49 protein-coding genes, 1 tRNA gene and 1 riboswitch (1 of these 51 only partly in view) are annotated in these 56,264 nt (G+C 71.6%); of the genes, 21 read left to right on the forward strand and 29 right to left on the reverse strand.

The annotated features are described in order from the left end of the window. Positions 1–303 carry the beginning of a response regulator transcription factor gene (locus OHB41_RS19925; protein ID WP_018566970.1) on the reverse strand. 375 nt of this gene lie to the left of the window's left edge, so 303 of the gene's 678 nt are visible here — the first part of the coding sequence; its start codon is at positions 301–303; the stop codon falls past the left edge of the window. 493 nt (positions 304–796) lie between these two features. Here OHB41_RS19925 and OHB41_RS19930 point away from each other — a divergent pair, with 493 nt between their 5' ends. Beyond that, on the forward strand, positions 797–2,293 hold the full coding sequence (locus OHB41_RS19930) for an oligopeptide:H+ symporter (RefSeq protein WP_266699579.1): 1,497 nt from the start codon (positions 797–799) through the stop codon (positions 2,291–2,293). 109 nt (positions 2,294–2,402) lie between these two features. Here OHB41_RS19930 and OHB41_RS19935 read toward each other — a convergent pair whose 3' ends face one another. The 6 genes from OHB41_RS19935 to OHB41_RS19960 all read right to left on the reverse strand — a co-directional run bounded on the left by OHB41_RS19935 (position 2,403) and on the right by OHB41_RS19960 (position 8,183). Beyond that, entirely contained in the window at positions 2,403–3,650 is a 1,248-nt protein-coding gene (locus OHB41_RS19935) for a hypothetical protein (protein WP_266699580.1), read from the reverse strand. A gap of 110 nt (positions 3,651–3,760) precedes the next feature. Continuing rightward, a complete protein-coding gene (locus OHB41_RS19940; RefSeq protein ID WP_266706005.1) occupies positions 3,761–4,861 on the reverse strand; it encodes a hypothetical protein in 1,101 nt (366 codons plus the stop codon). 161 nt (positions 4,862–5,022) lie between these two features. Next, complete coding sequence (locus tag OHB41_RS19945; protein WP_266699581.1) at positions 5,023–6,000, reverse strand: hypothetical protein; 978 nt, start codon at positions 5,998–6,000, stop codon at positions 5,023–5,025. 33 nt (positions 6,001–6,033) lie between these two features. Continuing rightward, positions 6,034–6,795 carry an LPXTG cell wall anchor domain-containing protein gene (locus tag OHB41_RS19950; protein ID WP_526024941.1) on the reverse strand — a complete coding sequence of 254 codons (762 nt, stop codon included), beginning with the start codon at positions 6,793–6,795 and terminating at the stop codon, positions 6,034–6,036. 131 nt (positions 6,796–6,926) lie between these two features. Then, on the reverse strand, positions 6,927–7,508 hold the full coding sequence (locus OHB41_RS19955; protein ID WP_266699583.1) for an ATP-binding protein: 582 nt from the start codon (positions 7,506–7,508) through the stop codon (positions 6,927–6,929). 306 nt (positions 7,509–7,814) lie between these two features. Beyond that, positions 7,815–8,183 (reverse strand): STAS domain-containing protein, encoded by a 369-nt coding sequence (locus OHB41_RS19960; protein ID WP_266699584.1) that lies wholly within the window; start codon positions 8,181–8,183, stop codon positions 7,815–7,817. Between the two features lie 248 nt (positions 8,184–8,431). Between OHB41_RS19960 and OHB41_RS19965 the strand changes: the two genes are divergently transcribed. After that, a complete protein-coding gene (locus tag OHB41_RS19965) occupies positions 8,432–9,340 on the forward strand; it encodes an RNA polymerase sigma factor SigF (protein ID WP_266699585.1) in 909 nt (302 codons plus the stop codon). 305 nt (positions 9,341–9,645) lie between these two features. Then, positions 9,646–11,214 (forward strand): RICIN domain-containing protein, encoded by a 1,569-nt coding sequence (locus tag OHB41_RS19970; RefSeq protein ID WP_266699586.1) that lies wholly within the window; start codon positions 9,646–9,648, stop codon positions 11,212–11,214. 42 nt (positions 11,215–11,256) lie between these two features. Here the strand turns inward: OHB41_RS19970 and hutI are convergent, their stop codons facing one another. The 4 genes from hutI to hutU form a co-directional block, all read right to left on the reverse strand. Next, positions 11,257–12,423: an imidazolonepropionase gene (hutI, locus tag OHB41_RS19975; protein WP_266699587.1), complete on the reverse strand. Its 1,167-nt coding sequence runs from the start codon at positions 12,421–12,423 to the stop codon at positions 11,257–11,259. Between the two features lie 35 nt (positions 12,424–12,458). Beyond that, entirely contained in the window at positions 12,459–13,817 is a 1,359-nt protein-coding gene (locus OHB41_RS19980; protein ID WP_451289658.1) for a formimidoylglutamate deiminase, read from the reverse strand. Next, positions 13,814–15,016 carry an allantoate amidohydrolase gene (locus OHB41_RS19985; protein ID WP_266706009.1) on the reverse strand — a complete coding sequence of 401 codons (1,203 nt, stop codon included), beginning with the start codon at positions 15,014–15,016 and terminating at the stop codon, positions 13,814–13,816. Before OHB41_RS19985 ends, OHB41_RS19980 begins: the two co-directional genes overlap by 4 nt. A 74-nt stretch (positions 15,017–15,090) precedes the next feature. Continuing rightward, complete coding sequence (hutU, locus tag OHB41_RS19990; protein WP_266699588.1) at positions 15,091–16,755, reverse strand: urocanate hydratase; 1,665 nt, start codon at positions 16,753–16,755, stop codon at positions 15,091–15,093. Positions 16,756–16,961: 206 nt separating this feature from the next. Between hutU and OHB41_RS19995 the strand changes: the two genes are divergently transcribed. The 5 genes from OHB41_RS19995 to OHB41_RS20015 all read left to right on the forward strand — a co-directional run bounded on the left by OHB41_RS19995 (position 16,962) and on the right by OHB41_RS20015 (position 20,792). Next, positions 16,962–18,374: a type III PLP-dependent enzyme domain-containing protein gene (locus OHB41_RS19995; protein WP_526025052.1), complete on the forward strand. Its 1,413-nt coding sequence runs from the start codon at positions 16,962–16,964 to the stop codon at positions 18,372–18,374. 242 nt (positions 18,375–18,616) lie between these two features. Next, on the forward strand, positions 18,617–19,015 hold the full coding sequence (locus OHB41_RS20000) for a hypothetical protein (protein ID WP_153290196.1): 399 nt from the start codon (positions 18,617–18,619) through the stop codon (positions 19,013–19,015). Further along, positions 19,012–19,824, forward strand: a complete 813-nt coding sequence (locus OHB41_RS20005; RefSeq protein ID WP_266699590.1) for a transcriptional regulator — start codon at positions 19,012–19,014, stop codon at positions 19,822–19,824. Before OHB41_RS20000 ends, OHB41_RS20005 begins: the two co-directional genes overlap by 4 nt. A 64-nt stretch (positions 19,825–19,888) precedes the next feature. Continuing rightward, positions 19,889–20,401 carry a roadblock/LC7 domain-containing protein gene (locus OHB41_RS20010; protein WP_266699591.1) on the forward strand — a complete coding sequence of 171 codons (513 nt, stop codon included), beginning with the start codon at positions 19,889–19,891 and terminating at the stop codon, positions 20,399–20,401. A 16-nt stretch (positions 20,402–20,417) separates the two neighbouring features. Beyond that, the gene (locus OHB41_RS20015) at positions 20,418–20,792 is read left to right on the forward strand and encodes a roadblock/LC7 domain-containing protein (protein ID WP_168528468.1); all 375 of its coding nucleotides are present in this window, start codon (positions 20,418–20,420) and stop codon (positions 20,790–20,792) included. Positions 20,793–20,811: 19 nt separating this feature from the next. Here the strand turns inward: OHB41_RS20015 and OHB41_RS20020 are convergent, their stop codons facing one another. The 3 genes from OHB41_RS20020 to OHB41_RS20030 all read right to left on the reverse strand — a co-directional run bounded on the left by OHB41_RS20020 (position 20,812) and on the right by OHB41_RS20030 (position 23,869). After that, a complete protein-coding gene (locus OHB41_RS20020; RefSeq protein ID WP_266699592.1) occupies positions 20,812–21,381 on the reverse strand; it encodes a hypothetical protein in 570 nt (189 codons plus the stop codon). A 110-nt stretch (positions 21,382–21,491) separates the two neighbouring features. Further along, a complete protein-coding gene (locus OHB41_RS20025) occupies positions 21,492–22,352 on the reverse strand; it encodes a MurR/RpiR family transcriptional regulator (RefSeq protein WP_266699593.1) in 861 nt (286 codons plus the stop codon). Beyond that, positions 22,349–23,869, reverse strand: a complete 1,521-nt coding sequence (locus OHB41_RS20030; RefSeq protein WP_266699594.1) for an aromatic amino acid ammonia-lyase — start codon at positions 23,867–23,869, stop codon at positions 22,349–22,351. Before OHB41_RS20030 ends, OHB41_RS20025 begins: the two co-directional genes overlap by 4 nt. A 142-nt stretch (positions 23,870–24,011) precedes the next feature. Between OHB41_RS20030 and OHB41_RS20035 the strand changes: the two genes are divergently transcribed. From OHB41_RS20035 to OHB41_RS20050, 4 genes are read left to right on the forward strand one after another with little or no spacing between them, the layout of a single operon-like run. Next, complete coding sequence (locus tag OHB41_RS20035) at positions 24,012–25,052, forward strand: ABC transporter ATP-binding protein (protein WP_266706011.1); 1,041 nt, start codon at positions 24,012–24,014, stop codon at positions 25,050–25,052. Further along, positions 25,049–25,690: an ABC transporter permease gene (locus OHB41_RS20040; RefSeq protein ID WP_266699595.1), complete on the forward strand. Its 642-nt coding sequence runs from the start codon at positions 25,049–25,051 to the stop codon at positions 25,688–25,690. Before OHB41_RS20035 ends, OHB41_RS20040 begins: the two co-directional genes overlap by 4 nt. 1 nt (position 25,691) lies before the next feature. Further along, positions 25,692–26,366 carry an ABC transporter permease gene (locus tag OHB41_RS20045; RefSeq protein WP_266699596.1) on the forward strand — a complete coding sequence of 225 codons (675 nt, stop codon included), beginning with the start codon at positions 25,692–25,694 and terminating at the stop codon, positions 26,364–26,366. A gap of 14 nt (positions 26,367–26,380) precedes the next feature. Then, a complete protein-coding gene (locus OHB41_RS20050; protein ID WP_266699597.1) occupies positions 26,381–27,313 on the forward strand; it encodes an ABC transporter substrate-binding protein in 933 nt (310 codons plus the stop codon). A 285-nt stretch (positions 27,314–27,598) separates the two neighbouring features. Here OHB41_RS20050 and OHB41_RS20055 read toward each other — a convergent pair whose 3' ends face one another. Then, positions 27,599–28,603, reverse strand: coding sequence for a LacI family DNA-binding transcriptional regulator (locus OHB41_RS20055; protein WP_266699598.1), 1,005 nt, complete (start codon positions 28,601–28,603; stop codon positions 27,599–27,601). A gap of 175 nt (positions 28,604–28,778) precedes the next feature. Here OHB41_RS20055 and OHB41_RS20060 point away from each other — a divergent pair, with 175 nt between their 5' ends. The 3 genes from OHB41_RS20060 to OHB41_RS20070 all read left to right on the forward strand — a co-directional run bounded on the left by OHB41_RS20060 (position 28,779) and on the right by OHB41_RS20070 (position 31,179). After that, on the forward strand, positions 28,779–29,672 hold the full coding sequence (locus OHB41_RS20060) for an amidohydrolase family protein (RefSeq protein ID WP_266699599.1): 894 nt from the start codon (positions 28,779–28,781) through the stop codon (positions 29,670–29,672). Further along, positions 29,669–30,169: a cysteine dioxygenase gene (locus OHB41_RS20065; RefSeq protein WP_266699600.1), complete on the forward strand. Its 501-nt coding sequence runs from the start codon at positions 29,669–29,671 to the stop codon at positions 30,167–30,169. Before OHB41_RS20060 ends, OHB41_RS20065 begins: the two co-directional genes overlap by 4 nt. Before the next feature lie 578 nt (positions 30,170–30,747). After that, positions 30,748–31,179, forward strand: a complete 432-nt coding sequence (locus tag OHB41_RS20070; protein ID WP_266699601.1) for a hypothetical protein — start codon at positions 30,748–30,750, stop codon at positions 31,177–31,179. Positions 31,180–31,794: 615 nt separating this feature from the next. Here the strand turns inward: OHB41_RS20070 and OHB41_RS20075 are convergent. Then, complete coding sequence (locus OHB41_RS20075; RefSeq protein WP_266699602.1) at positions 31,795–33,189, reverse strand: cystathionine beta-synthase; 1,395 nt, start codon at positions 33,187–33,189, stop codon at positions 31,795–31,797. A gap of 142 nt (positions 33,190–33,331) precedes the next feature. On the opposite strand from OHB41_RS20075, the gene OHB41_RS20080 reads away from it, so the two are divergent. The 3 genes from OHB41_RS20080 (at position 33,332) to OHB41_RS20090 (ending at position 37,185) form a co-directional block, all read left to right on the forward strand. Further along, positions 33,332–34,351 carry an SGNH/GDSL hydrolase family protein gene (locus tag OHB41_RS20080; RefSeq protein WP_266699603.1) on the forward strand — a complete coding sequence of 340 codons (1,020 nt, stop codon included), beginning with the start codon at positions 33,332–33,334 and terminating at the stop codon, positions 34,349–34,351. Between the two features lie 472 nt (positions 34,352–34,823). Beyond that, positions 34,824–36,044, forward strand: coding sequence for an acetyl-CoA C-acetyltransferase (locus OHB41_RS20085; protein ID WP_266699604.1), 1,221 nt, complete (start codon positions 34,824–34,826; stop codon positions 36,042–36,044). A gap of 328 nt (positions 36,045–36,372) precedes the next feature. Further along, on the forward strand, positions 36,373–37,185 hold the full coding sequence (locus tag OHB41_RS20090; protein WP_266699605.1) for a hypothetical protein: 813 nt from the start codon (positions 36,373–36,375) through the stop codon (positions 37,183–37,185). Between the two features lie 316 nt (positions 37,186–37,501). Here OHB41_RS20090 and OHB41_RS20095 read toward each other — a convergent pair whose 3' ends face one another. Next, positions 37,502–37,813 carry a hypothetical protein gene (locus OHB41_RS20095; RefSeq protein ID WP_266699606.1) on the reverse strand — a complete coding sequence of 104 codons (312 nt, stop codon included), beginning with the start codon at positions 37,811–37,813 and terminating at the stop codon, positions 37,502–37,504. Positions 37,814–37,917: 104 nt separating this feature from the next. On the opposite strand from OHB41_RS20095, the gene OHB41_RS20100 reads away from it, so the two are divergent. After that, on the forward strand, positions 37,918–38,148 hold the full coding sequence (locus tag OHB41_RS20100; RefSeq protein WP_148008763.1) for a DUF4287 domain-containing protein: 231 nt from the start codon (positions 37,918–37,920) through the stop codon (positions 38,146–38,148). A 139-nt stretch (positions 38,149–38,287) separates the two neighbouring features. On the opposite strand, the gene OHB41_RS20105 is transcribed toward OHB41_RS20100, so the two are convergent. From OHB41_RS20105 to OHB41_RS20115, 3 genes are all read right to left on the reverse strand, one after another. Beyond that, positions 38,288–39,169 (reverse strand): Bax inhibitor-1/YccA family protein, encoded by an 882-nt coding sequence (locus OHB41_RS20105; RefSeq protein ID WP_266699607.1) that lies wholly within the window; start codon positions 39,167–39,169, stop codon positions 38,288–38,290. Positions 39,170–39,377: 208 nt separating this feature from the next. Continuing rightward, positions 39,378–40,553, reverse strand: coding sequence for a 4-hydroxybenzoate 3-monooxygenase (locus tag OHB41_RS20110; RefSeq protein ID WP_266699608.1), 1,176 nt, complete (start codon positions 40,551–40,553; stop codon positions 39,378–39,380). A 241-nt stretch (positions 40,554–40,794) separates the two neighbouring features. After that, positions 40,795–40,877, reverse strand: a tRNA-Leu gene (locus OHB41_RS20115). A gap of 391 nt (positions 40,878–41,268) precedes the next feature. Between OHB41_RS20115 and OHB41_RS20120 the strand changes: the two genes are divergently transcribed. Together OHB41_RS20120 and OHB41_RS20125 are read left to right on the forward strand one after the other, a co-directional pair. After that, positions 41,269–42,039, forward strand: a complete 771-nt coding sequence (locus OHB41_RS20120) for an ABC transporter ATP-binding protein (protein WP_266699609.1) — start codon at positions 41,269–41,271, stop codon at positions 42,037–42,039. A gap of 70 nt (positions 42,040–42,109) precedes the next feature. Then, positions 42,110–44,638 carry an ABC transporter permease gene (locus OHB41_RS20125; protein WP_266699610.1) on the forward strand — a complete coding sequence of 843 codons (2,529 nt, stop codon included), beginning with the start codon at positions 42,110–42,112 and terminating at the stop codon, positions 44,636–44,638. 96 nt (positions 44,639–44,734) lie between these two features. Here the strand turns inward: OHB41_RS20125 and OHB41_RS20130 are convergent, their stop codons facing one another. The 9 genes from OHB41_RS20130 to OHB41_RS20170 all read right to left on the reverse strand — a co-directional run bounded on the left by OHB41_RS20130 (position 44,735) and on the right by OHB41_RS20170 (position 56,210). Further along, positions 44,735–46,036, reverse strand: coding sequence for an SAM-dependent methyltransferase (locus tag OHB41_RS20130; protein WP_266699611.1), 1,302 nt, complete (start codon positions 46,034–46,036; stop codon positions 44,735–44,737). A gap of 627 nt (positions 46,037–46,663) precedes the next feature. Continuing rightward, a complete protein-coding gene (locus OHB41_RS20135) occupies positions 46,664–48,061 on the reverse strand; it encodes an NAD(P)/FAD-dependent oxidoreductase (protein WP_266699612.1) in 1,398 nt (465 codons plus the stop codon). Between the two features lie 452 nt (positions 48,062–48,513). Further along, complete coding sequence (locus OHB41_RS20140) at positions 48,514–49,455, reverse strand: Ppx/GppA phosphatase family protein (protein WP_266699613.1); 942 nt, start codon at positions 49,453–49,455, stop codon at positions 48,514–48,516. A gap of 403 nt (positions 49,456–49,858) precedes the next feature. Then, on the reverse strand, positions 49,859–50,401 hold the full coding sequence (locus OHB41_RS20145) for a DUF501 domain-containing protein (protein WP_266706013.1): 543 nt from the start codon (positions 50,399–50,401) through the stop codon (positions 49,859–49,861). Between the two features lie 48 nt (positions 50,402–50,449). Then, positions 50,450–50,926, reverse strand: coding sequence for an FtsB family cell division protein (locus tag OHB41_RS20150; protein WP_266699614.1), 477 nt, complete (start codon positions 50,924–50,926; stop codon positions 50,450–50,452). Between the two features lie 100 nt (positions 50,927–51,026). Then, the gene (eno, locus tag OHB41_RS20155; RefSeq protein ID WP_266699615.1) at positions 51,027–52,313 is read right to left on the reverse strand and encodes a phosphopyruvate hydratase; all 1,287 of its coding nucleotides are present in this window, start codon (positions 52,311–52,313) and stop codon (positions 51,027–51,029) included. Positions 52,314–52,660: 347 nt separating this feature from the next. Continuing rightward, positions 52,661–53,353, reverse strand: coding sequence for a transglycosylase family protein (locus OHB41_RS20160; RefSeq protein WP_266699616.1), 693 nt, complete (start codon positions 53,351–53,353; stop codon positions 52,661–52,663). A 4-nt stretch (positions 53,354–53,357) separates the two neighbouring features. Next, positions 53,358–53,521, reverse strand: a riboswitch (cyclic di-AMP (ydaO/yuaA leader). 183 nt (positions 53,522–53,704) lie between these two features. Next, the gene (locus tag OHB41_RS20165; protein ID WP_266699617.1) at positions 53,705–54,709 is read right to left on the reverse strand and encodes a LysM peptidoglycan-binding domain-containing protein; all 1,005 of its coding nucleotides are present in this window, start codon (positions 54,707–54,709) and stop codon (positions 53,705–53,707) included. A gap of 229 nt (positions 54,710–54,938) precedes the next feature. After that, positions 54,939–56,210, reverse strand: a complete 1,272-nt coding sequence (locus tag OHB41_RS20170) for a cytochrome P450 family protein (protein ID WP_266699618.1) — start codon at positions 56,208–56,210, stop codon at positions 54,939–54,941. Between the last annotated feature and the right edge of the window lie 54 nt (positions 56,211–56,264).

Below are 56,264 nucleotides of genomic sequence, written 5' to 3' on the forward strand. Positions count from 1 at the left end.
GGTCACGTAGTCGTCGGCGCCCGCGTCGAGACCGACGACGGTGTCCACCTCGTCGGCGCGCGCGGTCAGGATGAGGATGGGGACGGTGTGGCCTTCGGCACGGAGTCGGCGGGCCACTTCCAGGCCGTCCATTCCGGGCAGCCCCAGGTCCAGGACGACCAGGTCGACGCCGCCCTGCATTCCGGCGTCGAGCGCGGTGGGGCCGTCCTCGCGCACTTCGACCTCGTAACCCTCCCGGCGCAGGGCACGGGCCAGCGGCTCCGAGATGGACGCGTCGTCCTCGGCGAGCAGTACACGGGTCATGGGGTGATGGTAGTCCGCCTCGGACAGCACCTGTGGTGTGATCGGCGACCGGGATTCTTACCTTCGGCCGGCCGGAGAGCCGCCTTCGGCTGTGGGGCGCGATCTCGGGTGGGGCCTTCGAATGCGCTTCCGTGGTTCCATTGTCACCTGTGATCCATCTCTCAAGTCCTTCCATATGCCGCATTGACATGTCGTATGGTGACTGAACGCCTGTAGCACCGCACGAGGACCTTTGGCGCGTTACGTGACGCTGAGGGTCTCTTTTGTGTGCGGGCTGGTGTTTCGCCAGCCTTGAAAGGAATGACCTGTGGCCGGGCCCGAGCGCATCGACGCGTGACGGGCGTGGATCCCGGTGGTCGCCGTGCATCGCTTCGCAATCCGGAGCGGACTCCCCGTGGGCGTGGGGTGGACGGGTCGGACCTCGCCGGTGCCGGCCGCCCCCCACCGGGCGCGCCACGTTCCAGCAGCGCGTCCCGACCAGCAAGGAACGACCATGGCGTCCAGCCTGACGAAGGACTCGGTCACACCGGGCACCCCCGGTTCCGAGAAGACCTTCTTCGGCCACCCCCGCGGACTGGCCACTCTCTTCATGACCGAGATGTGGGAGCGTTTCTCCTACTACGGCATGAAGGCTCTGCTCCCGCTGTACCTGGTGGCACCGGGCGGCCTGCACATGAGCGCGGCCACCGCGACCGCGATCTACTCCGTGTACCTGTCCCTGGTGTACCTCCTCGCCCTGCCGGGCGGCTGGTTCGCCGACCGTGTCCTCGGCCCCCGCAAGACGGTCGCCGTCGCGGGCCTGATCATCATGCTGGGCCACCTCACGCTGGCCCTGCCGACCTCCGGGACCTTCTTCGCGGGCCTCGGCCTCGTGGCCATCGGTTCCGGTCTGCTCAAGGCCAACATCTCCACGATGGTCGGCCACCTCTACAACGGCCCGGACGACCCGCGCCGCGACGGTGGCTTCACGCTCTTCTACATCGGCATCAACCTGGGCGCCTTCATCGCGCCGCTGGTCATCGGCACCGTCGGCGAGAACGTGAACTGGCACCTGGGCTTCGCGATCGCCGCGCTGGGCATGGCCCTGGGCCTGGCCCAGTACCTACTCGGCGGCCGTCACCTGAACCCCCGCTCGCAGGAGGTCCCCACGCCCCTGTCGGCCGAGGAGAAGGCCGCGACGCTGCGCAAGTCGGCGTTCTGGGCGGCCGTCGCCGTCGTCTTCTACGCGATCGTCGGCTTCTCCGGCCACTACACGCTGAACTGGCTGCTGGTCCCGATCACGGTCGCCGGTCTGGTCATCCCGGTCATGGTCATCGGCCGTATCAGGCGGGACAAGAGCCTGAACCGCGCCGAGCAGTCGAAGATGTCCGCGTACATCTGGTTCTTCGTCGCCGCGGCCGTCTTCTGGATGATCTACGACCAGGGCGGCTCGACCATGTCGATCTTCGCCGACTCGTCCGCCAAGAACACCATCTTCGGCTGGGACTTCCCGGTCTCCTGGTACCAGTCGGTCAACCCCGTCATGATCATGGCGCTGGCCCCGGTCTTCGCCTGGGCGTGGCTGGCGCTGAACAAGCGCGGCAAGGAGCCGAGCACGGCCACGAAGTTCGCCTCCGGTCTGATCCTGGTCGGTGCGTCGTTCTTCCTCTTCCTGGCCCCGCTGACGATCGCCGAGGGCGGTCACAAGGCGGCCGCGATGTGGCTGGTGGCGATCTACTTCGTGCAGACCGTCGGCGAGCTGACGCTCTCTCCGGTGGGTCTGTCGGTCACGACGAAGATGGCTCCCGCGAAGTACGCCTCCCAGATGATGGGTGTCTGGTTCCTGGCGGTCACCGCCGGTGACGCCACGACCGGCCTCCTCTCCATCGCCGAGGTCGACCTCAACAAGACGGGCATCGTCGCCCTCGAGGCCACGCTCGCCGTGGTCGCCGGTGTGGCGGTCTGGATGTACCGCAAGAGGGTCAAGCAGCTGATGGGCGACGTCAACTGACGCACCCCGGCAGGGGCTTCCCCCGAGTCGACGCCTTGCACCCGGAGGGCCACCGCACCACATCGGCGCGGTGGCCCTCCGGCGTTCCCGCCCCCGGCCGCGGGGACGGTCAGTGCGGGTGGCGGCGGGGCAGGAACGTGAAGACCGCTCCGCCGAGCAGGATCACCGTTCCGGCGACCAGCCCCAGCGCCCTGAGCGCGCCGTGGCTGTCGGAGCCCGTCTCCGCGAGGCCGCCGGACGTCGACGTGCCTCCGGCCGACGTGCCGCCGGAGGTGGAGGAGGAACCTCCGCCGCCGGACGCCCCGCCCTCCTGACGCGTGGTGTCCAGGGTCAGGGAGACCTGTGACGTCGCCGGGGTGCAGGTCGTCGTGGTGCCGAGGGCCGTCACCGTCAGTACACCGGGCGCCAGGGTGGACTCGCCGCTCGCGCCGGGCTTGTACGTACCCGTGAGGTCGGGCACCTCGATCGGGTCGCCGGACTTGATCGGCTGGGCGTTGGCGGGCCCCTCGACGTGGACCGTGCCCTTGTCCGCACCGCCCAGGACCACCTCCATCGACGGCTTGACCGAGTTCGCCGGGATGTCGGCCGGGCTGTCCATCACGGACTTCTTGAACTTGACCGTGAGAGCGAAGTTCTCGCCGCTCTTCCGGGCGTCGATCTGCACGGGAGAGGTGGCGTTCTTGTCCCCGATCGGCGTCTTGCACGCGTAGGCGACGGAGACCTCCTTGCCGGTGAAGTCCGTCTGTCCCCCGCTGTCGCTCGGGCTCGCCGACGCCGATCCGGTGGGCTGCGTCGACGCCGTGCCGGAGGGGGTGGGCGAGGGCGTCGTCGTCGGTGTGGGGGTCGGTGTCGTCGAGGACCCCGTCACCTCGATCGTGGCCGCCGGCTTCACCGTCTCGGTCGGTGCGCACTTCGTGTCCGTCGAGAAGGCGTTGATGCTGTACGCGTCCGGGGTCAGCGTGACCGTGCCGGGCGCCGTCAGTTTCAGGGTGCCCTTCATGTCGGAGAGCACCATGGCCCCGCCCTTGGGTATGGCCGGGTTCTCACGTGGTCCCTGCATCGCGAGGTCCGCGGTCTGCGCACCGGCCGCCTTGAGGGTGCCGCTCGGCTGGACCGAGTCGGCCGGAAGGTCGATGAGGTCGGGGTTCTTCGACGCGGCCTGCGTGAACTTCCAGACCACCTCGACCTCGTCGCCCACGCTCGCCGTCGCGGGCGCGGTGATCTGCACCTCGGTGGTGCCCATGACGGGGTCCAGGCCGGAGGCCGCGGGCGGAACGCACCTGGTCGCGTACGACACCCCGGCCGCCTGTGCCGGGGCCGCCGCCACGCCCACCAGAAGGCCCGCGCCGGCGAGCATCAGCGCGAATCCGGCCGCGCTCGCTCTCCGGCCGCCCCGGGGGACTGTGCTCCGCCCGTCCGAGGGGGCGCCTCTCCGCCCTCCCGCCGGCGCAACTCTCCATCGCGTACTCACGTGTTCCCCTTCGTCGTCGGACTGTTCTCTTGCGGTGCGGAGAGCTGACCGTTCGCGGCGCCACCGGGATCGCTGTCCGGTGTGAACCACGGCAGGGTCGGGGTCGTAGCGGTCCTCGGGGCGCGGTTCCGCGCCGCGGCGGACCGCGTCGCCTCCGGCGCGGAACCCGGCGCGGGGGGTGCGGACGGCGAGGCGGGGGAACCGCCCGGCCACGGCAGCCGGAGGGTGATGTCCGGCAGCCGCAAGACCCGGTGACGGCTCGCGCGGCGCGCCGACCTGCGGGGCCGCACCCGGTCCACCACGGCCATCCCGATCCGGAACACCGCCGCCGGGACGACCACGGCCAGCAGGATCCAGAAGAGCGTCACCCCCCAGGGGCGGCCGACGCCCCACGGCTGTTCGGCGAGGACCTTCCCGTCGTACTTCAAGGAGACCGTGTAGTCGCCGTGCGCTCCGGCCGCGAGCTCCACCGGGAGGGTGATCCGCGCCTTCCTGCCGGGCGCGACCGTGCCGCGCCACTGCTGTTCCTCCCACTGCGGCGCGAACACCCCGTGCGAGGTGCCGACCTGGAAGACGGGGTCCTGGACGGAGGCGGTGCCGACGTTGCCGACGGTGAAGACGAGGTCCCGGGCGGGCGGCGCGCCGAACCAGGTCAGCAGTCCGCCGGAGCCGTCCAGCCGGGTGTCGGTGAGCACCGCCAGGCGGCCGGCGCCCGACTCCCTGGGCAGCGGTTCGACCGAGTGCCCCGCGACCATGAAGACGGCGTCCGCCGCCGCCTGTCGGCCCGTGACCGTGGCGACGTGCACGACGCACGGGCAGGGCTTGGGCGGCTCGGTGACCGGCAGTCTCTTCTCGAAGGTCCCCCGCGCGTCGGTGGTGACGGCCCGGCCGCCCGCGTTGGCACAGGAGTTGGTGCCGCCGATCACGCCGCGGGACGGCACGGACTGCCCGCAGATCAGCATCATCAGCAGCGTCCTCGGCCGCCATCCGCTGCCGGTCACGGTGACCGAACCACCCGTCCCCGCCTCGGAGGTGGACAGTCTCACCCCCGGTCTCCCCGCGTCGGACGCTACGGACACGGCCGACACGTCCGACACGTCCGACCCGGCGGGCCCAGTTGATCCGGCGGACGCGACGGCTCCCTCGGACGCGACGGACACGGCGGCCGTCCCCGTCACCGGGACCACGAGCAGCGCGACCGCCGCCGCCCGCAGCGCCGCCGCCCACACCGCAGCGCGCGTCCTGCCACCGACGAAGCTCACGACACCGCTCCCGTCCACTCCGCTTCCGTACGCCCGGTTTCCGTACGCGCCGTTTCCGTACGCGCCGGTGCGCACGCCCCGCCGTCCGTCGTACGGCGCCGTCGCCGCCGTACGACGAGCAGCACGGCGACCGCCGCGAGACCGCATCCGACACCCGCCACCGCGCCCCACGGCACGAACCGCACCGGCGTGGAGGCGGTGGCGCGCGCCCCTCCCGCCGCCGTCACCGTGAGCCGCACGTCGACCGCGTCCAGCGCCGGCCGGTCGCGCCACGGTTCGGTGAGCGTCACGCGGCGGCCCGGCAGGAGCTCGACCGGAAGGGCCCTCGGAGGGCGGTCGAGGACCCTGCCGAGGACACCGTCGGCGCGTACCGCGAGCTTCGGGGTGAGCACGGTGTTACCGCGGTTGACCAGCTCGTACGAGAGGCGTCCGCCGTGCAGGGTGACGTGCTCGACCGTGAGCGCCGACAACGCCGGTCCCCCGACCCGCAGCCGCACCCGTACCGCCGAGGAGCGGCCGCCGGCGCTCGCGACGATCGCCCCCGGATGGTCGCCGGGCGTCGCGCCCGGCGGAACGCTCACGCTGAACGGCACGTCGGCGCGGGTGCGCGCGGGCACCCGCACGGACACCGTGCCGGTCGGCGTCCGGTGTCCCTCCCGTTCCTCGGCGAAGGCGATCCAGGCGCCCGTGTCCGTCGGCCTCACGGTGGTACGGACGGTGAAGCCGCCGCGCGCGGTGCTGTCGGCGTCCGCGCCGCGCAGCCGGACCGTCAGCGGCCGCGCGCCCGGGTTGAGCACGGACACGGTGTCCTGGAGGACCGTGCCGGGCGTCCCCTCCGCGTAGACGTACGGCCGCCCGGTGCCCGTGCCCGCGGACGGCACGACGGACCAGCCGGCCGCACCCGCGGCGGCCGCGGGCGCGGCCGGCGACAGCAGCACGCCGACGGCACAGCACACAACACGGGCGTAGGGCATCGGCGGCTCCTGGTCGTCGAACGGGTCAACGCGTCAGCGGCGTGCCGCCTGATGCCTGCGTGTCAGCCACAGCGTGCCCGCGGCACCCGCGAGCAGTACGGTGCCGCCGAGCGTGCCGAGAGCGAGCGCCGAGTCGGCGGGGCCGGTCTGCGGGAGCTGCCCGCCGGAGCCGGTCCGGGAACCCGACCCGCCCGCCCCACCGGACCCGCTCGATCCGCCCGACCCGGACCCGCCGCCCGCGGCCGTGACGTCGAGGGTCAGCGAGGGCCCCGGGTTGTTGGTGGGCGTGCAGGTGGTCGTCGTGCCGAGCGCCTTGATGGTCAGCACACCCGCCGTGAAGGTGACCTTGCCGCTCTTGGACGGGGTGTACGTCCCGCTCAGGTCGCTGATCTTGATCGGGGTGTTGGCGGGGATCGCGGCCGCGTTGGCCGGCCCGCTCACCGCGACCGTGCCACTGTCCGCGCCGCCCACCCTGATGACCGCGCTCGGACTCATCGCGCCCTTGCCCAGCTCGACCGGGCTGGACGAGACACCCTTCTGCCAGGACATGGTGAGCTTGTAGGCGCTGCCGCTCCTGACGCTCTTGATGTCGATGGGCGACACGGCGCTCTTGTCGCCGATCGGTGTCTTGCACTGGTAGTTGACGTCCACCACGGCGGCCTGGGCGGCCGGGGCGGCCATCAGCACGGCCGAGCCGGCCACGGCCGCGGCGAGCGCGAGCGCGGCGTTTCGTTTCTGGTACGTCCGGTTCGGCACGGCCTGCCCCTCACTCCCGACTGATTCCTGACGGAACATCAGATCGGCCGTCAAGGTACGCCCGGGGCCTTGTGGAGGGAAGACAAAGCGCGCGCCGGATCTGAGGAGATCCAGCGCGCGTGCGGCACGTACGAAGAAGCGTCATGACCGCGGGTAACTCCTGGTGGGCGTCAGGCAGGTGCCCCGAGTTCCGCCCATACGGTCTTGCCGGCGCCGCCCGGAGCACGGACGACTCCCCAGTCCAGGCACAGCCGCTGCACGATGAACATGCCGTGGCCGCCGGGCCGTCCGGCGCGGTGCGGGGTGCGCGGGGCGGGCTGGCCGGTGCCCCGGTCGGAGACCTCGATGCGCAGCACCTTGTTGTCGCAGCTGAGCCGGAGCTCCTCCGGACCCTCGGCATGCAGACAGGCATTGGTGACCAGCTCGGAGACGACCAGCAGGACGTCCTCGGCGGCGGCTCGCCGGTCGGCGCCCGCGGCGGGCAGCCAGCCCCACGCGTGCAGCGCCTGACGGGCGAAGTCGCGGGCGAGCGGCACTACGGCGCTCTCACCCTCGAAACTCAGCCTGCGGGCCGAACGGGCGACGGACGGAACGCCCGCGTCGCCCGCGGACACCGCGACGGACACGCCGTCGGCGGTCGGGGCCACCGGGTGCCCGGACACGCTCACGCCGTCTCCCGACGCCCCGGAAGCGCCGCCGTCGCCCGACTCAGGGCCGCGGTCGCCCGGCGAGTAGGGCCGGGTGGTGCTCATCAGCGCTTCACCTCACCGATTCACCAGTATCACGATTCAAGACTCAGTACTCAGCATGTGGTACGCACACCAGGGGCTTCCGCACTCAGGACATCAGGACACTTCCGTGCCCAGAACGCTCGGGACGAATATCTACAGTGCTTCTCTACGACGTTCCCACCGATTCTCGCCGACATAGTCAGGATGTCTCCTGCCCGACTGTCGCGCCGGAACACCCCCCTGCCCGACCGGGAATGTGTGACAGACGTGACGCAGCGGCCGCGCGGGCCCACCAGGACGCGGCAGAGCGGCGTCCGAGCGCCCCGCCTAGTCGGCCAGCGCCGCATCGAGCGTCTCGTGAACGGTGAAGACGGCCTCCGCCCCGGTGATCTCGAAGACCCGCGCCACCACCGGCAGCATCCCCGCCAGGTGGACGCCACCGCCCGCGGCCTCGGCCTTGAGCCGGGCACCGAGCAGCACGTTGAGCCCTGTGGAGTCGCAGAACTCCAGCCGTGAACAGTCCACGACGAGCCGGGCGTACCCCTTTTCGAGGCAGGCCTCGAGTGGCTCACGCAACAATTCGGCCGTGTGGTGATCCAACTCACCCGCGGGGGTCACGACGGCGCTAGAGCCCTCTTCCCGCACTTCGACCAGAAGCCGGCCCGACTGTGCGCTGCCGACCGTCCCGCGGTCCATGCCGTCTCTCTCCCGAGCGTCGTGAGTGCTGATTACGCACTCGAACACTACGCCTTCCTTACGATCCCCGACACCCGAACAACCCCCAGGAAACGGACATTTAGCAATGAAATGCACTTGCGAGGGATACGCGAAAGCGGGTAGGGCTAGTAGAGACAGCTATTCGACACGGCCGGCTACGGAGGCGCCGCACACCGCAGTGCACGTATTGGCATCGGCGGCCATATGCCGAGAACGATGGAGGACACATGTCACCCCGGCTCGACGCATCGCAGACCCAGAGGGCGACGTCGGCACCCTCTCCGGAGCACCCGGACCACGATCCCGCCGACCACGGCGCGGAGCTCGCCGGTCTGGAAGGGCTCCCGGAGATCCCCCCGTACGACGAGGTGGGGGCGGTGGACGCGCGAGCGCTGTCCAAGACGCTCTTCGAGCGCCTGGAGTCCCTCGAAGAGGGCACCCGCGACTACTCGTACGTCCGCAACACGCTCGTCGAACTCAACCTCGCGCTGGTGAAGTTCGCCGCCTCCCGCTTCCGCTCCCGCAGCGAGCCGATGGAGGACATCATCCAGGTCGGCACGATCGGTCTGATCAAGGCGATCGACCGCTTCGAGCTGAGCCGCGGCGTCGAATTCCCCACCTTCGCCATGCCGACCATCATCGGCGAGATCAAGCGCTTCTTCCGCGACACCTCCTGGTCCGTGCGGGTGCCGCGCAGACTGCAGGAACTCCGGCTCGACCTGGCCAAGGCGGGCGACGAACTCGCCCAGCGGCTCGACCGGTCACCCACCGTGGCCGAGCTCGCGGAGCGCCTGGGCATCACCAACGACGAGGTCGTCGAGGGCATGGCCGCCTCGAACGCCTACACGGCCAGCTCGCTGGACGCCCAGCCCGAGGAGGACGACTCCGAGGGCGCGCTCGCGGACCGGATCGGCTACGAGGACCACGGGCTCGAAGGCATCGAGTACGTGGAGTCCCTCAAGCCCCTGATCGCCGGTCTCCCGCCGCGCGACCGGCAGATCCTGTCGCTGCGCTTCGTCGCCAACATGACCCAGTCCGAGATCGGTGACGAACTCGGCATCTCGCAGATGCACGTGTCGCGGCTCCTGTCGCGCACGCTGGTGCGGCTCCGCAGGGGCCTGACGGTCGAGGAGTGACGGGGCCTCATCCCCACAAGCGGTCCCGGAACTCCCCCACGCACTCCTGGTACCCCCGCAAGCGGTCCCGGAACTCCCCCGCGTGGTCCCGGTGGAAAGCGGTCCGGCCCTGACGGTGCCGGACCGCTTCTTTCCGCTTCATCCGGTTCATTCCGCGCAGTTCCTTTTCCCGGGCGGAAGTTACCCCGGGAAACCTCCTCTCCACTCTTTCCCCGGAGGGTCACCCCTGTCACTGTGGGCACCCCAAACCGGCCGGTACGTCGGGACGGGGACAGCGACCGCACGGGGGACGAGGAGGCGGAGGGATGGCTCAGGACGATCCGGCCGGCAAGGACGACGGGACCGGGGCCGGCCACGGCGGTGCCCACGCGCAGACGCCCGACGCGCGCCTGACCGAACTGCTGCGCGCCGCCACCCCCACCGCGTACCCGGCACTGCAGGAACTCCGCGACCGCCACCGCGCCTCGGTCCTCGCCTACGCCCGCCTGTGCACCACCAGCGAGTCCGTGGCACGCCAGCTCGCGGCGCAGGCCTTCACCCTCGCGGCCCGGGAGACGGCCCGCGGCAGCGATCCCGGCGTCCCGTGGCGGCACCAGCTCCTCCTGCTGACCTCGCGGGTCGCCGTGTCCTGGGCCACCGACGAGCGGGCCGCCGGCCTCGACCCCGGGCTGCTCCTGGTCCTGAACACGGCGGGCCCCGAGGGGCCCGCCCCGCGGATGCTCCCGGCGTTCCAGTCCCTCCCGTCCCGCGCCCAGGGCCTGATCTGGTACGGGCTGGTGGAGCGGGAGCCCGAGGAGCGGACGGCGGTGCTGCTCGGCCTCACCCGTGAGGATGTGACGTACGGCACGGAGCAGGCGCTCCAGGTGTTGGGCCAGGCCGGTCTCAAGGCCCGGCTGGCGGCCTCCGACGACCCCTCCTGCGGGGACTTCCGGCGGCTGATCGAGGAGTCGCTGCGGCCCGCCAACCCCCGCTTCAGTCCGGACCTGGACGCCCACATGGCGCACTGCACGCACTGCACGACGGCGTACGAGGAGCTGTCCGCCCTGCGCGACCACCCCCGGACCGCCCTGGCCGAGGGCCTGCTGCCCTGGGCCGGCACGGCCTACACCATGGCCGGCGCCCACGAGCCCGCGCCCGCCGTCCGGGTGCCGTCCGGACCGCCCTGGCCGCCGTCCCGCCGCCTGGTGCTGGCGTCGGCGGCTCTCGGAGTCGCCCTGGCGCCGCTGCTGTTCCTCCTTCTGCCGTCCGGCGGCTCACCGGCCCGGGACGCGGCGGGCGCGGCCGGCACCCCCGTGAGCCCGCCGTCGGTGACGGTCACGGCGACGGTCTCGGCGACGCCGTCCCGGTCCCCGTCCCCGTCCGGCGCGTCGGCCTCGGCGAGCGGCGCCTCCGCCTCGCCGACCGCCTCTTCGTCCCCCTCGAGGTCCGCGCGCCCGAAGCCGTCCCCCACGCCCACCCCGGCCGCTCCGCCGGGAGGCGCGTACGCCCAGGTGGTGAACGCCGCCTCGGGCCTGTGCCTGGACATCCGGGACGGCGACCTGGAGAAGGGCACGGACGTCGTCACGGCCTCCTGCGACTCCTCGCCCACCCAGCGCTGGCGCGTCGACGCCTCCCGCGGCGTCCTCCAGTCGTACGCCGACTCCGGCTTCTGCCTGGACAGCCGCGGCTCCGTCGACAACGGCGTCGGCATCTGGGAGTGCTCCTCGGCCGAGGGCCGGCACGCCCAGAACCTTCGGTTCACCGTCGACGACGACGGCGTGATCCGCCCGGCCGTCGCCATCGAGACCGCGCTCACCCCGGACGGCGGCGACGGCCTGGCGCTGCTCCCGCTGAACGGGAGCGGGGAGCAGCGGTGGCGGGCCGGGGCGTCCTGACCGGACCCGGCTCCGGGACGCCCGGACCGGGCCCCGGGACGGTCAGACCTCGCGTACGCCGCGCCGCCAGACACCGGTGACCAGCGGCACACCGGGCCGGTAGGCGAGGTGCACGTGGCTGGGCGCGTCCAGGAGGGTCAGGTCCGCGCGGGCGCCGACGGTGAGGCGGCCGATGTCCGCGCGCCGCAGGGCCGCGGCGCCGCCCGCCGTGGCCGACCACACCGCCTCGTCCGGGGTCATCCCCATGTCCCGCACCGCGAGCGCGATGCAGAACGGGACGGAGGAGGTGAAGGAGGAGCCCGGGTTGCAGTCGGTGGAGAGGGCGACGGTGACGCCCGCGTCCAGCAGGCGGCGGGCGTCCGGCCACTCGGCGCGGGTGGAGAACTCGGCGCCGGGGAGCAGGGTCGCCACGGTGTTCCCGCTCGCGAGCGCCGCCACGTCGGCGTCGGTCAGGTGCGTGCAGTGGTCGGCACTCGCCGCGTCGAGTTCGACGGCGAGCTGGACGCCGGGTCCGTAGGTGAGCTGGTTGGCGTGGACCCGCGGGTGCAGGCCCCTCGCCTTTCCCGCGGTGAGGATCGCGCGGGCCTGGTCGCCGTCGAAGGCGCCCTTCTCGCAGAAGACGTCGATCCAACGGGCGTACGGGGCGCAGGCGTCGAGCATCTCGCCGGTCACCAGGGCCACGTACGCGGCCGGGTCGTCGGCGTGATCGGGGGAGACGATGTGCGCGCCGAGGTAGGTGACCTCGTCGGTGTGGCGGGCCGCGATCCGAAGGGCGCGCGCCTCGTCCTCGACGGTGAGTCCGTAGCCCGACTTCGTCTCGAAGGTCGTGGTGCCCTGGCGCAGGGCCTCGCCGAGGTAGTGCGTGAGGTTCCGCTCCAGGTCCTCGTCGCTCGCGGCGCGGGTCGCGGCGACGGTGGTGCGGATGCCGCCCGCCGTGTAACCGCGGCCGGACATCCGGGCGTTGAACTCCTCGGTGCGGTCGCCTGCGAAGAGGAGGTGCGAGTGGGAGTCCACGAAGCCGGGGATGACGGCCCGGCCCCCGGCGTCGACCCGGTTGTCGGTGGCGGGTGCTCTTCTCGCGGCACCGGTCCACGCGATGTGGTCGCCGTCGATGACGACGGCCGCGTCCCGGATCGTGCCGAGGGGTCCGTCACCGAGGGAGGGATCGTTGGTGACCAGCGTGGCGATGTTGGTGATGACGGTGCTCATGGCGTCCTTGTCGGTGGTGAGCCTGTGGACGGGTTTCAGGCGCGCAGGGCTTCGACGGCGTCCGCGAGGGCCTTCGGCGCATCCGGTACGAGGGTGTGCGCGCCGTCGCGTACGACGGGCCGGCCCGCCACGACCGTGTGGCGCACGTCGGCGGCCGTCGCGGCGAACACGGCCGACTCCGCGCCGAGTCGCGGCAGCGTGCCCGCGGTTCTGACCGAGTCGAGCGCGATGGTCGTGAAGTCGGCGCGCGCGCCGGGTTCGAGGATGCCCGCGTCGTCCCAGCCCAGGGCCGCGTGGCCGTCCGCGGAGGCGGCGCGCAACAGGGCGGCGGCCGTCCAGTGGCCGCGGGTGCGGGTGCGCAGGCGTTCGTTCAGCTCCATCGCGCGGGCCTCTTCGAGGAGGTCGATGACGGCGTGGCTGTCGGATCCGAGGGAGAGGGGTGAGCCCGCGCGCTGCAGGGCGGCTGCGGGGCCGATGCCGTCGGCGAGGTCGCGTTCGGTGGTGGGGCACATGCAGGTGCCGGTCGAGGAGCCGCCGAGCAGGGCGATGTCCTCGTCGGTGAGGTGCGTGTTGTGGACGCCCGTGGTGCGCGGGCCGAGCACACCGTGGTCGGCGAGCAGCCGGGTGGGTGTGCATCCGTGGTGCTGCAGGCAGGCGTCGTTCTCCGCGGTCTGCTCGGACAGGTGGACGTGGAGCGGGGCCCGCCGCTCCTCGGCCCAGCGCGCCACCGTCGCCAGCTGCCCGGCGGGCACGGCCCGTACGGAGTGGACGGCCGCGCCGATCCGCGCGTGGTCACGGTCCTTGAGGAGGGAGGAGCGTTCCGCCCAGGCGTCCGCGCTGCCGTCGGAGAAGCGCAGCTGGTGGCGGTTGGGCGGCTGGCCGAAGCCCGAGGAGACGTACGCCGTGTCGAGCAGCGTGATCCTGATCCCGGCCTCCCGCGCGGCCTCGATCAGTGCCTCACCCATCGCGTTCGGGTCGGCGTAGCGGGTGCCGCCCGGGGCGTGGTGCAGGTAATGGAACTCGCCGACGGCCGTGACGCCCGCGAGCGCCATCTCGGCGTACACCGCGCGGGCGAGCGCGTGGTAGGTCTCCGGGGTCAGCCGGTCCGCGACGGAGTACATGATCTCGCGCCAGGTCCAGAAGGTGCCGGACCCCACCTGGACGGTGCCGCGCAGGGCTCGGTGGAAGGCGTGCGAGTGGGCGTTGGCGAGCCCGGGGAGGGTGAGTCCGCGCAGGATCTCGGCGCCCGGGGGCGGTGTGCGGACGCCCGTGCGAAGGGCGGTGATGCGGCCGTCCGCGCCGGCGGCGGAGCCGGTGGTCGACACGGTCAGGGCGACGCCCGGCTCGACGTGGGTGTCGAGCCAGGCGTGTTCCAGCCAGTACGTCTGCGTCACCTGCAGGCCAGCCCTTCGAGTACGTCGGCGAGTGCGGTCACCCCGGCCACGCAGTCGTCCTCGGCGGCGTACTCGGCCGGGGAGTGCGAGACACCCGTGGGGTTGCGTACGAACAGCATGGCGGTCGGGACGGTCCCGGAGAGGATTCCGGCGTCGTGTCCTGCGCCCGTCCCCAGCACGGGGACGGTGAGGTCGGCCGCGCCGGCGAGGATACGGGTGAGTTCGTCGCGCAGGGCGTGCTCGAACTCGACGACGGGGGTGAACGACTCGCGCACGACGTCGAGTTCGACGCCCTGGGCCTGCGCGTACTCGCGGGCCGCCTTCTCGATGCCGGTGACGACGGTGTCGAGGGTCGGCTGGTCGGCGGCGCGGGAGTCCAGCCAGCCGCGCACCAGCGACGGGATGGCGTTCACGCCGTTCGGCTCGACGGAGATCTTGCCGAAGGTGGCGACGGCGCCCGTCAGCCGGGCCTCGCGCCGGGCGGCGAGCACGGTCTCGGCGTACGGGAGCATCGGGTCGCGGCGGTCCATGAGCCGGGTGGTGCCAGCGTGGTTGGCCTCGCCCCGGAAGTCGAAGCGCCAGCGGCCGTGCGGCCAGATGGCACTGGCGATGCCGATCCGGTCGCCGGACAGGTCGAGGGCCCGGCCCTGCTCGACGTGGAGTTCGACGAAGGCGCCGATACGGGCGAGGCGTTCCGGGTCCGGTCCGATGGTGTCGGGGTCGTACCCGGCCCGCTCCATCGCCTGCGGCAGCGTGACGCCGTCGGCGTCCGTGAGCCGGTGTGCCTGCTCGACGGTGAGCTGCCCGGCGGCCAGCCGGGAGCCGACGCAGGCGAGTCCGAACCGGGCGCCCTCCTCGTCCCCGAAGTTGACGACGGCGAGGGGCCTGGTGAACCGGACCTGCCTGCCGCGCAGTTCGTCGAGGGCGGCGAAGGACGAGACGACGCCGAGCGGGCCGTCGAAGGCACCGCCGTCGGGCACGGAGTCGAGGTGGGATCCGGTGACCACGGCGTCGCCCTCGGCGGGGTCGCCGAGCCAGGCCCACTGGTTGCCGTTGCGGTCCAGCTCGTAGCGCAGCCCGCGGGACTCGGCCTGCGCCCGGAACCACGCCCGGCAGTCGGCGTCGGCCCCGGTCCAGGCGAACCGGCGGTATCCGCCGCTGTCCGCGTGGCGCCCGATGGGCCGAAGGTCGCGCCACATGGCGTGGAAGGAGGCCGGCGCGGAGCCGCCCGGGGCGGCCGGGGCCACGGTCCCCGGCCCGCCGACGTGCTGGGTCACGCGGAGTCGCCTTCCCGCATCGGGACGCGCACGCCGCGCTCGGCGGCGACGGACTCGGCGATGTCGTAGCCGGCGTCGACGTGGCGGATGACGCCCATGCCGGGGTCGTTGGTCAGGACGCGGCGGATCTTCTCCCCGGCCAGCGCGGTGCCGTCGGCGACGGTGACCTGGCCGGCGTGGATGGAGCGGCCCATGCCGACGCCGCCGCCGTGGTGGATGGAGACCCAGGACGCGCCCGAGGCCACGTTCACCATGGCGTTGAGCAGCGGCCAGTCGGCGATCGCGTCGGAGCCGTCGAGCATGGCCTCGGTCTCGCGGTACGGCGAGGCGACGGAGCCGCAGTCGAGGTGGTCGCGGCCGATGGCCAGGGGCGCGGCGAGCTCACCGGAGGCCACCATGTCGTTGAAGCGCTCTCCGGCCTTGTCGCGCTCGCCGTAGCCGAGCCAGCAGATGCGGGCGGGCAGGCCCTGGAAGTGGACGCGCTCGCCGGCCAGCTTGATCCAGCGGTGCAGGGACTCGTTCTCCGGGAAGAGGTCGAGGATCGCCTTGTCCGTCTTGTGGATGTCGGAGGCCTCGCCGGACAGGGCCGCCCAGCGGAAGGGGCCCTTGCCCTCGGAGAAGAGCGGGCGGATGTAGGCGGGGACGAACCCGGGGAAGGCGAACGCCCGCTCGTATCCAGCGAGTTGTGCCTCGCCGCGAATCGAGTTGCCGTAGTCGAAGACCTCGGCGCCGGCGTCCATGAAGCCGACCATGGCCTCGACGTGGCGGGCCATCGACTCGCGGGCGCGGGTGGTGAAGCCCGCCGGGTCCTTGGCCGCGTACGAGGCCATGTCGTCGAAGTCCACGCCGACGGGGAGGTAGGCGAGCGGGTCGTGGGCCGAGGTCTGGTCGGTCACGATGTCGACGGGGGCGCCCTCGGCGAGCATCCGGGGCAGCAGCTCAGCGGCGTTGCCCAGGAGGCCGATGGAGAGCGGCCTGCGCTGGTCGCGGGCCTCGACGGCGAGCTGGAGGGCGTGCTCCAGGGAGTCGGCCTTCACGTCCAGGTAGCGGTGCTCGATGCGGCGCTCGATGGCGCGCGGGTCGACGTCGATGCAGATGGCGACGCCGTCGTTCATCGTCACGGCGAGCGGCTGGGCGCCGCCCATGCCGCCGAGGCCGGCGGTCAGGGTGATGGTGCCGGCGAGCGTGCCGTTGAACTTCTTCGCGGCGACCGCGGCGAAGGTCTCGTAGGTGCCCTGGAGGATGCCTTGCGTGCCGATGTAGATCCAGGAGCCGGCCGTCATCTGGCCGTACATGGTGAGGCCGAGGGCCTCCAGGCGCCGGAACTCCTCCCAGTTGGCCCAGTCGCCGACCAGGTTGGAGTTGGCGATGAGGACGCGGGGGGCCCACTCGTGGGTCTGCATGACACCGACGGGACGGCCGGACTGGACGAGCATCGTCTCGTCCTGCTTCAGGGTCCGCAGGGTGCGCACCATGGCGTCGAAGGAGCGCCAGTCGCGGGCGGCCTTGCCGGTGCCGCCGTAGACGACGAGCTTGTCGGGGTGCTCGGCGACCTCGGGGTCGAGGTTGTTCTGCAGCATCCGCAGCGCGGCTTCCTGCTGCCATCCCAGGGCACTCAGTTCCGTACCGCGCGGCGCTCGGACGGGGCGGGGTCCTGACATGGTCTGCCTCCTGTGCGGAACTGTTCCGGCCGGCGCTGCAGCGAACTGTTGCAGCAGATATTCACATCCTGGCTTCTTGAATAGAGCTAGTCAATAGCTGCGTCGGCCAGCGCTGGCGCGCCGCGGGTGTTTGGCTGGGATGTATGGGCTCAGACAGGGACAGGCCGGGGGATCCGATGAGCGACGGGACGGGTGGGCACAGGGTGATGTCCCCGGGCGGTGGCAGGCCTCCCGCGGGGGCGGGCGGGCACGGGTCGGACTCCGATCGGGTGGTGCGGCGCGACGAAGCGGTCCGGGCCGCCGTGGAACAGGGGCTGCTGGGGCCCGAGTCCCCCATCATCGCGCTGCTCGACGTTCCCGGCATCAGGGCCTCGGCGGAGGCGCTGCGGGCGGCCTTCGACGCCGTGACCGCGCCCGGCACGCCCGTCCTGCACGCCTTCGCGGTGAAGGCGACCCCGCTCGTGCCCGTACTGCGGCTGCTCCACGAACACGGCATCGGCGCCGAGGTGGCGAGCCCGGGCGAGCTGGCCCTCGCCCGCGCGGCCGGGATTCCACCGTCCCGGACCGTGCTCGACTCCCCCGCCAAGACGCCCGCCGAACTGCGCGAGGCGCTGGCACTGGGCATCGCCGTCAACGCGGACAACCCGCAGGAGCTGGAGCGCCTCGACGCCCTGGTGGGGACCACGGACCCCGCCTCACCTCTCGGGATCCGGGTGAACCCGCAGGTCGGCGGGGGGTCCATCGAGGCACTCTCGACCGCGACGGCGACCTCGAAGTTCGGCGTCGCCCTGCGCGACGAGGGCGCGCGGGAGTGGATCGTCCGGGCGTACGCCGACCGCCCCTGGCTGACCCGGCTGCACGCGCACACCGGGTCGCAGGGCATCCCGCTCTCACTGATGGCCCGGGGTATCGCCGAGACGTACGCGCTCGCCGAGGAGATCAACCGGCACGTCGGGCGGCGGCAGATCGACACGCTCGACATCGGCGGCGGGCTGCCGGTCAACTTCGGCTCCGACGCCACGGCCCCGACCTACGCGCAGTACGCGCGACTGCTCTCCGAGGCCGTGCCGGGGCTCTTCGACGGGCGCTACGGACTGGTCACCGAGTTCGGGCGGTCGCTGCTGGCCAAACACGGAACCGTGGTCGCGCGGGTCGAGTACGCGAAGTCCGCCGGCGGCCGCCCCGTCGCGGTCACGCACGCCGGGGTGCAGATCGCGGCCCGCACGGTGTACGCGCCCGCGTCCTGGCCGCTGCGCATCGCCGCCTACGACGCGAAGGGGCGGCCCAAGCCGGGACCCGACGTGGTGCAGGACGTCGCGGGGCCGGCCTGTTTCGCGGGCGACCTGCTCGCCGAGGGACTCGCGCTGCCGCTGCTCGAACAGGGCGACTACGCGGCGGCGCTGGACACGGGCGCGTACTACTTCGCGCACCACTACGCGTACAACTCCCTGGCGCGCCCCGGTGTCCACGGTTACGCACCGGCCGGCGGCGACGGCCGGGACACGGGCGGACGCGCGAACGCAGGGGTGCGTTTCGCGGTCGTACGGGAGCCGCAGACCGTCGCCGAGATCGTCGCCGAGTCGGGCGGAGCCCAGCCGTGCGCGCTCTCGGGACTGTAGGACCGGACCGGGCGGCGCGGCGTGGCGCGCGGAGGCCGACCGCGCGCCCGGACGGGCTCACGGACGCCCCCCGGCGGGTCTTCGAGCGGACGCCCAACCCACCGGAAAATGTGGTCAGTCGACCCACCTTAGTCACCGCCGGGCATGTTCCACAGGAAAATGCCATTTCCCTCACCCGCCACGCACACGTTGCGTAACTTTGCCGTCACTCGGCCGAACCCTTTGGCGGGAGGGGATAGACGGTGCCCGGAATCGACGAGTGCCTGCTGGAAGCCATGCGACTGCCCGGTGCCCGGGGCGCCGCGGTGGTCGACTGGACCAGCGGGCTGGCCCTCGGCACGGTCGGGGACGCGCCGGGCGGTGACCACGAGACGACCGCGGCCGAGGCCGCCGAGCTCGCCCGGCTCGCCGCCGAGCACAAGGCGTTCGCCCCGGCCGACGGTTCCGACTGGTCCGAGCAGGAGACACCGGTCGAGGACCTGATCATCAGCAACCGCGACAGCTACCACCTGCTGCGGTTCGTCAGGACCACCTTCGACAGCAGCGTCTTCCTGCACCTGTGGCTGGACCGCGCGGACGGCAATCTGGCTCTGGCCAGGATCAGGCTCGGCGAGATGGCCGGACGGCTGGTGCTGGGATGACCACGGTCAGAACACCGCCTCCGCTCGAACTTCCGGTGCGCGACAAGGGGGCGGGGCCCGTCAACGCCGTCTCGCCGATGCTCAGCCGGCTCGCAGCCGAGCGCGCCACCGGCGTCCTGGTGCGCGAGCGCGGTGTGCTCTACCTCTGCGACGGAGACGTCGTGCACGCCGAGAGCCCCGCCACCCCGTCGCTCGACGTGCTGCTCACCGCACGCGGGGTGGTGGCGGCGGAGGCCTGGCGGGAGGCGGTCGCGGAGGCCGGCGCGCGCCGCCGGGTCGGCCGGTTCCTGGTGGAACGCGGCCGGATCGCCGAGGGCGCGCTCGAGCTGTGCCACCTCGGGGCGCTGTACGACGCGGCGTACTTCGTGCTGGGGCCGAGCAGCACCCCGGCCCGGTTCCGGTACGGGGCAGCGCACTGGCTCGGTCCGGTACGCCCCGTACCGGTGGCCGCGCTGGAGCGCGAGACGGTGCGCCGCCGTCAGCTCCTGCACCGCGTCTGGCCCGACGCCGCGACGGACACCGCTCCGCTGGCGCGCTCCCGGCGCTCCTGCGAACCGTCGGTCCCGCTCCGGCAGTGGTCCGTGCTCGGCCGGGTGGACGGCCTGCGTACGGCCTCGGACATCTCGCTCGCCCTGGGACGGCCGGCCTTCCACACCCTGGTCGACGTCCGCCGGCTGGCCGCCGCGGGAGTCGTGACGGCGGCGACCCCTCCGGAGCGGCCTCCGGTGCCCACCGTGCTCACCCAGTCCTCCGCCGACCCCGACGTCGCCCTGCTGCGCCGACTGCGAGACGCGCTGGAGGCGCTGTGACCCCGCAACGACGGGAGGCCCTGTGATCCGCGCGCTGCGACAGCGTGCCGAGAGGAGACTGCTGATGGCGGCGGAACCCGAAGTCCTCGACGAACTGCACCGGTTGAGGGCCCGCGTGCCCCAGCTGACCGGTGCTCTGGCGGCCAGCGTCGACGGTCTCGTGCTCGCCCACGACACGCCCGGAGTGGAACCCGAGGGCGTGGCCGCGCTCACCGCGGCCGCGCTGGGGGTCGCCGTGCGGATGGCGGACGCCACCGGGCAGGGCGACTTCCGCGAGCTGCTGGTGCGCGGCGTCCACGGCTATGTGGCGACGTACGCGGCGGGCACCTCCGCCGTACTGACGCTGCTGGCCCAGGACCGGGTCAACGTCGGCCGGCTGCATCTGGAGGGGCGACGCTCCGGCACCCGGATCGGCGAGCTCGTGGAGGCCGCGACGGCGCGCGGCGAACCGGTCACCCCGGCGAGGGCTCCCACGCGGGCCACCACCCCGCTCCCCACGCGCACCCGCCCGGCGCGCGGCGCATCCCGTACACCGACCACTCCTACACCCAACGCCCCACGCACATCGGAAAGCTGAGAGGGAGAACCACACCATGACCAACACCGAAACCGCACTGAAAGAGGCGCTGGCGTCCATCGAGGGCGCGACCGGAGCGGCTCTCGTCGACTACACCAGCGGTATGGCGCTGGGCACGATCGGCGGCAGCAAGGGCTTCGACCTCACCGTCGCGGCGGCCGGCAACACCGACGTCGTCCGCGCCAAGCTGCGCACCATGGAGCACCTCGGGCTGAAGGGCGAGATCGAGGACATCCTGATCACGCTGTCCGACCAGTACCACCTGATCCGGCTGATGAAGGGCCGCGGCGGCAACGGGCTGTTCCTGTACCTGGTGCTCGACGCCAAGCGCTCCAACCTGGCGATGGCGAGGCACCAGCTGAAGAGGATCGAGGCGGACCTCGAGGTGTAACGGCCGGACCGGTATCCGGTCAGCGACGTCGCGCTCCTCCGGGCGCGGCGTCGCCGGCCGCCACCCCGGTGGCCCGGCAGGCCTTGACCGGCTTGCCGGCGGGGGCACCGGACCCCCGGCCGAGCCAGTCGACCCGTACCCAGATCAGCGCCTCCGCGGCGCGTTCGCGGCGCCCGAGCCAGCCGGCCTTCAGCCACAGCCCCACGCCCGCGCCGGCCAGCAGCATGCCGCCCGCGGCGGGCAGGGCGAAGGAGCTGCCCAGCGCGGCCACGAAGGCGAGCAGCAGCCACCAGCGGTGGCCGCGGCGCCAGTTGCGCATCGTCACGGCCCGGTCCTGCAGGATGTCGTGCTTGCTCGCCCGGGCCGCGGAGCGCACCAGTGCGGCATACCGCTTCCTGCGGGTGTACGCCGTCACGGTGGCGGCCAGGACGAAGAGCGCGGCGCCGGCCAGGACGCCGATACGCCGCCCGGTCAGGCCCGGCACCAGCACTCCGATACCGGCCGCGAACACTCCGCACCACCACAACGGTGCGGCCCCGGCCCGCACGACGACGGCCACCCGAGCCAGTCCCTGCCCTCCGTGTGCCACCTTCCGCCTCCCTTTCGTCGCCGTCAGCGTCTTCGGGCGGGCACGCTAACGAGCGAAGGTGAGACGAGTCTGAGAAGCGCGGCGACTCCACCGAACCGTGACCACGGAACCTATTCCACGAACAGTCCCCGGGCCGAGGCCCGGGTGTCGAACTCCTCCAGCCGCGCCTGCGCGTCCGGCAGGTCGTCGCACATCGCCTCCAGCAGGACCCGCCCGAGGAGCATGGGGGCGCAGGCCGTGTCGAAGGCGAGGCCGGTGCCGACCGCGGCCGGCAGCAGCAGGTCCGACACCTTCGCCACCGGCGCGAAGGCGGAGTCCGCGACCGTGACGACCGTCAGGCCCGCCTCCTTCGCGTAGCCGAGGGCGTCCACGACCTCGCGCGGGTGGCGGGGCAGCGCGAAGCAGAGCAGGGCACTCGCTCCGGCGCGCACGGCCGCGTCGACGCGGTCGTGCAGCATGGTGCCGCCCTCGTGCAGCAGCCGTACGTCGGGGTGGACCTTGGCGGCGAAGTACGCGAAGCCGTACGCCTGGGAGGCCGCGGCCCGCAGCCCGAGCACCGGGAGCGGGCGGGAGGCGGCCAGCAGTCGTCCCGCACGCTGCACCGGGCGCGGGTCGGCGAGCACCGCCGCGAGGTGCTTCAGGTTCTCGATCTCCGCCTCGACGGCCTGCTGGTACTCGTTGTACGAGCCCGGGGCCGCCGTCTGTTCGGCGGGGGCGACCTCGCGCAGGTGCCGGCGCAGCGCCGGGTAGCCGTCGAAGCCCAGCGCGACCGCGAAGCGGGTCACGGACGGCTGGCTGACGCCGGCGAGTTCGGCGAGTTCGACGCTCGACAGGAACGGCACGTCGGCGGCGCGCCGCACCATGCTGTGCGCGATGCGCCGCTGGGTCGGTGTCAGCCGGTGCCCCTCGAAGAGCGCCTGAAGGCGCCCGGCCGGGCTGTCCGTCACGTTCATGTCCCTGTCCACGCTCATGTTCCGCTCCCCCTCCAGATGTCCGTGAACCGGTCGAGCAGCGCGGCCGCCGCCGTCACGTCGTCGGTGAGCGGGCGGTCGGCCTGGTCGAGGCCGAGTACCGACTCGGCCAGTTCCAGCGCTCGTCCGACCGGCAGCTCCGGGTCGGGCCGCAGGTCGCGCTGGCGCAGCGCCCGTACGGCGGCGACCAGTTCACAGCCGACGACGAGACGGTAGGCACCGCACGCCCGCAGTGTCTGCCGTGCGGCGAGCGAGGCGAAACTCGCCTGTTCCTCGACGCCCCGGGAGAGTACAGCGTGGCCGAGCGAGGCGGGCGCGGAGAAGGCACGCAGGTCTCCGAGGGCGGCCCCGGCGGCGTATTCCAGGATCATCACACCGGAGGACGCGGGCTCGTGGTCGGCGAGGAAGGGACGCAGCCGGGTGTAGGCGGGTTCGTTGAGGGTGGAGAGCCGCGAGGTGGACAGCCGGGCCACCTGGGTGACCGCCAGCCTGAAGTGGTCCAGGGCGAGGGCGAGTTGGGCCTGGTAGAAGCCGCCGTGGTGGTAGGCGGCCATGTCCTCGGGGGAGATCAGGGGGTTCTCGGCCGCGGCGTTGATCTCGACGGAGAGGACCTCGTCGAGCGCGTCCGCGGCGTCGTGCGCGGGCCCGTGGATCTGCGGCACGCACCGGAAGCCGTACGGGTCCTGGATCCGCCCGAGCGGCGGGGTGGGCCGGTCGGCGGCGCCGATCAGCTCCCGCATCCGCCGGGCCACTTCGCCGGACCCCCGGTGCGGCCGTGCGGCGTGCACGGGGGCGGCGTACGCCTCGTGCGAGCCGTCCACCGCCAGCAGCGACAGCGCGGCGACGACCTGGGTGGCCGCGATCAGCCCGCGCAGCTCGTGCAGGGCGAGGGCGGACTGTCCGAGGGTGAGCGCGTTGCTGCTGATCAGCGCGAGAGCGTCGTTGTTGTCGAGGGGCTGGGGTTCCGGTGCGCCCGTTCCCCGCCACCGGTGCTCCCCCACCAGCGCCAGTCCGAGCTGGGCCAGTGCCGCGATGTCCCCGGTGCCGACCGATCCGAACTCGTTCACCACGGGGTACGCCCCGGCCTCCAGCGCCTCGCACAGGGCGGTGACGACGGTGGGCCGCAGGCCCGCTCCGCCCGCCAGCAGCTGGTTGGCGCGGACGGCGAGCATGGCCCGTACCTGGCGGGCGGGGAGCTCCTCGCCGATCGCCCCGGCGTGACTGCGCAGCAGCCGCAGACCGTGCTCGGCGGCGGCCTCGGTGGGCACGTCCTCGTTCCGGTTGGCGCCGACGCCGGTGGAGCGGCCGTAGACCCGGCCGGTCGCGGCGATCTGCCGGGCGGCGTCCCAGGACAGCTCGACGCGCTTCATCGCCTCGGTGCCGGGAACCGGGCGGGCGGCGCCGTCTGCGAGCCGGACGATGTCCGCGACACCGGTGCCGCACCCGTCCAGGACCACGAGTCCGGTCGTGGCCGGTGCGTCCACCGCGCCGAACGTGTCCGCATTTCGAGACGACATAGAGCCCGAACTCCCCTCAATCCCGACATTGAATCTTGCCTGGCGGCCATAAGTAACCAGCGATTAACGCCGGACCGTTGACAACCTATTCAGGTACAGAGAACTCTGCATGACGATATGCAGACCGGGCAAGGGACACCTCATGATCCAGTTCGACACGGTCCACAAGCGCTTCCCCAACGGCACGACCGCAGTCCACGACCTCTCCCTGGAAATGCCGGAAGGCGGCGTGACCGTCCTCGTCGGATCCTCCGGTTGCGGTAAGACCACCACCCTGAGGATGATCAACCGGATGGTCGATCCGACCTCCGGCACCATCCGCGTCGGCGGCAAGGACGTCCTGGAGCGGGACGCCGCCGAACTGCGCCGCTCCATCGGCTACGTCATCCAGCAGTCCGGCCTCTTCCCGCACCGCACGGTCCTCGACAACATCGCCACCGTGCCGCTGCTGCTGGGCTGGGGCCGCAGGAAGGCCCGCGCCCGGGCGGCCGAACTGCTGGAGACCGTCGGCCTGGCCGCCGACGCGGGCAAGCGCTACCCGCACCAGCTCTCCGGCGGCCAGCAGCAGCGCGTCGGCGTGGCCCGCGCGCTCGCCGCCGACCCGCCCGTCCTGCTCATGGACGAACCCTTCGGCGCGGTCGACCCGGTGGTGCGCACCCAACTCCAGGACGAACTGCTGCGGCTGCAGAAGGAGTTGAGCAAGACCATCGTCTTCGTCACGCACGACGTCGACGAGGCGGTCCGGCTCGGCGACCAGATCGCGATCTTCCGGACCGGCGGCCACCTGGTGCAGTGCGCGAGCCCCGCCGAACTGCTCGCCCGCCCGGCGGACGACTTCGTCGCCGACTTCCTCGGCGCCGAGCGCGGCCTGAAGCTCCTCTCTCTGGAGAACCTCGCCGACGTGCCGCAGGGCCCGGCCCCCGCAGGCGGCGCCTGGACCCTCGTCCTCGACGAGGACCGACGGCCGCGGAACTGGCGCTCCACGTCCGGGGACGCCACCTTCCCCGTACGGCCGCTGCGGGACGGCGATTCCCTGCTCGCCGCCCTGAACGAGTCGATCGCCTCGCCGACCGGCCTGGTGGCGCGTGTCGACACGCAGGGCGCGCTGACCGGCGTCACGTCCCGGGACGACATCCACGAGCACGCCGCCAGGGCCCACGGCACCGCGGGCGTCGCCATATGACCATCGACTGGTCCTGGCTGGGCGACCACACCGACGACCTGACCAGCCTCACCCTCTCGCATCTGCAGGCCGCGCTCTCCGCGGTCCTCCTCGGTCTGCTGATCTCCCTCCCGCTGGCCGTCGTGGCCCACCGGGTGCGCGCCCTGCGCGGGGTGCTCCTAGGCCTCTCGAACGTCCTCTTCACGATCCCCTCGATCGCGATCTTCGTCCTCCTGCTCCCGGTGAGCGGTCTGACCCGCACCACCACGGTCATCGGTCTGACGGTCTACTCCCTCGTCGTCCTGCTGCGGAACACCGTCGAAGGCCTCGACTCGGTCCCCGCGAAGACCAAGGAGGCAGCGAAAGCCATGGGCACCCGCCCGCTGCGCACCCTCCTCACCGTCGAACTCCCGCTCGCGCTCCCGGTGATCATGGCGGGGGTCCGTATCGCGACGGTGATGTCGATCTCCCTGGTCTCCGTCGCCACGTACATCGGCGACGGCGGACTCGGCCAGCTCTTCACGGACGGATTCCAGCGCAACTTCCCGACACCGGTGATCGTCGGCGTGGTGCTGACCCTGCTGCTGGCCCTGGTCGCGGACGCGCTGCTGGTCGCGATCCAGTACGTACTCACCCCCTGGACGAGGCGGCGAGCCTGACATGTACGAACTCTTCGAGAACCTCGCCAAGTGGCTGGTCAGCGGCGACCAGTGGGCCGGCACCGACGGCATCGCGCACCGGATCGCCGAGCACCTGGAGTACTCGCTGTTCGCCACGCTCATCGCGGCCGCGATCGCGCTCCCGCTGGGCCTGCTGATCGGTCACACCGGCAGGGGCGCGTTCCTCGCCATCAACCTGTCCTCCTTCGGCCGCGCGCTGCCCACCGTGGGCCTGGTCGTCCTGGTCTTCCTGATCAGCGGACTCTCGCTGTGGTCGGTGTACGTGGCCCTCGTCGTCCTCGCGGTACCGGCCATCGTCACCAACACCTACGCGGGCATGAGCGCCGTCGACCCGGAGGTCAAGGACGCGGCCCGCGGCCAGGGCATGCGCGGCCACCAGGTCCTCCTCCAGGTGGAGATCCCGCTGGCCCTCCCCCTGATCATGACGGGCCTGCGGCTCTCCCTCATCCAGGTGGTGTCCACCGCCACGATCGCCGCGTACGTCAGCTTCGGCGGCCTGGGCCGGTACGTCTTCGACGGCCTGGCGCAGCGCGACCTGGTCCAGGTCCTCGGCGGCGCGGTCCTGGTCGCGGTCGTCGCCGTCGTGCTCGACCTCGCGCTCGCCGGACTCCAGCGCTACCTCTTCCGTCATCTCCGTACCGCCTCCGCCCACTGAGGAGCCGAAGAACCATGAACCGTAGGACTCTGCTCGGGGGCCTGTTCGCCGCGGCCTCCGTCCCCGCCCTGGCCGCCTGCGGCAGCGGCATCACCTCGCTCGACAACTCGGGCGGCGACAGCGGCGGCGGCTCCGGATCCAGTGCCGGCGGTCTGACCATCGGGACCGCCAACTTCACCGAGAACCAGATCCTCGGCTACCTGTACGCGGGTGTCCTGTCGGCCGCGGGTATCAGGACGAAGGTCCGCCCCAACCTGGGCTCGCGCGAGATCGTCGTGCCCGCGCTGGAGGGCGGCGACATCGACCTGCTCCCCGAGTACCAGGGCAGCCTGCTCCTCTACCTGGACGCGAAGGCCACGGACACCGAGGCCGGCGCCATGCAGAACACGCTCACGACCGTGCTGCCCGCCGGCCTGGAGGTCCTGCCGTACGCGGCCGCCGAGGACCGCGACAGCTTCGCGGTCACCCGGGAGACCGCCGACAAGTACGGCCTGAGGAGCCTCGCGGACCTGCGCAAGGCCAACGGCCGGCTGGTTCTGGGCGCCGCGGCCGAGATGAAGAAGCGGGTCGTCGGCGCGGTGGGCCTCAAGGAGCGCTACGGCGTGGAGTTCAAGGAGTTCAAGTCCCTCGACTCCTCCGGGCCGCTGGTCAAGGGCGCCCTGAAGAAGGGAGACGTCGACGTCGCCAACGTCTTCACCACGGACGTGGACGTCATCGAGAACGGCTGGGTCGTCCTCACCGACCCGCTGAACCTGATCCCCTCCCAGCACATCGTCCCGCTCATCGCCTCCCGCAAGGCCGACGCCAAGGTCCGCAAGGCCCTGGCTTCCCTCGGCAACGTGCTCTCGTCCGAGGAACTGACCAGGCTCAACCGGCTGGTGGACAAGGAGAAGAAGGATCCGGACGAGGTCGCGGCCGCGTGGCTGAAGACGAAGAAACTGTCCTGACCCGCCCTTCTTTCGCCCCCCGCCGCCCCCTGCCCGACCCGTCCCGTACCCGGGGGCTGCCGCCCCCGGACCCCCGCTCCGGCCTCAAGGGCCTTGTCCTCAAGCGCCGGACGGGCTGATGGTGCCGGCCCGGGCCGCGGATGTTCAGCCCGTCCGGCGTCGAGGACGAGCCCTTCGGGCGATGCGGGGGTCCAGGGGGCGGCAGCCCCTTGGCGGGGGGGCTGGTGGCGGAGCCCCCAGGGATGGGTCGGGTAGGGGCGGCGGGGGCGAGAAAACCCCGTGGAACTACACCCGTACGGCCGACCCCCGTTCACTCATCCGAGGCGCACACAGAATCCTCTTCCTCCGCACCCGCTTCCCCTCGATCGCCGCGACGGTCAACCGCGCAGCCTCCGCAGCGATCTCGGACAACCCCCAGTCCACCGTGGTCAACGGCGGAGCCAGCACCCGCGAGACGGGATGGTCGTCGAACCCGACCACGGACACGTCCCGCCCGACCACGACCGACGCCTCGGCCGCCGCCGCGTACACCCCGTACGCGAGCGAGTCGGAGAAGCAGAACACGGCGGTCGCGGGCCGAGGCCCGTCCAGCAGCCGGCGAGCCACCACCGTCGCCTCACCCAACTCCTGCGGACACGGCACCAGTTCGGCCCGCAACCCGAGCCGCTCGGCAGCCTCGCGCACATACACGTCGGCGGGCCGGTCCGGCGTGCTGGGCCGGGTCGGGGTCAGCACCGTCACCCGGCGGTGGCCGAGACCGTGCAGGTACTCCAGCACGGCGTCGATACCGGCCCGGTTGTCGAAGATGACCTGCCCCGCCGTACGGGCCGCGCTGAGCGAGTCCCCGACGGCCACCACCGGCAGCGCGTCGGCGATCGCCGCCCACCCCTCGGCCGAGGGGTTCACCGGCGACACCAGCAGCGCGTCCACCCGCTGGTCGCGCAACTGCTTGGCGAGCACCAGCTCACGGTCGGGATCACCACCGGCGTCCAGGATCAGCGCGTAACGGTCACCGGCCAGCAGCTCCCGCCCGATGGCCGCCATCAGCTGCTGCTGCCACAGGTCCTGGAGGTCCCCCGCGAGGACGCCGACCATGCTGGTACGGCCGCTGGCCAGCGCGCGGGCGATGGGATCCGCCTCGTAACCGAGCTCGGCGGCGGCCTTGCGCACCCGCTCCTCGGTCTCCTTCGAGACGTGCTTGCCCCGCAGGGCGTAGGAGACGGCGGCGGTGGAGAGACCCGTGGCCTCGGCCACCTCCCGGAGGGTGGTGCGCTTATTGGGCCTGGCCATGCCGGGAAGCCTACCGGGAGGCGTCCGCACTACGGGCGCAGGCTTGACACGACACGTTGTTAACCGGTTAAGTTAAGCGCATAAGTGAAGCGGTTAACCTGTCCCGATCCCACCCCTTCCGGCCCTTCCCGGCCCCCTCCCGCCCTCCCCGAGGACTCCTTCCAAGGACCGCCGCGTGCCCACCGACGTCCACCAGCACATATGGCCGCCCGCGTTCATCGAGCTGCTGCGCGCCCGCACCGCGCCACCGCGCCTCGACGGCTGGACCCTGCACCTGGCGGGCGAGCCGCCGTACGAGGCCGACCCGGCCGACCACGACCTCGCCGCCCGCACCGCGCTCGCCCGCACCGACGGCCTCGACCTGGCCCTGGTCTCCCTGTCCAGCCCCCTCGGCATCGAGTTCCTGCCGCCCGCGGACGCCGCACCCCTGCTCGCCGCCTTCCACGACGGCGCGCTCGCCCTCCCCGCGCCCTTCGGCGTCTGGGCCTCCCCCTGCCTGTCCGCACCGGACCCCGCGGCGGTCGAACGGGAGCTCCGCCGCGGCTGCGCCGGCCTCCAACTCCCCGCCACCGCCCTCCTGGACGCGGCGGGCTGGGAGCGCCACGCACCGCTCCTCGACGTCCTGACCCACGAGGACAAGCCGCTGTTCGTGCACCCGGGCGCGGCGCCACCGGCCCCGCACGCCCCGCCCTGGTGGCCGGCGCTGGTGCCCTACGTCCACCAGCTGCACGCGTCCTGGTTCGCCTTCCGCGCCTTCGGCCGCGCCCGCCACCCTCGGCTGCGCGTCTGCTTCGCCGCCCTCGCGGGCCTGGCCCCGCTGCACGGTGAGCGGCTCGCGGCCCGCGGCGGAGGGCGCGGCGAGATCGACTTCGACGTCTTCTACGAGACCTCCTCCTACGGAACCCGCGCGGTGGACGCGCTCGTCCGGGCCGTCGGCATCGACGTCGTCGTCAGCGGCAGCGACCGCCCCTACGCGACCCCGGTCGTCCCCGACCTCGGCGCGGACGCCGCCGTCCACGCCCTGCGCACCGCCAACCCCGACCGACTTCTGAAGGGAGCCACCCCATGACGTACCAGGCCCTGCCGGACCGCACGCTCGACAAGCGCGAACTCCGGGCCCTCGTCGACGATCTCGCCGCCCGCCCCGACCGCTGGCGGGAACAGGTCGCGTTCTCCGACGAGGAGCGGCACTACGCCTCGCTGTACCGCGACGAGTACGTCGACGTCTGGCTGCTGTGCTGGACCCGGCAGAACGACACCGGCTGGCACGATCACGACATCTCCTCCGGCGCCGTCGCCGTCGTCCAGGGCGCGCTCAACGAGTCCAACCCGCGCATAGGCGGCAGCCATCTGTCCGTCACCGTCGGCGCCGGCGAGTCCTTCTGCTTCGGCCCCGAGCACATCCACCGCCTCACCGGCGCCACCGACGACGCGGTCTCGCTGCACGCGTACTCGCCGCCACTGTGGCGGCTGGGCCAGTACGACATCACCGAGGACGGCCTGATGCGCCGGATCTCCGTCTCGTACGCGGACGAGCTGCGCCCGCTGGACCTTCCCGCCGCGTGAACCGAGACCCGATGAGCCGATGAGCCATGCGCCGGTGCGCCGATCAAGAGCCGGCATCGGGGAAGCGACGGCCCGACGACGGATCGTCCAAGGATCCTTGAACGGGCACATGGCGTGAGCGTGCGCGTGCGTACGGAGACATGACTCCGCACGGGCGACTCATGAGGGAGCGTCATGCCCCCGCACCGAAGGGCCCTTCCGGCAGCCACCTGCGTACGGGTGCGTGCGCGGCCATCTCGGGCTCCTCGTGGACGAGACCGCACCCGCCGCCCGAGGGACCCGGGCGCTGCCCGGCGACTGGGCCGGTCACACCGTACGGGCCCACGCGGCCCGGGTCCGGGACGCCGTCCGGGCGGATCCGGCCTTCGCCCCGGCGCATGTCGCGGCGGCGCCGCTCGACCTCGACACGGGTCCGGTCGGCCCTCTGCCCTGCACCCCCCTCCGTCCCGGTGTCGCCGGGCCGCCCGGAGTCGCTCTGGGTCGGTCGCCCGGGGCCTTCTGTACGGGGGTGCGGCCCCTCCCCAAGAGGGGGGCTATCCCCAGTGCCACGGAGGCGCGCACTCCCTACCGTGAACACCATGACCGGTAGGGAAGCGGGCGGCGACGCCGAACTGAAGAAGGAACTCGACGCCACTCTGCACGCACGCAGGGAGTTGGGCGACGAGTACGAATCCGCGCTCGTCGACTCCTTCTTGGAGAAGGTCGAGCAGCGACTGGACGGGGCGGTCGACCGAAGGGTGCGGCGACAGCTCGCCGAGCAGCAGATGGTGGTGGCCCGTGGCGCGCGCTCACCACAGGGGACCGATTCATGGGGCGAACGCTTCGGCTTCGGCATCGTCTCGCTGGTCCTCGCGGTCCCGCTGTCCGCGATCGGCGGCGGGGTCGCGCACCTGCCCGGACTGCTCGTCGCCTGGATCGGCATCGTGGGGGTGAACGCGGTGCAGGCGGCGCGGGTCTCACCGGGCCTCTTCGGCCGTCGCCACAGGGAGAAGTCGGACTGGGAGGACTGACCGGACGCGGGACAACGGTCACGGGCCACGGGGGAACGGGGCACCGGGGAAGTGCGAGAAGGGGAAACAACGGAAGGGCCCGGCACCCTCGTGGGTGCCGGGCCCTTCCGACGTGTTGCGCGGGGACCGCCGCACCCCCGTTGCCGGGGGGCGGGACGACGGCGGTCCCCGCGAGGGACGCGGGCCGGGTCAGGGCCAGGCTTGCGCGTCCTTGGCGTCCATGGAGGTCCGGGAGCCGCTCCGGAGGTCCTTGGCGCCGTTTTGGTGCCGGCCGGGGCGGGGAGCCGCTCCCGCCCTGCCGACACCCACCAATGTGCCGGACGTGTGTTAAGCGGGTGCTGCGCGGACGTGACACGCTCGTACCACTTCCGCGAAGTTCCTCGCCGAAAGACCGGAAGATCCGTGCCAGGAGGGGAACTTCCGGAGATTTTCCCCCCGCCACCTGCGGAAATCTCTCTGACCGGGGCCTCCTCGTCGCCCGCCGGGAGCTCCCGCCGGCTCGGGTCCGCGACCCGCTCCACGCCCCGGCCCACTCCGCTCCAGGCCCCGGCCTGCTCCGCACCGCGGCCGGTTCGCTCCGCGCCGCGGCCCGCTCCGCCCGGTGCCCGGCCGTCCTTACTGCCGGGCGCCGCCCTTGGCGAGGAAGGACAGCAGGTCCTGGCGGCTGACGACGCCGGTGGGCTTGCCCTCGACCAGCACGATGGCGGCGTCGGCGGTGCCGAGCACCGACATCAGGTCGCCGACCGGCTCCCCGGAGCCGACCTGCGGCAGAGGCGCCGACATGTGCTTCTCCAACGGGTCCTGCAGCGAGGCCCGCTGGGTGAACAGCGCGTCGAGCAGCTCGCGTTCGACCACGGACCCGACGACCTCGGCGGCCATCACGTCCGGGTGACCGGCGCCGGGCTTGACGATCGGCATCTGCGAGACGCCGTACTCACGCAGCACTTCGATGGCCTCGCCGACCGTCTCGTCCGGGTGCATGTGGACGAGCGAGGGGATGGAGCCGCCCTCCTTGTCGCTCAGGACGTCGCAGACCCGCGCGCTCGGGCCCGTGTCCTCCAGGAACCCGTAGTCCGCCATCCACTCGTCGTTGAAGATCTTGCTGAGGTAGCCGCGCCCGCTGTCGGGCAGCAGGACGACCACGACATCGTCGGGTCCGAGCCGCTCGGCCACGCGCAGCGCCGCCACCACGGCCATGCCGCAGGACCCGCCCACGAGCAGCCCCTCCTCCTTCGCGAGCCGCCGCGTCATCTGGAAGGAGTCCTTGTCGGACACGGCGACGATCTCGTCCGCGACCGTCCGGTCGTACGCCGTCGGCCAGAAGTCCTCACCCACGCCCTCGACGAGGTACGGCCGCCCGGACCCGCCGGAGTACACGGACCCCTCGGGGTCGGCGCCGACGACCTGCACCCTGCCGTCGCTCGCGTCCTTCAGGTACCGCCCGGTGCCGGAGATCGTCCCTCCGGTCCCCACGCCCGTGACGAAATGGGTGATCCGCCCCTCCGTCTGCTCCCACAGCTCAGGGCCGGTGGAGTGATAGTGCGAGAGGGGGTTGTTCGGGTTGGAGTACTGGTCCGGCTTCCAGGCACCGGGCGTCTCACGGACGAGCCGGTCGGACACGTTGTAGTACGAATCCGGGTGCTCCGGGTCGACGGCCGTCGGGCAGACGACGACCTCGGCGCCGTACGCCCGCAGCACGTTGATCTTGTCGGTGGAGACCTTGTCCGGGCAGACGAAGATGCACTTGTAGCCCTTCTGCTGGGCCACGATCGCCAGCCCGACCCCGGTGTTTCCGCTGGTCGGCTCGACGATCGTGCCGCCGGGCTTGAGGGCGCCGCTCTCCTCCGCGGCCTCGATCATGCGCAGGGCGATGCGGTCCTTCACGGACCCGCCCGGGTTGAAGTACTCAACCTTCGCCAGGACGGTCGCCTGGATGCCTGCGGTCACGTTGTTGAGTCTCACCAGCGGGGTGTTGCCGACGAGACTGATCATCGAGTCGTGGAATTGCACCGTTGTCTCCGGAGCTGCGTTCTAAAGGGATGGTCCCGTCAGCCTAAGGCCCCCCGTGGGCGTTCACGTGTCGTTGAGATTGGCCGACCCGTTCCACGGGGCAAGCAGTTGTTGTACGGCTACGAGGAGGTGGCGGCGACGCATGACGCGCTTGTCGAGGGCGAGGGTGGCACGGCGGATCGCGGCGGGTGCTGCGTACGGCGGCGGCGGGATCGGTCTGGTGGGCGCCGCCGCGATCGGTGTCGTGCTGGCCGAGGTGCAGCTGGCGAAGCGCCATGTGGGCAACGGACACGGTCAGGCGCCCCGCGCGAACGGTCTGTACGGGTACGCGTACGCGGCACAGGACGGGCCGCCGCTGCGGCTCGCGATGCTCGGTGACTCCACCGCGGCGGGACAGGGCGTGCACCGGCCCCGCCAGACACCCGGCGCGCTGCTGGCCTCCGGGCTCGCGGCGGTCGCCGAACGCCCTGTCGAACTCTGCAACGTCGCGCTGCCGGGCGCCCAGTCCGACGACCTCGACCGGCAGGTGGCGCTCGCCCTCGCGGACACCGCGCGGGTGCCCGACATCTGCGTGATCATGATCGGCGCGAACGACGTCACCCACCGGATGCCGCCCACGCGATCGGTCCGTCACCTGTCCGCGGCGGTACGCCGGCTGCGCACCGCCGGTGCCGAGGTCGTGGTCGGCACCTGTCCCGACCTGGGCACGGTCGAGCAGGTCCAGCAGCCGCTGCGGTGGCTGGCACGGCGGGCCTCCCGGCAGCTCGCCGCCGCGCAGACCATCGGGACGGTCGAGCAGGGCGGGCGGACGGTGTCGCTGGGTGACCTGCTGGGCCCCGAATTCGAGGCGAATCCGCGCGAGCTCTTCGGCCCCGACAACTACCACCCCTCCGCCGAGGGGTACGCGACGGCGGCGATGGCGGTGCTGCCCACGGTGTGCGCGGCGCTCGGCCTGTGGCCGGCCGAGGAGGAGCGGCCGGACATCTCCCGCCGCGAGGGGTTCCTGCCGGTGGCGCGGGCGGCCGCGGAGGCGGCGTCCGAGGCCGGTACGGAGGTCACGGCGGCCATGCCGACGGGGCCGCGTGGGCCGTGGGCCCTCCTCAAACGGCGCCGGCGCCGGCGCGTCCCCGCCACGGACCCGGCGCCCACGCCGACCCCCTGAACCGGGCCCCTGAACCGGGCCCCGGTGGGGTCTTCGGGTGCGGGTGGGTGGGGGCTGGTCGCGCAGTTCCCCGCGCCCCTAAAGGCCCCGGCGCGCACCTCCTGCCCGTCCGGAACCTTCCGGCTCAGGCCCGCACCTCCTGCCCGTCCGGAACCTTCCGGCGCAGGCCCGCATCTCCAGCCGGGCCCGCACCTCCTGCCCGTCCGGAACCTTCCGGCGCAGGGCCGCATCTCCAGCCCGTCCGGCGTTTGAGGACGAGCCCTTCGGGCGATGGCGGGGGTCTGGGGGCGGAGCCCCCAGGGACAGGATGGGACGGGTAGGGGCGGTGGGGGCGTCACCCGGGCCGGTCAAAAAGCAAGCGCTTAGAAAAGTGCGTCCGGAGTCACACCACCGGAGCGGTGACCTGGACGGTACGGACGGGTAACTTCCCAAGCAGTCCCGCCCGTCATCCCCTCGTGCCCATGGAGCCGTGATGCCCGAAGCCGTGATCGTCTCAGCCGCCCGCTCCCCGATCGGCCGCGCCTTCAAGGGCTCCCTGAAGGACGTCCGCCCCGACGACCTGACCGCCACGATCATCCAGGCCGCCCTCGCCAAGGTCCCCGAGCTCGACCCCAGGGACATCGACGACCTGATGCTCGGCTGCGGCCTCCCCGGCGGCGAGCAGGGCAACAACCTCGGCCGCATCGTCGCCGTACAGATGGGCATGGACCACCTCCCGGGCTGCACGATCACCCGTTACTGTTCCTCGTCCCTCCAGACCAGCCGCATGGCCCTGCACGCCATCAAGGCCGGCGAGGGCGACGTGTTCATCTCGGCCGGCGTCGAACTGGTCTCCCGCTTCACCAAGGGCAACTCCGACTCCCTGCCCGACACGCGCAACCCCTTCTTCGCGGAGGCCGAGGCCCGCACCGAGGCCGTCGCCAAGTCCGAGGGCTCGACCTGGCACGACCCGCGCGAGGACGGCCTCGTCCCGGACGCGTACATCGCGATGGGCCAGACCGCCGAGAACCTGGCCCGGATCAAGGGCGTCACCCGCCAGGACATGGACGAGTTCGGCGTCCGCTCGCAGAACCTCGCCGAGGAAGCCATCAAGAACGGCTTCTGGGAGCGTGAGATCACCCCGGTCACGACCCCCGACGGCACGGTCGTCAGCAAGGACGACGGCCCGCGCGCCGGCGTCACCCTGGAGGGCGTGCAGGGCCTCAAGCCCGTCTTCCGCCCGGACGGACTCGTGACCGCCGGAAACTGCTGCCCCCTCAACGACGGCGCCGCCGCCCTCGTGATCATGTCCGACACGAAGGCCCGCGAGCTCGGCCTCACCCCGCTCGCCCGGATCGTGTCCACCGGCGTCACCGGCCTCTCCCCCGAGATCATGGGCCTCGGCCCGGTCGAGGCGAGCAAGCAGGCGCTCCAGCGCGCGGGCCTCACCGTCGACGACATCGACCTGTTCGAGATCAACGAGGCCTTCGCCGCCCAGGTGATCCCCTCCTACCGCGACCTGGACATCCCGCTGGACAAGCTGAACGTCAACGGCGGCGCCATCGCCGTCGGCCACCCCTTCGGCATGACCGGCGCCCGCATCACCGGCACGCTCATCAACTCCCTCCAGTTCCACGACAAGCAGTTCGGCCTGGAGACGATGTGCGTCGGCGGCGGCCAGGGCATGGCGATGGTCATCGAGCGCCTCAGCTGATCCAGCTGGATCAGCTGGATCAATCCACGACGGGGCCGCGCACCATCCTTACGGGTGACCGCGGTTGGACCCAGCGTGACCGAATCGGCCTGGATCCCGGTTGCCACCGGGACTCCGGGCCGATTTGTGATCCAATCCCCCCCAAGATGTGACCTATCTCCCCCTGGAGAGCGATTTACGCAGGTCAGAGCCGTTACACGGGTAAACCCGGGGCCCAAAGCCCTGTCCTATTCGTGACGTTACGCACTGACAGCTCGGTGGTCCGCCCTTCAAGCTGATGTAGGAAGTCGGGGGTCGACTTTGAACCGGGAGTACGTCAGTGAGCGCCATGCCGATTGCTTTGCTGCTCACCACCGCCGCGACCGCGGCCGTGGGCGTCGCCGTTCTGCGCACCCTGTCGGGTCTGCGCCGGCAGGTCGCAGCACTGCGCAACGAACTCGCCGAGAACCGCGCCGGCGCCGCGCGCGGTCTCGTGCCCGCCGCCCGCTCGGCCGCGGACACCGACGAGATACGCGCCGCGGTGACCGAGGCGCTCGCCGAGGAGCGGGAGCGGGAGCTCGCCGAGGCCCGGGCCTTCTGGGCCGCCCAGGAGGCACGTGACGCCTCGGACGCGCCCTCGCTGCTCGGTCTGACCGACAGCGAACTGTTCACGGCCCGCCCCTCGGACTTCGCGGGGCTGGAGTACCTGGAGACGGTCACCGAGCCCGACCTGGACGCCGAGGAGTTCGCGCCCAAGGACTTCGTACAGGGAGGCACCGCCGGGGACTCGCCCGAACTGGCCGCCGCCCGCCGCCGTCATCCCTCGCACCCGGACTTCGTGCCGGTCCAGTCACCCGTGGCGAACGACCACGAGCGCACGGTGGCCTGCCTGGAGGAACTCGCCGAGGCCCGTACCGAGCTGGCGGACGTCCGCCCCGGTCCGCTCGGCACCCTCGACGTCTACGTCTTCACGGACGGCACGACGCTGTGCATGACCCCGGGTCACCGCGAGACCGCGGAGCGGCTGGCCGCGGCCCTGCGCGCGGGCGAGACCCCGGTCCTGCTGGGCGGCTCGGGCGTCTCGGGCGCGTACGCCCTGACGTTCGCGTGCGGCGAGGAGAACGTCTACGTCCTGGCGGACCGCGTCATAGCGTCGCTGTAGCGCCACCGTCCCGCGGCGAGCGCCCCGGAAGGCGAGCGCCCCGGAAAAGGGGCGCGCGCCCGCGCACCGACACCGCACGCGTACCGGGCGACGCGCCGCACACCCCCACCGCACCCACGCGCCGCCCGCACACCTCGGACCAGCGGCAGTCCCCCGCCCGGATCAGACGGCGGCGGTCGCCCACTCGGATCAGGCCCACGCCAGTCGCCCGCACAATTCAGATCCGCAGCAACCCCCCACTCGGATCAGACCCGCGCCAGTCCCCCGCACAGGTCGGGCCCGGAGCAGCCGGGCCCGGAGCGGCCGGCCGCGCGGGTCAGACCCCGGCCCGCTTCTGGGCCTCCTCCACCAGCGCCACCGCCTCGGCGAGTTCCGTCTCGTTGCTCAGCACGAGCGCCAAATCGTGCGCCGCGACCGTGATTTGGTCGGCGGCGGCGAACATCCCCGCCTCGGGCATCTCCCTGGGTTCCCCGGCCGGGTCCTCCACACGCTGGGCACGCAGTGCCAACTCCCTGGCCAGACCCAGCGCCTCGGCAGCCGCCCCCCGCTGCAGCCGGCTCTGCGGGGCGGCCCGCAACCGGTCGGCGAAGTGGTCCACGGCTCGGGTCAGCGACGTCGTATCAAGCACGCCGCGAGACTACGCGCCGCGACGGGACTGTTGCCAACAACCCAACCCTCAGGCACCGTGGCGTGAAGGACCGGCTTACATCCCCTTTGCGTCCGGAGGCGCCGATGTCCCAAGTGTTCTCGCAGGAGACCCACCGCAATCTGCTCGCCCGCATCCCCCACTGCACCGGTCGTGAGATCTCCGACTGGCTGCGCACCGTCGACGAAGGCCCCGCCCTCTTCCGTTTCGAGGAGAAGGTCAGCTGGCTCCGCGCCGAGCACGACCTCGCGTACGGCCACGCCAAGGCGATCATTCACGAGTACGACCTGAGGAGGGCCGCGCGCAAACTGCTCTGAGCGCGCACCACCGGCACCACCTGGTGTCCTACCGACATCCCGACAGGCATCCGCGAACAGCGAAGGGCCCGCGAACCGGTGGTTCGCGGGCCCTTCGGACGCCTGTCGCCGGCCATCGCCGACGACGCGGTCCGCGTCGCTAGTCGTTGCTGCTGAAGATGGCGACCAGCCGCAGCATCTCGACGTAGATCCACACGAGGGTCATGGTCAGGCCGAACGCGGCCAGCCAGGCCTCCTCGCGCGGCGCGCCGTACGCGATGCCGTCCTCGATCTGCTTGAAGTCGAGGGTCAGGAAGAACGCGCCGATCAGGATCGCCAGGATGCCGACGATCGCGCCCAGCGGACCCATGCTGCGCAGTCCGCCGTCCCCGGCCACACCGAAGGCGACGAGCAGCAGGTTGACCGCCATGACGACCACGAAGGCGATGGCGATGGCCATACCGATGCGGGCGTACCGCGCGGTCACGCGGATCCAGCCCGCCTTGTAGACGAGCAGGGTCGCGCCGGCCACCGCCATGGTGCCCAGGACCGCCTGGAAGGGGGCGCCGCTCCACCGCTCGTTGTACATCTCGCTGATGACCCCGAGGAAGACGCCCTCGAAGGCGGCGTAACCGAGGATCAGCGCGGGCGTGGCCTTGCGCTTGAAGGACTGCACCATCGCCAGGACGAACGCCACGAGGGCGGAGCCGATGGCGAGGCCGTAGCTGGTGGACGACACGGGCAGCAGCGCCCACGCCAGGACGGCGCCGACGGTGACGGTGCCGAGCGTCATGGCGGAGCGCATGACGACGTCGTCCATCGTCATCCGGCCGGTGGTGACCGGGGCCTGCGGCGGGGCGCCGTACTGCTGGCCCTGCTGTGCGTAGGGGTTCTGCGCGTAGGGGTTGCCGCCCTGCTGGGCGTACGGGTTGGCCTGCGTGCCGACAGCGGGTCCCCCGGCCTGCGGCGCCGCGTTGAATCCCGCGTAGCCGTTGTCGCGGCTGAACCCCCGTCGCGAGAAGACCGGGTTGCTGCTCCTCATTTCACTCCTCCATGGCCACTCTGCGCGGCCTTGGCCTCAAGGGTAATGGGTAGGCAAAGGATCGACCCTACTGCTTGGGGAGGATCTTTCCCTCGTCCTGCCAAGGTACGCGTGTGTCCCCTGGCCTGCGAGCACTGGTACCAAGCCGTGACAGGCCCTTGTCGCGGCGCCCTGCCAGGCCTTCGGCGCCCGGTCGGCTCCGGTTCTCTCAGTCCAGCGGAAACCCGGTGTACCCCTCGGCCAGATCCGTCTCCGCCGCCCGCGACGTGGCCATCCGGCGCAGCCGGGCGAGCTGGATACGGTCCTCGAAGGGGGTCGCGCCGGGGGCGCGGTGCAGCAGGGTCGTCATGTCGTACGAGAAGCGCTCGGCCTGCCAGACACGGCGCAGACAGGTCTCGGAATACGCGTCCAGGCGCTCGGCCGAACCGGTGTCGCGGAGGTGCGTCAGGGCGCGGGCGAACGTCACGACGTCGCCGACGGCGAGGTTGAGCCCCTTGGCTCCGGTCGGCGGGACGATGTGGGCGGCGTCCCCGGCGAGGAAGAGCCGCCCGTGCCGCATGGGCTCGTGGACGTAGCTGCGCATGGGGGTGACGGACTTCGAGGTGACCGGCCCGCGCTCCAGCCGCCAGCCGTCACCGGTCTCGAGGCGCCGCTCCAGTTCGTCCCAGATCTCGTCGTCCGACCAGGCCCCGGCCTCCGTGCCCTCCGGCACCTGGAGGTAGAGCCGGGAGACGGCCGGAGAGCGCATGCTGAGCAGGGCGAAGCCGCGGTCGTGGCGGGCGTAGACCAGCTCGTCGTGGGAGGGCGCCACATCGGCGAGTATCCCGAGCCAGCCGAAGGGGTACGTCCGCTCGTACACACGGGAGAGCTCGGCGGGCACCGCCTTGCGGGCCACGCCCCAGAACCCGTCGCAGCCGACGACGTAGTCGCAGTCGAGCACGTCCTCGTGCCCCTCGTGCCGGAAGCGGACCCGCGGCCGGTCGCTCCGCGCCCCCTCGACGGCCAGCGCCTCGGCCCCGAAGAGCAGCCGACCCCCCTCCTTCAGCTGGAGCGCGATCAGGTCCTTGCAGACCTCCGTCTGGGCGTACACCAGCACGGAGCTGCCTCCGGTGAGGGCCGGGAAGTCGACCCGGTGCCGCTCCCGCTCGAAGCGCAGCTCGATCCCGTCGTGCCGCAGCCCCTCCCGGTCCATCCGCTCCCCGGCCCCGGCGGCCCGCAGGACGTCGACGGTCCCCTGCTCCAGGATCCCGGCGCGCTGCCGCTGCTCCACGTACGCCCGGTCGCGGCTCTCCAGCACCACGGAGTCGATCCCCGCATTGCGCAGCAGGCGCGCCAGCAGCAGCCCGGCCGGCCCGGCTCCGATGATCCCGACGGTGGTACGCATCCGGTACGCCCCTTCGCGTTCCCTGCGGCTGTTCGTCTGTAGCGCCTGTTCGTCTGTGGCGCCTGTTTGTCCGTGGCGCCTGTTCACCGCGTGACAGCCGTTCGCCTGGTGAAATTTCCTTCACCGATGTCGCACGTGAGTCTCCGGCGGCACGCGCTTGCTGTCAACGGATCGCGGCGAACTCCTCCGGCGGGGCGTGCCCGAGGAGGACGGGTCGGGAGAGAGCGGGAGAGGTCGGAGGTGCCCGGAACCGGACTTGAACCGGTACGCCCGCGAGGGGCAGCGAGGTTTAAGCTCGCCGTGTCTGCATTCCACCATCCGGGCAGGCCATGGGCTCCGCGTCGAGATTCCGAGCCTATCGGGGCCCGCTCCTCGAACAGCGGTCGGGCGAACCGATGTTGTCTTATTTTATTGACGTCTGAGGGTGCATCAGCCCCCGGTACGGGCCATCCGCACTTGCCAATAGCCTTTCGGGCGCCGCGGAGACGCGTATACGGAATGACGGAATTTCACCGTCCGAACGGACGCACCCCGCGCGGCCGTACCCGGACGGAGCTCAGGGAACACCCTCATCCCCAGGTATGACTCCGCCGTGCGCGGTCCGACCGGAGGCTGCCCCAGGAACCGGAACAGCGGCTGACTACACGGCGCCGAACGGCCGCGACGATGGGACACGTCCCCAGAAACGCCGTCGTCCCGACAGGAGCACCCTCCCGTGACCACCACGCCCCTTGCCGACCGGACCACCACGGTGGCCGCCCGCGCCACGGAACTGTCGAAGGTCTACGGACAGGGCGAGACCCAAGTGGTCGCCCTCGACCGGGTCTCCGTCGACTTCCGCCAGGCCGAGTTCACCGCGATCATGGGCCCCTCGGGCTCGGGCAAGTCCACGCTGATGCACTGCGTGGCGGGGCTCGACTCCTTCTCCTCCGGCTCCGTGCGCATCGGGGAGACCGAGCTGGGTTCCCTCAAGGACAAGCAGCTCACGAAGTTGCGCCGGGACAAGATCGGCTTCATCTTCCAGGCGTTCAACCTGCTGCCGACGCTGACGGCCCTGGAGAACATCACCCTCCCGATGGACATCGCCGGCCGCAAGCCGGACCGGGAGTGGCTGGACAAGGTCATCGCGATGATCGGCCTCGCCGACCGCCTCGGACACCGCCCCTCCCAGCTCTCCGGCGGTCAGCAGCAGCGCGTCGCCGTCGCCCGGGCGCTGGCCTCCCGGCCCGACATCATCTTCGGCGACGAGCCGACCGGAAACCTCGACTCGCGTTCGGGCGCGGAGGTGCTGGGCTTCCTGCGCAACTCGGTGAGGGAGCTGGGGCAGACCGTCGTCATGGTCACCCACGACCCGGTCGCCGCCGCCTACGCCGACCGCGTGGTCTTCCTCGCCGACGGCCGCATCGTCGACGAGGTGTACGGGCCGACCGCGGACTCCGTCCTGGACCGCATGAAGCAGTTCGACGCCAAGGGCCGCACCAGCTGACCTGCCGTCACCTCGCCCCGGACCCACGCACCGTCCCGAACAGCCTCACCCTCCTGGACTGAGAAACCCCATGTTCCGTACCGCCCTGCGCAACGTGCTGGCGCACAAGGCCAGGCTCCTGATGACCGTGCTCGCCGTGATGCTCGGCGTGGCCTTCGTGTCCGGGACCCTCGTCTTCACCAACACCATCTCGGACGCGTATCAGAAGAGCTCCGCCAAGGGCTTCGGCCAGGTCGACGTCGCCATCCAGCCGGAGGGCCGCAAGGACTCCGGCGACACGATCGGCAAGGACCCGAAGCTCACCCAGGCCCTGCTGGACAAGGCGGCCAAGGTCCCCGGCGCCGGTTCCACGATCGGCGTCGTGAACGGCTTCACCGCCGTCGCCGGCAAGAACGGCAAGCTCGTCGGGAACGGCTTCCAGTCGCAGGGCGGGAACTACTGGGGCACCAAGGACCCCCGGTACCCGCTGACGAGCGGCCACGCGCCCCGGGGCGGGAACGAGGTCGCCATCGACTCCAGGACCGCCGCACGGGCGGGCTACAAGGTCGGCGACACCGTACGGCTCTCGGTCGACGGCCCGGTCCTCACCCCCACCGTCGCCGGCGTCTTCACCACCGACGACGGCAACGTCGCGGCCGGCGGCAGCCTCGCCCTCTTCGACACGGCGACCGCCCAGCGACTCTTCCACCGGGTCGGCGAGTTCGACGAGATCGACGTGAAGGCCGCGCCGGGCACCGGCCAGACCGCCCTGCGCAGCGCCCTCGACCAGGTCGTCCCCAAGGACGTCGCCTCCACCACCACGGGCAAGCAGCTCGCCGATGACCAGGCCACCCAGATCGCCTCGGCGATGAGCGGCATGAAGACGGGCCTGCTGGTCTTCGCCGGCATCGCGCTGTTCGTCGGCACGTTCATCATCGCCAACACCTTCACCATGCTGGTCGCCCAGCGCACCAAGGAGCTGGCCCTGCTGCGCGCCGTCGGCGCCTCCCGCAGGCAGGTCACCCGGTCCGTCCTCGTCGAGGCGTTCTTCGTCGGCGCGGTCGCGGCGGTGGCGGGCCTGGTCGCGGGTATCGGCATCGGCGCGGGGATGCGCTCGCTCATGGGCACCCTCGGCGCCACCGTCCCGGACGGCCCGCTGGTGATCTCGCCCGGCACGGTCGCCACGGCCCTGCTCGTCGGCGTTCTCATCACGATGCTCGCCGCCTGGCTGCCCGGCCGCCGCGCCGCGAAGATCCCGCCGGTCGCCGCGATGAGCAGCGTGCACGCGCAGGCGACCACCAAGTCCCTCGTCGTACGGAACGCGCTCGGCGCCCTCTTCGCCGCCGCGGGCGTCGCCGTGGTCCTGTACGCGACGACCATGAGCGGCTCGGACGGGCAGGCCCCCATGGGTCTGGGCGCGGTCCTGCTCATCATCGGCGTCTTCGTCCTCACCCCGCTGCTGTCCCGCCCGCTGATCGCGGCGGCCGCGCCGGTCCTGCGGATCTTCGGGGTGTCGGGCAAGCTGGCCCGCCAGAACTCGGTCCGCAACCCGCGCCGGACCGCCGCGACCGCCTCCGCCCTGATGATCGGCCTCACCCTCATCACCGGGATGACGGTGATGGCGGGCAGCCTGCAGAAGTCGATCGACAAGATGGCCAGCTCCGCGATCAAGGCGGACTACGTCGTCTCTATGGCGAACGGCAACTCCCTCTCCCCCGACGTCGCGAAGACGCTGTCCGGGCTCGACGGAGTCGCCGCCACCAGCCCCCTGCGCAACGCGCCCTCGCGGATCGACGGCGAGACCGAGTACCTGACGGGCGTCAACGGCGCATCCATCGCCCGGCTCACCGACCTCAAGGTCGACCAGGGCGCCTTCAAGGTCGGTGGCTCCCGGGTCGTCGTCGACAAGGACACCGCCGAGTCCCACCACTGGAAGGCCGGTTCCGGCTTCACGGTCTCCTACGAGGACGGCGCGAAGAAGCGGCTCACGGTCGCCGGTGTGTACGAGGGCAACCAGATGATCAACGGCATCATCCTCGACAACACCGCGCTCGCGCCGCACCAGACCGACACCTCCGACATGCAGGTCATGCTGAAGACGTCGAGCGGCACGTCCGACGCCGCCAAGTCCAGGCTGGAGAAGGCCCTCGGCGACAACCCGGCCATCCAGGTGCAGGACAAGAAGGACATCTCCAACGGCATCGCGCAGATGTTCACCCTGATCCTGAACATGCTCTACGGTCTGCTCGCGATGGCGGTGATCGTCGCCGTCCTCGGGGTCATCAACACCCTCGCCATGTCGGTCTTCGAGCGCTCGCAGGAGATCGGGATGCTCCGCGCGATCGGCCTCGACCGCAAGGGCATCAAGCGGATGGTCCGCCTGGAGTCCCTGGTGATCTCGCTCTTCGGCGGTGTGCTCGGCATCGGTCTCGGCGTGTTCTTCGGCTGGGCGGCCGGTGAGCTCGTCGGCAGCAGGATGGCGACGTACGAGCTGGTCCTGCCCTGGGCCAGGATGGCCCTCTTCCTGCTGCTCGCGGCCACGGTCGGCGTCCTGGCGGCACTGTGGCCGGCCCGGCGGGCGGCCCGCCTGAACATGCTGGCGGCGATCAAGTCCGAGTAGCCGCGGCGGTGGTACGAGGAAGGGCCCCGTTCCGAGCAGGAACGGGGCCCTTCCTCTGTCGGCGCCGGGAGACCGGCGTCGGGACCGGTCAGGGGCCTACGGCACGACCGGGTTCCAGGTCCTCGCCCGCAGCGGCAGCCCGGAGGCGCCGGAGGGCTCCGGCGTCCTGACCGCCAGCACCTGGTTGACGCCGATGCGGTTGCGCTCGAAGGCGAGCGCGGAGGCCGCCATGTAGAGGCGCCAGACGCGGGCCCGGCCGGGGCTGGTGAGCTGCACCGCCCGGGGCCACTGCGCCTCCAGGTTGGCGACCCAGTGGCGCAGGGTGAGGGCGTAGTGCTCGCGGATCGACTCGACGTCACGGACCTCGAAACCGGCCCGCTCCAACTGCGTCACGGTCGTGCCCACCGGGGCCAGCTCGCCGTCCGGGAAGACGTACGCGTCGATGAACTCGTCGACCGCGTACGCCGATTCGTCGCGCTGCGGCCGCCGCCCGATCTGGTGGTTGAGCAGCCGCCCGCCCGGCGCGAGAAGCCGGTACAGCACCTCCGCGTACTCCAAGTAGCGCTCGGCGCCCACGTGTTCGGCCATGCCGATGGAGGAGATCGCGTCGTACGGTCCGTCGGCGACGTCCCGGTAGTCCTGGACCCGGATCTCCACCCGGTCGGTCAGTCCCTCGTCCGCGACCCGCTTACGGGCGAACGCGGCCTGCTCCTGCGAGAGCGTCACCCCGACGACACTCGCACCGTGCTCGCGGGCGGCGTGAATGGCCATCGAGCCCCAGCCGCAGCCGACGTCGAGGAGCCGCTGACCCGGCCTCAGGGCGAGCTTGCGGGCGATGAGTTCGAGCTTGTCGCGCTGCGCGCTCTCGAGGGTGCCGCCGTCCTCCCAGTAGGCGCACGAGTAGACCATGGAGGGGCCGAGGACGATCTCGTAGAAGTCGTTGCCCACGTCGTAGTGGTGGCTGATCGCGCGCCGGTCGCTGCGTTTGGTGTGCAGGTGACGGCGTCTGCGTACCTCCTCGCGGGGCGGGGCGGGCGGCAGCGGGGAGCCGGCCATCCTGACCAGTCCCCGGACGGCGGCGCGGACCTCGGGGTCGCGCAGGGACTCCGCGAGGCTCCGTGCGTCCTCGCCCCGGTCCCAGATCAGCCCCGACACCAGGCCCAGGGCGGTGTAGAGGTCCCCCTCCACGGCGAGGTCGCCGGAGACCCAGGCGCGGGCGAGCCCCACCTCGCCCGGTTTCCACAGCAGCCGGCGCAGGGCGCGCCGGTTGCGCACCACGAGAGCGGGGGCGCCGGGCGGGCCCGCCTCCGAACCGTCCCAGGCGCGAATACGCACCGGCAACGGGGACCCCAGCAACTGCTCGACAAGGCTCTTCAGCCGCGGCGCGGCGTCCTGCATGGCGTACACCTCCGAGACAACACTCCCGAACGCTCCAACACCACGTAAACACCAACCGGCCTCGCGCGCAGTCCCCCTTCCGCGTTACAGCTGGGCAAAATAGCTGTAGCCGCCACGCTTTCTGTCCCCGCCGCCCCTGCCCGACCCGTCCGTACCTGGGGGCTCCGCCGGGGGCTGCCGCCTCCTGGACCCCCGCATCGCCCGAAGGGCTCTTCCTCAAACGCCGGACGGGCTGGAGATACGGGCCCGCGCCGGAGATGCCGGACGGGCTGAAGACGCAGGCCCGCGCTGGAGATGCGGCCCTTCCCCGGAACGGCGCGCCCGCGCTGGATGCTTCCGGCCCCGGTTGGAGATGCGGGCGCGAGCCGGAGGTGTCGGGCGTGTGCTGATGGTTCCGGCCGGGGGCATGCCTTTCAGCCCGTCCGGCGCTTGAGGACGAGGCCGTTCAGGCCGAAGCGGGGGTCCGGGGGCGGCAGCCCCCAGGACGAGCCGGAGGCCGACCTCACCACACAACCCCGCGCCTCCAGACCCCCGGCCCCTACGGCGCACGCCGAAGGGGCCCCCCGCACCACGGATGGCGGAAGGCCCCTTCGGGCTGAACAGTCTGAAACAGTGACCGGCGACGGGTCAGGAGGCCTTGGCCCGCTCCTCGGTCTTGGCGCCCGCCGGAGCCGCAGCCGCGGCAGCCGGCGCCGGCTTCGCAGCCTCGTAGAACTCCTCACGCGGAGTCTCCATGGCCCCGAGCGAGACGACCTCGCGCTTCAGGAACATCGCGAGCGTCCAGTCCGCGAAGACACGGATCTTCCGGTTCCACGTCGGCATGGCGAGACCGTGGTAGCCACGGTGCATGTACCACGCCAGACGACCCTTGAGCTTGATCTTCGTCTTGCCCAAGACGATCATCGCGACGCCCTTGTGCAGGCCGAGACCCGCGACAGCACCCTTGTTGGAGTGGCTGTAGTCCTTCTGCGGGAAGCCCCGCATACCGGAGATCACGTTGTCGCCGAGCAGCTTGGCCTGCCGGAGCGCGTGCTGCGCGTTCGGCGGGCACCAGGCGTTCTCCACGCCGGCCTTGCGGGCGGCGAGGTCCGGCACCTGGGCGTTGTCGCCCGCGGCCCAGATGTAGTCCGTGCCCTGCACCTGCAGCGTGGTCTGGGTGTCCACGTGGCCACGCGGGCCGAGCGGCAGGCCGAACCGGGAGAGGACCGGGTTGGGCTTGACGCCCGCCGTCCACACGATCGTGTCGGAGTCGACCTCGAGGCCGTTCTTCAGCACGACGTGGCCGTCGACGCAGGAGTCCATGGAGGTGGAGAGGTAGATCTCGACCCCGCGCGACTCCAGGTGCTCCTTGCCGTACTGGCCGAGCTTGGGGCCGACCTCGGGAAGGATCTTGTCCGCCGCGTCGACGAGGATGAAGCGCATGTCCTCACGGGACACGTTGCCGTAGTACTTCGACGCGTCGCGGGCCATGTCCTCGACCTCGCCGATGGTCTCCGCACCCGCGAAGCCACCGCCGACGAAGACGAAGGTCAGCGCCTTGCGGCGGACCTCCTCGTCCGTGGTCGAGTCGGCCTTGTCCAACTGCTCGAGAACGTGGTTGCGCAGGCCGATGGCCTCCTCGATGCCCTTCATGCCGATGCCCTGTTCGGCAAGGCCGGGAATCGGGAAGGTGCGGGAGACCGCGCCCATCGCGATGACGAGGTAGTCGAAAGGCAACTCGTACGCCTCACCCACGAGGGGGGCGATCGTGGCTACCTTGCGGTCCTGGTCGATAGTGGTGACCCGACCGGTCAGAACCTCCGCCTTGGGCAGCACGCGTCGCAGTGGGACGACGACGTGCCGCGGCGAGATGCTGCCGGCGGCGGCTTCGGGGAGGAAGGGCTGGTAGGTCATGTACGACCGGGGGTCGACGACCGTGACGGTCGCCTCTCCGTAGCGCATCTTCTTGAGAATGCGCCGAGCTGCGTACAGGCCTACGTACCCACCGCCTACTACGAGGATCCTGGGACGCTCCGTGGTGCTCATGCCATCGAGTATCCACCCGCCCCTCGGGGGTCGCTCGTGCGCCCCTTCACAAGCTTGGGTGTGCCCTCTGCTACACTGCGCGGCTCACGTGACCCAGGTCATGTCGCCGCGAGGGAACCAGTGTTCGGGGCGGACCGTTGTCAAGAGCCCGTGAGCAGCCACTCCGAGCGTTCGAGTGCACCGAACCACTCCTCGACTTCACCCGCCGGAAACACTCCCGGAATGCTCCGGTGAGCATTGCTCCGAGACCGGCGAGGACCCCCGCGGCACCCGAGTGGCCCAGTCGTCGCCCGACAGGGCCGAATTCCTTGTGAAGAACTTCACGAAGTTTCCCGGCGGCGTGTCGCAGAGAGGGCCCGGATGGCCCCTGGCGCCCGCTCATACGTTATCCGACCTGCTCAGGAGAGGCTACCAGCGGGTAGCAAGCGCTCCCCGGCCCCCTGAACCAGGGCTCAGGCGACGGACCACGCGATCCCGTCGAGGATGTCGTGCTCACTGACGACGACCTCCTCCGCGCCGGTCCGCTCCATGATCGCGAGCAGGACGAGGGCGCCCGCGGCGATGACGTCGACCCGCCCGGGGTGCATCGAGGGGATCGCGGCCCGTTCGGCGTGGGTGGAGCGCAGGAGCCGCTCGGTGATCTCGCGGACCTTCTCCCGCGGGATGCGGGAGTGGTGGATGGCGGCCGAGTCGTACGCGGGGAGGTCCAGCGCGATGGCCGCGACCGTGGTGACCGAACCGGCGAGGCCGACCAGCGTGCGGGCCTCGTCCAGCGGGACCGTCCGGGCCGCGAGGTCCAGCGCGGCGTCGATGTCGGCGCGGATCGCGTCGATCTCCGCGGGCGCCGGGGGGTCGCTCACCACGCCGGCGTGCACCAGGTGGCGCTCGGTCATCCGTACACAGCCGATGTCCACGGAGCGGGCGGCGCGTACGTGGTCGTCGCCGATGACGAACTCGGTGGAGCCGCCGCCGATGTCCACGACCAGGTACGGCTTGGCGAGGTCGTCCCGGCCCGTGAGTTCCCTGGTCGCTCCCGTGAAGGAGAACTCGGCCTCCTGGTCGCCGGTGATCACCTCGGGCTCGACGCCCAGGATGTCGAGGACACCGCGTACGAACTCGTCCCTGTTCTCGGCGTCGCGGGAGGCGGAGGTCGCGACGAAGCGGAGGCGCTCCGCGCCGTGCTCCTTGATGACCGCCGCGTACTCGCGGCAGGCCGCGAAGGTGCGGTCCAGGGCCTCGGGGGCGAGGCGGCCGGTGCGGTCCACTCCCTGGCCGAGCCGGACGATCGTCATACGGCGGTCCAGGTCGACGAGTTCGCCCGTCGCCGGGTTCGCGTCGGCGACGAGGAGACGGATGGAGTTCGTGCCGCAGTCGATGGCGGCGACCCTGGTCATGAGCTGTGGTCTCCTGTGGTGGTTTCCGATTCCGGCGTGCAGCGGCCCAGCCTATTTCGCCCCGCCGCCCCTGCCCTCCCCCAAGCTCTCGGCTTCGCTCGAGCAGGGGGACCCCCCGCCATCCCGTCCCTGGGGCTCCGCCCCGGACCCCGCCAGGGGGCTGCGCCCGCTGGACCCTCCATCGCCCGAAGGGCTCGTCCTCAAACGCCGGACGGGCTGGAATCCATGCCCCCGGGCGCCGGCCGTTCAGCGAGACCTCGCACCCCCAGCCCGTCCGAAACCATCCGGCGCACGCCGAAGTCTCCAGCGCAGGCACCCATATCCAGCCCGTCCGGCGATTGAGGACGAGGCCGTTCAGGCCGAAGCGGTGTTCTGGGGGCGCCAGGCCCCAGGGGCCCGGACCTCACCCCTCCGCGGAGGGGTCCTCGGCCACGGAATGGTCCACACACGGCCCCTTGCGCCACCACTCCGGCAGCATCGCGATCGCCTCGTCCCCCAGCGGGTTCACCCCGGGGCCCGCGGCCAGGGAGTGCGCCACCAGGACGTGCAGGCACTTCACCCGGTCCGGCATGCCCCCCGCGCTCGGGAACCCGGCGAGCACCTCGATGGCGTCGCGGCGCGCGATGTAGTCCTCGTGGGCGGCCCGGTACGCGGCGGCCAGCTCGGGGTCGGTGGCGAGACGGTCCGTCATCTCCTTCATGACGCCGTTGGCCTCCAGCGTGCCGATCGCGGAGGCCGCGCGCGGACACGTCAGGTAGTACGTCGTCGGGAACGGCGTCCCGTCGGGAAGCCGGGGCGCCGTCTCCACCACGTCCGGCTCGCCGCAGGGGCAGCGGTGCGCGATCGCGCGCAGTCCGCGCGGCGGGCGGCCGAGCTGCTGCTTGAAGGCCTCGACGTCCGCGTCGGTCGGCTCGGTCCGCGGGGTGGGCGGCGGGGGCGTTTCCATGCCTGTGCTCAAGTCACTTTCTCTGTCGTTTCACCGGTCCGTGTCAGCTCACCGGTCGGAGCGGTCGGACTTGTCGACGCCGTCCCAGACATTGGCGTACCAGGGGCGGGCGTCCGCCCCTCGGTTCGTCCGCGACTGCTTCGCCGCGTCCGGGTCGATCACGACGTATCCGGTCTCGCCCGGCATCACGTAGTGCAGCCGTTCCCGGATCCGCTGCTCCGCGTACGCGTCGTCCTGCCAGCGCGCCTTCAGGTCGCGGAGCTGTTCGACCCGGGCGCGGGCCTGCTCCTGCTGCCGCTGCAGATCGGCGATCTCGGCGCGCTGGGACACGTACTGCCTTATGGGGTACGCGAGGGCCACGATCAGGGAGCAGACGACGAGCGCCAGCAGCGCGGCCCGGCCCGTCAGCCGCGAGCGCCGGGCCTGACGCTTGGTCTGGGAGCGGTAGACCCGGGCCGCCGTCTGCTCGCCGAGCAGCCGCAGCCGGGTCGCGGTGGAGAACCGGTCCCGGTCCTTCACGGCCATGTCCCCGCCTCCCCTTCACACGTGCGTACGTCCCCGCACACGGTACGGGACCGGGTACGGGGACGTACGTGCGACTGGCTAAGCCTTAACCCTGCCGGGGTCAGCCCTTGAAGCGCGGGAAGGCCGAGCGGCCCGCGTACACCGCGGCGTCGTCGAGGATCTCCTCGATGCGCAGCAGCTGGTTGTACTTGGCGACACGGTCCGAGCGGGCCGGGGCGCCGGTCTTGATCTGACCGCAGTTCACCGCGACGGCCAGGTCGGCGATGGTGACGTCCTCGGTCTCGCCGGAGCGGTGGGACATCATGCACTTGAAGCCGTTGCGCTGGGCCATCTCGACGGCGTCCAGGGTCTCGGTCAGCGAGCCGATCTGGTTCACCTTGACGAGCAGGGCGTTCGCGGAGCCCTCCTCGATGCCGCGGGCGAGGCGCTCGGGGTTGGTGACGAAGAGGTCGTCGCCGACGATCTGGACCTTGTCGCCCAGCTTCTTGGTGATGACGTTCCAGCCGGCCCAGTCGTCCTCGTACAGCGGGTCCTCGATGGAGACGAGCGGGTACGCCGCCACGAGCTCCTCGTAGTACTCCGTCATCTCGGCGGCCGAGCGGGACTTGCCCTCGAACTCGTACTTGCCGTCCTTGTAGAACTCGGACGCGGCGACGTCGAGCGCGAGCGCGATCTGCTCACCGGGGACGTAGCCGGCCTGCTTGATGGCCTCGAGGATGAGGTCGAGCGCGGCGCGGTTCGACTCCAGGTTCGGGGCGAAGCCGCCCTCGTCGCCGAGGCCGGTGGACAGGCCCTTGGACTTCAGGACGGACTTGAGGGTGTGGTACACCTCGGCGCCCCAGCGCAGCGCCTCGGAGAAGGACTCCGCGCCGATCGGGGCGATCATGAACTCCTGGATGTCCACGTTCGAGTCGGCGTGCGAGCCGCCGTTCAGGATGTTCATCATCGGAACGGGCAGCAGGTGCGCGTTCGGGCCGCCCAGGTAGCGGAAGAGCGGGAGGTCGGACGCCTCGGAGGCGGCGTGCGCGACGGCCAGCGAGACGCCGAGGATGGCGTTGGCGCCCAGCGAGCCCTTGTTGTCGGTGGCGTCCAGGTCGAACATGGCCTGGTCGATCAGACGCTGCTCGGTGGCGTCGTAGCCGACGAGCTCCGGGCCGATCTGCTCGATGACGGCGAGGACGGCCTTCTCGACACCCTTGCCCTGGTAACGGTTGGGGTCACCGTCACGGAGCTCGATGGCCTCGAAGGCCCCCGTGGAGGCGCCGGACGGAACGGCGGCACGACCCGTGCTGCCGTCGTCGAGGCCGACCTCGACCTCGACCGTGGGGTTGCCTCGGGAGTCCAGGATTTCCCGGGCTACGACGACGTCGATGGACGGCACGAGCATCTCCTTCTGGGATGTGACGCGGGTACGCGGGCCCGCGGGGCCCGCACTGCACGGTGCCGCGTTCGGCTCCGCGGGATGAGCCTAACCGGCTCGGGGCGATCGGCCAGCCGCTCGACCACCCCTTGAGCAGAACTGAGGGTAAATATTGTTCCCCTTCGAAACAAAAAGCCCCGCTCCGGTGCGTACGGGGGAAGACGCACCGGAGCGGGGAGCCCGTGGGGACGGGGGTGGACCCTCATCGGGTCTCCGGCGTGGAGACCCTTCCTGCGAGAGGCCTCTCATCCGGGAGGCCTCTCGTCCGGGCGGACCGTCGACCGATCGGCCCGTCGTCCGGGAGGACCGTCGTCTCAGCTGAGGTGGAGCTGCTGACCCGGGTAGATGAAGTCCGCGTCGTCGACGATGTCCTTGTTCAGCTTGAACAGCTGCTGCCAGCCGCCCTTGACCTTCTTCTTCTCGGCGATCGAGCTGAGAGTGTCGCCCTTGACGACCTTGTACTCGCCGTCGCCCTTCTTGACCTTCTTGCCGGTCGGCGTCGAGACGGTCTTCTTCTGGGCCGCCGGGCGCTCGGACGAACGGGAGGCCGCGGTGTCCGTCGACCGGCTCTCGGTGCTCTGCGTGCCGCTGGACGTGGACGGCTTGGCGGGGGCGGTCGTGCCACCGGTGTACGCGGCGCCGGACAGGCCCGTGCCGCAGGTCGGCCAGGCACCCTTGCCCTGTGCGGCGAGGACCTTCTCGCCGATGGTGATCTGCTGGGACTTGGACGCCTTGTCGGCGGTGGAGGCGTAGGCGGTGCCGCCGTACGCGGCCCAGGTGGAGGCCGAGAACTGCAGGCCGCCGTAGTAACCGTTGCCGGTGTTGATCGACCAGTTGCCGCCGGACTCGCACTGGGCGACGGAGTCCCACTCGGAGGCGGTGGCGGCGGAGGCGCTGCCGGCGGCCATCAGCGGAGCGGCGATGGCGACGCCGGTGACACCGGCGAGCGTGGCGACACGAGTGGCCTTGGACGGACGGCGGTGCTTGCCCTTGCTGGAAAACAGCATCGAGTGATCCCCTCACCGACGCCTGCGAGGTGAGCTGTCGGGTTCGGGCGGGTGAGTGCCCGGCCGTGCGCTCTCGGCGCACGTCTTCACCCCAAGCCGCTCCCGGTCAACTACCGGGCGCGGCGCTTACCTTGGGTCCCCCGCTCCTGCCTACGGCGCTTGACGCGTCGACTGTTCCCGTACGGCCGCTGGCAGGATTCGGCGTTGCGACCGTCGGGGCCCGCTGTGGCGAGCGGTGATGACCGTAAGCAGTCGATCGACCGAATTTCAAAGACGATCAGGGCCTTTGAGATCCATCTCTCACTTGCGCCAAACCGGACATTACCCAGCGAACCATGACGTGAACTCCCGCTACTTTTCGCCCGATTCGGCATCAACTGCAAGGCTCTGACCGGGGAGAATGAGGTCCGGGTCGTCGCCGACCGTCTTCTCGTTCCCGGCGTAGAGCCCGCCCCATCCGCCTTCGAGGTCAAGGGCGTCGGCGATGGTCGAGAGGCTGTCTCCGGTGCGGACGACGTACGAGCCGTCGACGACGCCGCGGGCGACGCCGGAGTCGCGCGAGGCGTGCCGACCGGAGGAGTCGTCGCCGCGGCCGTCCGCCGTGTCGTCGGTGGAGTTCTCTGCGGCACTGCCGCCGCGGTGGCGCCCGGCGCCGGTCGTCGCACCCTCGGAGGCCGCCGAAGCGTCGCCGCCCTGGCCCGAGTTGCCCGATTCGCCACCCTTCGTCGACCTCGCGCCCTCGCTGTCCGCCTCCCGCGCGCTGCCGGACTCCTCGTCCGAGGGCGCGTCCGATTTCGTTCTGTTCCCGGTCTCGTCCGAGGACGAATCGGTCGAGGACGAATCGGACCGGGAGGAGTCGGACGGAGAGGCGCCGATCCCGAGCGAGTCCGACAGGGAGTCGGACCCATCGGACGAAGTGGATGAATCGGATGAGCTGGACGAGTCGCCGGCCACACCCGTGTCGACCGAGACCTCGCCCGAGTTCTTGCTGAGCCCGGAGAGGGGGCCGCAGGTCGGCCAGGCGGCGAGACCCTGGTCGGCCAGGACCTTCTCGGCGACGGCTATCTGCTGCGAGCGGCTGGCCTCGTCGGCGCTCGGCGCGTACATGCGGCCGCCGTACCGCTGCCAGTTCTCCTGGGTCAACTGCAGTCCGCCGTAGTACCCGTTGCCGTTGTCGGCACTCCACTGCCCGCCGCTCTCGCACTCGGCGACCCGGTCCCAGGTGGTGCCGTCGGCCGCGTTCGCGCTGGCGGCACCGAGCAGCGGGATGGCGATGGCCGATCCGGTCACTCCTGCCGCGACGATGAGGGCCGGAGCCTGACGGGGGCGACGATGGCGGCCGTTCCCGGAGAGCATGCGAGAGCCTTTCACGTGACAGCAGGTGACTACGCGGCTGATGAGCCGCGTTGATGGGTGAACGTATCCGCACCCGATCACTTGTCACAAGTAGGTGCAGCGCAGATCACGTGAAGATCACAGAGTTGAGGGAGCATCACCTTTTGGCGACCGGACCTTCATACTCTGCGGCCACCACTCCGGCGCGCCGCGACAACCGCCTCGCGCACACCGTACGACTGCCGCATGACTACCGACCAGGTGTGAACTCCACCGGAAGCGTGCGCAATCCACGCATAATGAGTCCGCCACGCCATCGCAAATCAGCCGAATCGACCCCGAGTTGGAGGTCGGGCAGCCGGGTGAGGAGGGTGGCCAGCGCGGTCTGTCCCTCCAGCCGGGCGAGCGGCGCGCCGAGACAGTAGTGGATGCCGTGGCCGTAGCCGAGGTGTTGGTTGTCACGGCGGGAGAGATCGAGCGTGTCGGGCTGTGCGAACCGGGCGGGGTCACGGTCCGCAGCCGCGAGGACGACGAGCACGGGGTCGCCGGGCGCGATGTCCTGTCCGCCGATGCGGACCGCCTCGGTCGCGAACCGCCACGTGGCCAGCTCCACCGGGCCGTCGTAGCGCAGGAGTTCCTCGACACCCGTCTCCAGCAGGCTCCTCTCCCCGGCGGCGAGCGAGGTCTGCAGCCGTTCCCGCTGCCCGGGGTGGGTGAGGAGCGCGTACGTGCCGTTGCCGATCAGGTTCACCGTCGTCTCGAACCCGGCGAAGAGCAGGATGAAGGCCATGGCGGCGGCCTCGTTCTCGGTGAGGTGCTCGCCGTGGTCGGAGGCGCGGATGAGACCGGAGATGAGGTCCTCGCCGGGCGCGGGCACGCCGGGGAGGGCCTCACGCTTCTTGCGGATGAGCTCGCCCAGATACCCGCGCATCTTCTTGACGGACCGCCCGACGCCGCCCCTCGGGCCGCCGCCGTGCCGGATCATCATCCCCGCCCAGTCCCGGAAGTCGTCCTGGTCCTCGCGGGGCACGCCCAGCAGGTCGCAGATGGCGTAGATGGGGAGCGGGAACGCGAACTCGTGGATCAGGTCGGCGGAGCCCCTCTCCTGGAACTGGTCGATGAGGTGGTCGGTGAGCTCCTGCACGCGCGGCGCGAACTCGGCGACCCGGCGCGGGGTGAACGCCTTGCTGACGAGCCGCCGCAGCCGGGTGTGGTCCGGCGGGTCGATGTTGAGCAGATGGGTCATCAGCTCGGCCTTGCGCTCGCCCGGGATGCCCGTCCTGCCCTTCGCGTGCGCGGGTTCGTCGTGGTGGGCCGGGTTCTTGCTGAGCCGTGCGTCCGCGAGCGCCTGCTTCGCGTCCGCGTACCGGGTGACCAGCCAGGCCTCCACCCCGCTGGGCAGCCGCGTCCGGTGCACGGGCGCGTGCTCCCGCAGCCAGGCGTACGCCGGGTAGGGGTCGGTGGCGAACTCCCAGGTGAAGAGTTCGGGAGCGGGGCTGAGCGGCGGGGGCTGGTCGGTCACTCCCCGACGGTATCCGGCGCGCGGATCAATGGCGTCCGCAGGGCGCGCGGGCCC

Source organism: Streptomyces sp. NBC_01571, from assembly GCF_026339875.1.
GTDB lineage: Bacteria > Actinomycetota > Actinomycetes > Streptomycetales > Streptomycetaceae > Streptomyces.

Excerpts from the sequence above, each read along its gene's own strand:
- OHB41_RS19930 (WP_266699579.1), top strand. The coding sequence starts at position 797 with ATGGCGTCCAGCCTGACGAAGGACTCGGTCACACCGGGCACCCCCGGT.
- OHB41_RS19935 (WP_266699580.1), bottom strand. The coding sequence starts at position 3,650 with ATGCTCGCCGGCGCGGGCCTTCTGGTGGGCGTGGCGGCGGCCCCGGCA.
- OHB41_RS19945 (WP_266699581.1), bottom strand. The coding sequence starts at position 6,000 with ATGCCCTACGCCCGTGTTGTGTGCTGTGCCGTCGGCGTGCTGCTGTCG.
- OHB41_RS19950 (WP_526024941.1), bottom strand. The coding sequence starts at position 6,795 with ATGTTCCGTCAGGAATCAGTCGGGAGTGAGGGGCAGGCCGTGCCGAAC.
- OHB41_RS19955 (WP_266699583.1), bottom strand. The coding sequence starts at position 7,508 with ATGAGCACCACCCGGCCCTACTCGCCGGGCGACCGCGGCCCTGAGTCG.
- OHB41_RS19960 (WP_266699584.1), bottom strand. The coding sequence starts at position 8,183 with ATGGACCGCGGGACGGTCGGCAGCGCACAGTCGGGCCGGCTTCTGGTC.
- OHB41_RS19965 (WP_266699585.1), top strand. The coding sequence starts at position 8,432 with ATGTCACCCCGGCTCGACGCATCGCAGACCCAGAGGGCGACGTCGGCA.
- OHB41_RS19970 (WP_266699586.1), top strand. The coding sequence starts at position 9,646 with ATGGCTCAGGACGATCCGGCCGGCAAGGACGACGGGACCGGGGCCGGC.
- hutI (WP_266699587.1), bottom strand. The coding sequence starts at position 12,423 with ATGAGCACCGTCATCACCAACATCGCCACGCTGGTCACCAACGATCCC.
- OHB41_RS19985 (WP_266706009.1), bottom strand. The coding sequence starts at position 15,016 with ATGTGGCGCGACCTTCGGCCCATCGGGCGCCACGCGGACAGCGGCGGA.
- hutU (WP_266699588.1), bottom strand. The coding sequence starts at position 16,755 with ATGTCAGGACCCCGCCCCGTCCGAGCGCCGCGCGGTACGGAACTGAGT.
- OHB41_RS19995 (WP_526025052.1), top strand. The coding sequence starts at position 16,962 with ATGTCCCCGGGCGGTGGCAGGCCTCCCGCGGGGGCGGGCGGGCACGGG.
- OHB41_RS20005 (WP_266699590.1), top strand. The coding sequence starts at position 19,012 with ATGACCACGGTCAGAACACCGCCTCCGCTCGAACTTCCGGTGCGCGAC.
- OHB41_RS20010 (WP_266699591.1), top strand. The coding sequence starts at position 19,889 with ATGGCGGCGGAACCCGAAGTCCTCGACGAACTGCACCGGTTGAGGGCC.
- OHB41_RS20015 (WP_168528468.1), top strand. The coding sequence starts at position 20,418 with ATGACCAACACCGAAACCGCACTGAAAGAGGCGCTGGCGTCCATCGAG.
- OHB41_RS20025 (WP_266699593.1), bottom strand. The coding sequence starts at position 22,352 with ATGAGCGTGGACAGGGACATGAACGTGACGGACAGCCCGGCCGGGCGC.
- OHB41_RS20030 (WP_266699594.1), bottom strand. The coding sequence starts at position 23,869 with ATGTCGTCTCGAAATGCGGACACGTTCGGCGCGGTGGACGCACCGGCC.
- OHB41_RS20035 (WP_266706011.1), top strand. The coding sequence starts at position 24,012 with ATGATCCAGTTCGACACGGTCCACAAGCGCTTCCCCAACGGCACGACC.
- OHB41_RS20040 (WP_266699595.1), top strand. The coding sequence starts at position 25,049 with ATGACCATCGACTGGTCCTGGCTGGGCGACCACACCGACGACCTGACC.
- OHB41_RS20045 (WP_266699596.1), top strand. The coding sequence starts at position 25,692 with ATGTACGAACTCTTCGAGAACCTCGCCAAGTGGCTGGTCAGCGGCGAC.
- OHB41_RS20050 (WP_266699597.1), top strand. The coding sequence starts at position 26,381 with ATGAACCGTAGGACTCTGCTCGGGGGCCTGTTCGCCGCGGCCTCCGTC.
- OHB41_RS20055 (WP_266699598.1), bottom strand. The coding sequence starts at position 28,603 with ATGGCCAGGCCCAATAAGCGCACCACCCTCCGGGAGGTGGCCGAGGCC.
- OHB41_RS20065 (WP_266699600.1), top strand. The coding sequence starts at position 29,669 with ATGACGTACCAGGCCCTGCCGGACCGCACGCTCGACAAGCGCGAACTC.
- OHB41_RS20070 (WP_266699601.1), top strand. The coding sequence starts at position 30,748 with ATGACCGGTAGGGAAGCGGGCGGCGACGCCGAACTGAAGAAGGAACTC.
- OHB41_RS20080 (WP_266699603.1), top strand. The coding sequence starts at position 33,332 with ATGACGCGCTTGTCGAGGGCGAGGGTGGCACGGCGGATCGCGGCGGGT.
- OHB41_RS20085 (WP_266699604.1), top strand. The coding sequence starts at position 34,824 with ATGCCCGAAGCCGTGATCGTCTCAGCCGCCCGCTCCCCGATCGGCCGC.
- OHB41_RS20090 (WP_266699605.1), top strand. The coding sequence starts at position 36,373 with ATGCCGATTGCTTTGCTGCTCACCACCGCCGCGACCGCGGCCGTGGGC.
- OHB41_RS20100 (WP_148008763.1), top strand. The coding sequence starts at position 37,918 with ATGTCCCAAGTGTTCTCGCAGGAGACCCACCGCAATCTGCTCGCCCGC.
- OHB41_RS20105 (WP_266699607.1), bottom strand. The coding sequence starts at position 39,169 with ATGAGGAGCAGCAACCCGGTCTTCTCGCGACGGGGGTTCAGCCGCGAC.
- OHB41_RS20110 (WP_266699608.1), bottom strand. The coding sequence starts at position 40,553 with ATGCGTACCACCGTCGGGATCATCGGAGCCGGGCCGGCCGGGCTGCTG.
- OHB41_RS20125 (WP_266699610.1), top strand. The coding sequence starts at position 42,110 with ATGTTCCGTACCGCCCTGCGCAACGTGCTGGCGCACAAGGCCAGGCTC.
- OHB41_RS20130 (WP_266699611.1), bottom strand. The coding sequence starts at position 46,036 with ATGCAGGACGCCGCGCCGCGGCTGAAGAGCCTTGTCGAGCAGTTGCTG.
- OHB41_RS20135 (WP_266699612.1), bottom strand. The coding sequence starts at position 48,061 with ATGAGCACCACGGAGCGTCCCAGGATCCTCGTAGTAGGCGGTGGGTAC.
- OHB41_RS20140 (WP_266699613.1), bottom strand. The coding sequence starts at position 49,455 with ATGACCAGGGTCGCCGCCATCGACTGCGGCACGAACTCCATCCGTCTC.
- OHB41_RS20145 (WP_266706013.1), bottom strand. The coding sequence starts at position 50,401 with ATGGAAACGCCCCCGCCGCCCACCCCGCGGACCGAGCCGACCGACGCG.
- OHB41_RS20150 (WP_266699614.1), bottom strand. The coding sequence starts at position 50,926 with ATGGCCGTGAAGGACCGGGACCGGTTCTCCACCGCGACCCGGCTGCGG.
- eno (WP_266699615.1), bottom strand. The coding sequence starts at position 52,313 with ATGCTCGTGCCGTCCATCGACGTCGTCGTAGCCCGGGAAATCCTGGAC.
- OHB41_RS20160 (WP_266699616.1), bottom strand. The coding sequence starts at position 53,353 with ATGCTGTTTTCCAGCAAGGGCAAGCACCGCCGTCCGTCCAAGGCCACT.
- OHB41_RS20165 (WP_266699617.1), bottom strand. The coding sequence starts at position 54,709 with ATGCTCTCCGGGAACGGCCGCCATCGTCGCCCCCGTCAGGCTCCGGCC.